Below are 53,644 nucleotides of genomic sequence, written 5' to 3' on the forward strand. Positions count from 1 at the left end.
AAAGCGTTAGCGTTTCAGCTGGGGCACCATCGCGGCCCGCACGACCGATTTCCTGATAATAGGCCTCAATCGATTTGGGCAGATCAGCGTGGGCGACCCAGCGAATATCGGGTTTGTCGATGCCCATGCCGAAAGCGACAGTCGCGCAAACGATCAGCCCGTCCTCTTGCTGGAAACGGCGTTCGACGATGCGGCGGTCTTCGGCCTCCATCCCGCCGTGATAATGGCAGGCACTGTGGTCTGCTTCGCGCAGGGCGTTGGACAGTGTTTCGGTTTTGGCGCGGGTGCCGCAATATACGATCCCTGACTGCCCCTTGCGCGCCGCTGCAAAGTTCAGGATTTGGTTGCGGGGCCCGTCTTTGACGGCAAAGGCCAGATGGATATTGGGCCGGTCAAAGCCGCGCAGAAATGTGGATGGTTGCGCCCCGTCAAACAGCTTTTGCACGATCTCATCGCGCGTCTCTGCATCTGCGGTGGCGGTAAAGGCGGCAAGTGGCACGTTCAGAGTGCGCCGTAGATCGCCCAGACGCAGATAATCAGGGCGGAAATCATGACCCCACTGGCTGACACAATGCGCCTCATCCACAGCGATCAGGCTCACACCTGCGCGCCGCAGCATATTTATCGTGCCACCCGACGCCAGCCGTTCAGGTGCCATGTAGAGGAGTTTGAGCGTACCAGCCTCCAACGCCTCCCACACGGCATCGGTTTCTTCCTGTGTATTTCCCGAGGTCAGCGCCCCTGCCTCAACGCCTGCTTCGCGCAGGCCGCGAACCTGGTCGCGCATGAGGGCAATCAGTGGGGAAATGACAACAGTGACACCGTCACGGACAAGTGCAGGAAGTTGGAAGCAAAGCGACTTGCCGCCGCCTGTGGGCATGATGGCCAATGTGTTTTGACCCGCCACAACCGCGTCAACGATTTCGCCCTGACCGGGGCGGAATTCATCAAAGCCGAATACATCGCTAAGAAGTGCGGTCGTGGACACCAAAATGACCCTGTTGGTTTTTGCTTATGGGCTGCTCTTGAGCCTCACAATCCCATGCCAAGAATCGGTTAACAAGAGGTGAGGGCACGGCAAAACGAAAAAGAGCCGCAGCTGGGTACAGCTGCGGCCCGAGTGGACAGGGGGGAGCGTGTCCGGGGATTAGCGGTCGACGTCGTAGTCGCGCTCAGCGACGGTTTCGCCGCCAACTTTCAACAGGGCGATCACGTCGGACGATGGGCGGATGCCTACATTGACACGCACGTCAGCGTTTGCACCTGCGTTGACCATTTCAGTGCCCAGCAATTTGCCGATTTCACCTGTAGAGAAGTCGTAGATTTCAACAGTGCCGGCGCCTTCAGCAGTCACCAGACCCAGGTCCAGTGTAGAAGAGCTATCCAGACGCTCGTTGAATTCGAAGTAGCTGTCGGCGGAAGCGACGGAAGCAGTTGCGGCGATTGTTGCAGCGACGAGTGCGATTGATTTGATAGACATGATATATTTCCTTTTGGTGTTGTTTACATGGCGTGACGCCGTGAGCAGGGAGGGAGTAGGTAGGGTGGCGGCAACCATCTACTGGCCGCCGCCAAGATGCATTTAGCGGTCGATGTCGTAGTCGCGCTCAGCGACGGTTTCGCCGCCAACTTTCAACAGGGCGATCACGTCGGACGATGGGCGGATGCCTACATTGACACGCACGTCAGCGTTTGCACCTGCGTTGACCATTTCAGTGCCGAGCAGTTTGCCGATTTCACCTGTAGAGAAGTCGTAGATTTCAACTGTACCGGCGCCTTCTGCAGTCACCAGGCCCAGGTCCAGTGTAGAAGAGCTATCCAGACGCTCGTTGAATTCGAAGTAGCTGTCAGCGGAAGCAACGGAAGCAGTTGCGGCGATTGTTGCAGCGATAAGTGCGATTGATTTGATAGACATGTTTTCGTTCCTTTTAAGTTTGTTATCTGCGGCGGGAGAACCGCGTTTGATTTGGTGTGCAGCGGTCTGTGCTGCGTTTCGATGAGTTGAAGATTGTGCTTTTGGGGCCGTTCGAAAAGGGAGGCGGCGATCACGAAAATGGTGATCAATGTGATCGCACTTGGTTCTTGACATGAGGATTTGAATGCCATTGGGGTACATCTGCGCGCTCATGCACAGAAACCCATCCGGGTCTGTGCGGCGGCGGACCGAATGCCCTGTCAAACTGGATCAGTACTTTTTCAACCGTTCACAGATTTCAGTCTGGCGCAAATCCGTGAGCGTGCATTATTTCTGTATTCTCGCGCCACCGTGACGGATGTGACATGCGATGGATGTGGCAGAGCGTTATTCTGACCCGCTAAAGGCCGTCGCCGGGCGGTTTCTGAGTCGTTGCAATGCCGGTTCCCACCTCGTAACTCTATACGCTCAGGAGGATTTGCATGGGCGAAGTCATATTGGTGCGGCACGGGCAGGCGAATTCCGGTGCGACAGATGAAGAAAGCTATGACCGTCTGTCCGATCTTGGTCATCAACAGGCCGCATGGCTGGGTGACTACCTCAGAGATCGCGAAGCCCCCTTTGACAAGGTGATCTCGGGCAGCCTGCGCCGCCACCGCGAGACCGCCGCCGGCATCGGATATGCCACGCCAGAGATTGATGAGCGCCTCAACGAGATGGACTACTTCAATCTGGGTCAGGCGCTAGAGGATGTGCACGGCGTGCCGTTCCCCGGACCTGAGGAATTTGCCGGGCATGTCCCTCTGGTGATGCGCGCCTGGCATAACGCCGAGATCAAGGGCGTTGAGACCTTCGCCTCATTCGAGGATCGCGTCACATCCGTCCTGCAAGAAGCCGCAAAGCCCGGCACCCGCGTATTATGCGTGACCTCGGGCGGAGTGATCGGGATGATCATCCGGCATTTGCTGAACCTTGATCCAACCCGTATGGCGCATGTGCTGTTGCCGATCATGAATAGTTCAGTCCATCGGGTGCATGTCATTCCCCAAGGACCAATCCTTGCCAGCTTCAACGCCATTCCGCATCTGGATCACGATGATCGTGCCCATGCCATGACCCATTACTGAAAGGTCCGCCTCATGCTGACGCTCCACTATGCCCCCAGAACGATATCAGTCGCCGTGGCCATTGCGCTGGAAGAACTGGACACCCCCTATGAGGCGGTCCGCGTGGATTTTGCCAGTGCCGAGCAAACCAAAGAAGCTTACCGCAAGGTCAATCCCAAGGGACGCGTGCCCGCGCTGGTCACGCCTGAGGGTATATTGACCGAAACCCCGGCCATTCTGGAATACGCGGCGTCTTCCCTTGTCCCCGATGATGCTTTTGCCGCCGCGAAGATGCGCGAATTGATCTCTTATCTGAATGCGACGATGCACCCCCATCATGCGCACGGTATCCGGGGTGAGCGTTGGGCGGATGACGAAAGCTCTTTTGCCGACATGAAACGTAAAGTCCCAGAGCGGATGGGCGATTGCGCGGCACATCTGGAAGAAACGCTGCCAAGCCTACCGTATGAGATCGGGACAATGCAGGTTCTGTCTGACGCCTATCTTTATGTAGTGCTCAGCTGGCTGCCGGGGGATGGGGTGGACATCACAAACTACCCACGGCTTGCCGCCTTTCAGGACAAGATGAATGAACGCGCCTCGGTGCAGGCCGTTATTGCTAAGGACATGTTGTGATGCCGCATCTTTGGGTGCGGTCAGAACAGCGGGCGAATGAGGAACGGGTCGGGCTGACACCACAAGGTGCGGCCAAATTGCGGGCCGCCGGATTTGACGTCACGGTTGAGCAAAGCACACAGCGTAGCCTGCCCATCGCAGACTACGCGGCGCAGGGTTGTACCATCGCAACAGAGTTCTCATGGATCGATGCACCAGATGATGAGATCATCTTTGGTCTGAAGGAACTGCCCGACGACGGCACGCCGCTGCGCCACCGCCACATCATGTTCGGACACGCCTACAAGGGACAACCGGCAGGGCAGGACCTGCTGCAACGGTTCAAGGCCGGTGGCGGCACATTGCTTGATCTGGAGTATCTGACGGATGCCGATGGGCGTCGCGTGGCCGCCTTTGGGTATTGGGCAGGCTATGCTGGGGCGGCCGTGTCTTTGATGTGCTGGTTGGCCCAGCAGAACGGAAACGTGGCCGGGCCAGTCACGACCTACAAAAGTGCAAACCATTTGCTGATGGCTCTGCAGCAGGATCTGATGGCGCTGGGCACCGAGCGGCCTACGGCATTGATTATCGGGGCGCTGGGGCGTGTTGGCAGCGGCGCCGCCGATCTGTGTGCGGCGATGGGCGTGGCGACAACCCGTTGGGACATGGCCGAAACCGCCTCTGGCGGCCCATTCCCAGAGGTGCTGGCGCATGACATCTTCCTTAACTGCATTCTGGCGCGCCCCGGCACGCCGGTCTTTGTGCCAGCCAGCGCCAAGGTGGCCGTGCGCAAACTGTCGGTCATAGGCGACATTGCCTGCGACCCTGACAGCGACTTTTCACCCATCAAGGTCTATGACCGCACCACAACCTGGGATGCCCCGGCCTTGCGGGTCCATGACCAACCGCCGCTGGACGTCACGGCGATTGATAATCTGCCGTCGATGTTGCCCGCAGAAAGCAGTGAAGATTTCGCCGAACAGCTTTTGCCCCACCTCCTTGCGTTGGAGACAGACGCAGATGGCGTCTGGGGCCGCGCGCGAGACTGGTTCACAAGGGCAACGACCTGATGGGGTATATGGTCGAAGGTGTGTATCACGAGGGGGACGACGTCACCCAAACCCTGCCCAGCGGCGCGTGGGAACGTAGCCGAAGTACGGTACGCAACTGGATCGGCGATGCGACTTTCCCGGCAGAGGCCGGGCGCTATCACCTGTTTGTAGCATGGAACTGTCCTTGGGCACATCGCACCTTGCTGACCCGTGCCATCAAAGGGCTGGACGCAATCACAGTATCCTACGCCAAGCCCAACCGAGACGCACAGGGCTGGATCTTTGATGCAGAGGGTGAATTTGCGGACCCGCTGCTGGGTGTGCGTGCCGTGCATGAGGTCTATAGCGCGGATCAGATGCGCTATACCGGGCGGCTAACTGTGCCGGTGCTTTGGGACAAGGTGCAGGGGCGTATGGTCAGCAACGAAAGTGCTGACATCGTGCGGATGTTGAACGCCAGTTTTGACGGGGCTGACCTGTACCCTGACGGATTGGCAGACGAGATCAATCAATGGAACGACTTGATCTATGACACGGTCAACAATGGGGTCTACAGGGCCGGGTTTGCCTCGACGCAGGCAGCATATGAAAAGGCGGCGCATCAGGTTTTTGAGACGTTGGACCGGATCGATGCACATCTGGCGGATCATCCGTGGCTTTGTGGCAACCAATTCACCGAGGCTGATCTGCGGCTCTTTCCGACGCTGGCGCGATTTGACGTGGCCTATCATTACGCCTTTCGGTGCAATCTGAAGAAGCTATCGGATTATGTGAATCTTTGGCCTTATGCCAAACGCATCTACGCTATGCCCGGTGTTTCTGAAACGGTGCGGTTCGACATCTACAAACAGGGCTATTTCAGTGCGAGCGAAAAGCGTAATCCACTGGGCATTGTCCCAATTGGGCCAATGGTTGATTGGGGCACCGGGGCTTGACCTTAGGCCGGACGATACAAATCGTCTTCCGCCGCCATTGCACTAGTGCCTAGCGCTTCCATTCCGGCCTCTAGATGATCCGACAAATGCGGCGATCCCTTAAGGTACTCTGTCGTCGGTGTTGTCGCCTCGCGCACGGCCGTTTGCAGCGCTTCGGCAAGGTCTTCTGGCTCGAAACTGCCGCGACCGATCCAAAAGACGGCGACAAGGCCTGCCTTTTCATCATCGGTCAACTGATCAACAAAGCCGTTGAATTCATTCTCGGCCCTGTCCAGCTCGCGGGCCAGAATGATCACCTCTGCGATCTTGTCGGCGGAAATAGGTAGCATCGTACATCCTCCTGTTGCCTGAACATGGCGCAGGATAGCACAGCCAGCCTTGATCTGGCGCAAGGCAGAGACGGTTTGTCGCGATCACTTTTTGTCGCGCGCCGCTTTCTCTTCTTTGGTCAGTTTGTTGTTCCACTGATTATTGCTCAGCCCTAGTTCTGCCGGAGGCGGCTTGGTTTTGCCAACGCTGACTTTGCCACCCTTGTTCAGGAATTCCTGAATAAGGGCATCATCGGTTGTAGGTTTGGGGACATGCTTCATACCGCCAACGGTAGCCGAGGGCGGCCAATGCAGCAACAACTGCCTGCTGCCCCAAGTTCGGACACAGTGTTAGCATTCTTTCAATTTGGGGATTGGCGAGAAGGTTCATGTTGCATTAAGAACATCTTAACGGTGGGTGTTTGTTGGGCGCCGTGGAAGCTGATTCTAATGCCAATGATTGGCTTAGGGTCTAAATGTTTGGTTACAAAGTTACGGGTTAACTATGAAAAAACACATTCTACTTATGCTCATGGGGCTTGCCGCATGTTCAAGCACCGACGATTCCATCGAAACTGTCACGGTCAGCAGCGAAACTGTTGCGGTAGGCGATGTGCCTGTTGATGTGCGGTTTGATGCTGGAACGGATAGCGTCATTTACTCCATTGGCGGTTCGACCATTGCCACGCTATCGCGCGATGCCACGCTAGATCGCGGTTCATTTGACGGATTCCAGGACGATCCTAGTGACGACTACGCGTTTCGATCAGTCTCCGCCTCGGGAGACTCGGCCATTACGGTTGGCGCGGCAGATGGTTCGCCCACTATTCTGAGCGCTACTTACGAACGCATCAACGACACCGCCATCCCGGTTTCGGGCGCAACTACCTTCACCGGCGATTATCTGGGCCTCATTACTGAAACAGGCCAAACCGAATTGCTTTCGGTTGTGACTGGCGACATGAGCCTTACAGCGAACTTTGGTACATCAATGGTGTCCGGCTCAATTTCCAATCGCGTGGTTGGCATAATCGCGACCGGCGCGCCAAATGGTGACGCGGCGACGGACCTAGCGCTTGAAGCGACCGGTCTTGACGCATTGGGTGGCTTTTCGGGAGATGCCTCTGGCAGTGCGATCACGGCCGGCTCTGGGTCGCTCTACACAATCACATCAGGGCGCTACACCGGACTTATCAGCGGTGCGACCGCAGACGAAACTGTCGGTGGTGTCGTGATTGACTATACGCGATCCATGGGATCGACCGGACCAACTGGTTTGGTGGAAACCGGCGGATTTATCGCTACGGAGTAACAATAAGCCATTTGGCTGTTGCAGAGGGCAGGACTTCGGTTCTGCCCTTTCACGTTTGTGACTTATTTTGCGCCAAATAACCGATAGTACATCCAGTCCGGCATGAGCTGCGACAGCCGGAAAACCCAAGAAAACACCATCGGAAAGCTCTTCTTGAAGGTGTCGGTGTTCATATGGTCGAACACCTCTTTCGCCGCATCTTCGGCTGACATGATAAACGGCATGTTAAAGTCGTTCTTTTCGGTCAATCGCGTCTTGATAAAGCCGGGGTTGATCAACTGCACGTCAATCGGGGATGTCCGCAAATCCGCCTGCATGGATTCAGCCAAGGACATCATCCCAGCTTTGGAAGAACAGTAGCCAATTGCGCCCGGTAATCCGCGGAAACCCGAAAGCGAACCGACCAGCACAATGTGACCCGCGTTCTTGGCGATCATATCCTTGATGACCGATCCGACCACACGCGACGCGCCGAGGAAATTCACCTCGCCCATCATGTCGGCTTTTTCGTTGTCCCATTCCTGGGCCTTCATGGGCCAATAGACGCCAGCCAGATAGACAACGCCGTCAATACCGCCGATTTCCCGCGCCACCGCTTCCACTGCAGTGCGGTCGGCGACATCAACAGCCACGTAATTCGCTTTGCCGGGAAGCTCTTCCACCAGCGCTTTCAACCGATCTTCTGACCTAGCTGAGACGATGACCTCTGCCCCTGCGCGGCTTAGGCAAAAGGCCACCTCGCGGCCCAACCCTTCGCTTGCGCCCACAAGCCAGTAACGTTTTCCCTGCCAGTTTTTCACATCACTCTCCGGCGTAGGTTTTTTCTTTGGGGCGCATAGTGGCCACCAGTTCAGCAACCTTGATCCCGAATTTGCGGAACTGGCTGCGGTTCATGATGTTGCCATTGGCCATCAGATACATCCAATCGGTGACGTCCAACGCGTGACCGCCCGCTTCCTTCGTGAGTTTTATACGGTAGTTCAGCAGCACAGCCGATCCGCTTTGCTGACCTGTGCCTGCACCCACGACATCTGGGGCCTCTGCTTTGATCCGCCCGTCATTGCCAAGGGTCAGGGTCCAGACGCGGTCTTGAACTTGCCCGCTGTCATAGTGAAACTTTTCCACCATGGTGCAGACATTACCATTCCATGTGGCATCAAAATCAGCGACGAAACGCGACGACACCTTGCCCGTTGGGCCGTAAATCACACCTTCACATTCCACAGGTCCATTGAACCGATCGCGGATATCAAAGATCGGCCCATCGGCATAGTCGTCGGACCTTTGCGCCCGGAACGACACATAGCGTGTCTTGGCAACCACGGCTGCACCCATCAGCGCAACACCAATCATCAGGTATGTCAGAACTGACATCATCTAATCCTCAAGTTTCGTCACCAGCAGAAGGCCGATGGCAGCAAGTTTCAAAAGCGACGGCACAAGTGCGTAAAGCATCGTCAGCATCGTAATAGCTTCTCTTGGCAAATCGGTTGCCCCGGCCTGAAAGCCTGATCGTTCAAGTAGCGGCAGCAAGAGCACCGCGGCGAAGGCAAGCGTGAACTTGTTCACCAAATTCCAAAGCCCGAACCCCTGCCCCCCGTTGGGCGAGATTACGGCCATGCGTTTGGCGAACATCGCGGGCAAAAGCGTGAGGTCTGCCCCGATGGTCGCTCCACTTAATACGCAGATAACTGCAAAGGGGATCACATCGCCGGGCGATAAAGTGAGTGTATAGCCAAATGATGCGACGGCGAGGATCATCGCCGCGATCAAAACGGGCTTTGCTCCAAACCGTTTTGCGAGCGCCGACCAGATTGGCGAAGACACCGCTGCGGCCAGAAAAAACAGGACCAAAAGCGCCCCTTCCCAGCCCACAGCACCCAGTTTGCTTTCCACGTAGAACAGAAACAAGGTCGAGGACACCGCGAGAGGGGAGGCATTTACCAAGGCCAGAATAAGCAGTTTGCGCGCTGTATTGTCGTGGATGATTTCGCGGATTTGCGATGGTTCCTGCGCCACACGGCCTTTCCACTCTGGCCACATAAAGAACGCAGCAAAGAACGTGAGAACGGCAAAGCCGTAGGCGAAGGCTGCAAACGGATCGGTGACCACGCCGATCAACACAGTAGGCACAACGGCGGCAATACAGACCCCCAGCAACGCCCCGCTTTCGCGCCAAGCCGCCAGACGCACATGCCCTTGCGGATCGGTCCCGGCTTTGCTGACGCCTTGGGCATAGAAATTGATGGTCAGAAAGCTGAACGCTGTGAACAGTCCTGTAACGGTGATCCCGAACCACCACAGCGGGTCGATAGGGGGAGCAACTGCAAAAAGGCCGATCATCGACAGCGCCATGACAAAAGCGGCCAAAGTGATGGCCATTTTCTTGCCGTCCTGCAGCCGTTCACTGATCCAGCCAAGAACCGGGTCCTGAATCATGTCGAACAGGCGCATGGCAAACAGCAATGCACCCAATGCCGCCAGACTGACCCCAAAGGTGTCAGCGTAGTATTTTGGTGCGTAGATATAGATCGGCAATCCGGCCCCAGACAAAACAGCGGCAAATCCGGTATAGGCCGGCAGCCGCTCTGACAGGGCTTTCATCGGCTGACCTCCTCCGCCGGTGGTTTGGGTTGCGACCGGAAGGTCGCGCCTTTCCACCATAGTTTGATCGCTTGCCAATGGATCAGCGTGAGAACCCGCCGAGACCCAAAGGGCCTGCGCAGCGCTGCTTTGATGATAGAGGCGTTGGTGATCGGTCTGCGCGGCCCGGTCAGTGTGGCAATGAGCCCGCCGTTGCCGCGTGAATAGTCGATCCAGATGCCGATACTGTCGGGCTGGATATCAAAGCGGAACGTGTATCCACCCTCGATCGGCTGGAAAGGGGACACATGCAGCAGCTTCTGGGCCGAGATCGTTTCATCCTTGGTGATCGCCCGCCCGTCGTCGTGCCGACATAGATAGGAATGGCGGTCGCCAAAGGTATTTGTGACCTCTGCGATGACGGTGGTTAGCGCATCATTGGCGGTGTAGCACAGCCAGAAAGAAACAGGGTTGAAGACATGCCCCAAGACGCGTGGCTGGGCCAATAGCTCGATCCGGGCGGTATCCATTACATCATTAGTCGCCAGCACATTTCGCACCCAAACGGCCCCGTGGCCCTGCTTTGGCGCACCGCCATGATCGCTGTCTTGTAGGGACATCAGATTGCCGCGATTGCGCGAAAACAGGTTGGGTGTCTTTGGCGAAGCCTCTGCATCCATCAGCACGTAGTCGATCGAATAGCGAAAGGCGTTTTTGGTTGCCCCTCGCCGTCCGTGATAGGTTTCGGCTGCGATATGATGCGCAACGGATATCACTCTGCCGCCAACTCCATATGGTCCAGTGCGTTTAGCGAATGCACGACGTCCAGCGCGCTGGACAGGCCGTCCTCGTGAAAGCCGTTCTTCATCCATGCGCCACAGAACCATGTGCGGTTTGATCCGTTGATCGCTGCGGCTGCTTGTTGGGCGGCAATCGCCTCAAGATCATAGACCGGGTGGCGCAGGGTGACCTCGTCCCAGATCAAGTCTTCCCTGATCGGGCGGTTGGAGTTCAGCGTGACCATCATATCTTCGCCCGTCAACCAAGGTTGGAGCGAATTCATCCAATACGTCAGGTTGATTTCCGTGTCTGTGTGCTGCGCATCCTCGGAGTAAATCCAGGATGACCAGACCTGACGGCGTTTTGGCATGATGGAGGTATCGGAATGCAGCACCACCTTATTGGGTTGATAGCGTACCGCACTCAGGATTGAGGTTTCGGCGGCAGTTGCATCTGACAGCATTGCGAGGGTGTCATCTGAATGGGTGGCAAAGACTACCTCGTCAAAGTGTTCCCATTCGCCACCATGGGCTTTGATGTCCGCGCCGATATGGGTCCGGCGCACCGCATTGATTGGCGTGCCAAGACGCATTTCGATCCCGCGCTGGGCCATGTCAGCCTCAAGCCGGGACACGTAAGCCTGTGACCCACCTTTGACCGTGTACCACTGGTGCTGGCCGGTCGCACCAAGCAGGGCGTGATTGTCGAAGAAGCGCATCATTGCATAGGCGGGAAAATCGAGGATCTTTTCCTTTGGTGTTGACCAGATCGCACCCGAGAAAGGCAGCAGATAGTGGTCACGAAAATAATCGCTCAGGTTCAGTTTCTGCAGCAACTCACCTATGGTCAGGGTTTCGTCTTGAGCGGCCGCCAACCCATTGGCATTGAATTGCAGAATATCGCGAACCATGCGCAGGAATTTGGGGCTGGCGATGTTGCTGCGCTGGGCAAAAAGCGCGTTCAGGCTGGCCAACCCATATTCCATCTTGCCACCATGAAATGACGCACCAAAGCTCATATTGCTTTTCACGACCGGCACGTCGAGATGATCAAAAAGGCGGGTGAGGTTAGGATAGTTGGCGTAGTTGAAGACGATAAAACCTGTGTCGACGGCCTGATCGTGGTTCTTGCCAGCCATACGGGTGCGGGCATGGCCACCTAGCCGCGGTTCCGCCTCAAACAAAACAACACGATGGTCCTTGGCCAGCGCATGTGCTGCCCCCATCCCCGAAATGCCTGCCCCAACTACCGCAATTTTTCTGGGCACAGTCGTCCCGGTCTCAAATGGCATTCCTGTCGCGCTCCGTCTTTTTCTTGGCGTTCTTTTTTCTTACGCGCCGCGAACTTAGCTGGATCATAAGAAAATTAACATCCGATGTGATCCGTTTGATTTTCTGCCGCGTAGTAATGACATGATGACGGAAACCAATGCCCTCGCCAAAGCCAAAGTACCTGCTGCAATTGTGGCCAAGGCTGCTACGGTGGCACAGCAAAATGTAAAGGTGGGGAAACGCAAAGTGACAGCCGATGCGGCAAACAAGCGTATGGCCTGGGTTGTTCAGGTCAACGCGATACGTGACAGTCAGGACCGCTCTGCGTTCTCTGAGTTGTTTGCGTATTTCGCGCCGCGGGTGAAGTCGTTTTTGATGAAGTCGGGGGCCAGCCCGGATCTGGCAGAAGAATGCACACAGGAGGTCATGGCGACCCTTTGGAACAAGGCCCATATGTTCGATCCGGCCAAGGCGAGTGTATCCACATGGATCTTCACAATCGCCCGAAACCGCAAGATCGACATTCTGCGCAAACAACGCAGGCCGGAACCAGAAGACTTGCCATGGGGGCCAGAAGCAGAGCCCGATCAGGCCGAAGCGATTGGTCTACAACAAGAAACGGAACAACTGGGCAAGGCTATGGCGGCCCTGCCTGATGAACAAAGGAAACTGATCGAACGCGCCTACTTTGGCGAGTTGAGCCATAGCGAAATTGCCGCAGAAACTGGCCTGCCGCTTGGTACGATCAAATCGAGGATCAGACTGGCGCTGGACCGCCTGCGTCACGCAATGAAATGATGAATGATATGAAACAGATCAAACACCACCTGACCGAGCCGCTTTTGATGGGCTATGCCGCTGGCACCTTGCCAGAGGCGTTTAACCTTGTTGTCGCCACGCACATCACCATGTGTGACACTTGCCGCGCGGCCTTGGCCGAGTACGAAGCCGTCGGGGGCGAGGTCATGCTGGATGCAGAGCCGGTTGATATTGCCGAAGATGCGCTGGCCGCGACCCTGGCAAAAATCGATGGTGGTTTAGTGAAAGAAACGCCGCACCCTGCGCGCAAGGCCGACAGCGTCTTCCCTGGTCCGCTTCAGGACTATGTCTCGGGCGAAATCGACTCGCTCAAATGGCGCAAGGTTGGCGGAGGTGTCAGCCAGTTGGTATTGAAAACCTCCAAAGACGCCAGCGTGCGCCTGCTGCGTATCCCCGCCGGAACTGCTGTTCCTGATCACGGCCACCGCGGCACGGAACTGACGCTGGTCTTGCAGGGCGCTTTCACTGACGAAGAAGACCGCTTTGGCACGGGCGACGTCGAAGTGGCGAATGAAGATTTGCACCATAAGCCCGTGGCTGAAAAGGGGATGGATTGTATCTGTCTTGCCGCCACGGATGCGCCGTTGCGTTTCAACGGCCTTGTACCCCGGATCGCACAGCGGTTCATCGGAATCTAAACCACGTCGTTCCCAAGCCCACTCAATATGCCTCGGCGAAAGCCGGGGCATTTTCTATGCCGAATGATAGGTCTCAGTGTTCCCATCCACAGCGATCACCTGTCCAGAGATGAACTTTGCACCGTCCGAGGACAGATAGACGCAGAGATCGGCGATCTCTTGGGGTTCAGCAAAGCGGCGCAAGGAAGAGCCTGAAGCATAGTCTGTGTAGACGTCATCTGCCGTCACACCCCGCGCGCCTGCTTCGGCCGAGAGGACACGATCAATTCGCGCGCCTTTCACAGCACCGGGGCAAATGGCGTTACAGCGAATGCCATGTGGGCCAAGCTCTGTTGCGATGGTTTTGGTAAAACCGATCACCGCCCATTTTGCGGCGGCATAGGGCGCACGAAAGGGCACACCGAACAGACCGGACGTGGAAGAGATGTTGGTAATTACGCCCGCCCGCTGCCGTTTCATCACCGGCGCTATCGCGCGGCATGCAATCATCTGCGCATCAAGGTTCACCGCCAGACAGCCTTTCCATTGCGCAAGATCAAGGTCTTCGATTTGACCAGCCTGCCCGGCAATACCTGCGTTATTAATTAGCACGTCACACCCGCCCATGGCATCCATGCTGGCGTGCAGCCATGCATCCAAGGCGGTCTCATCGGTGACGTCAACGCAAGCGCCTTTGATCGTGTCATCAAGTGCAGCAATGGCTGCCGCATCCTGATCGCAGACACACACGGTCGCGCCCTGAGCAGCATAACCTGCTGCAATCACGCGCCCGATCCCCCCCGCACCGGCTGTGATCAAGACGCGTTTTGACATAGGACTACTCTTTCGGTGGTATCAGCGGTGTGGCGCCATCAACATCTGGCGATAATTCTTCAAAGTCAAAGTTATCCAGACGGTCGGCCCGTTTGCCTGCACGGGTTGCGGCAGTCAACACGCCAGATACGTCATCGCCCGCCTGACGCAGGTGTGTTTCCAGCTTACCGGCCCTTTCGCCAATGATCTCCACATCGCGGTGCAGCATGCGTAGCGCTTTGCGAATCTCGCCCGCCTGTTCGCGCATGCGCGCGTCCTTCAAAATGGCGCGCATGGTGTTCAGCGTCGCCATGCAGGTCGTGGGCGAGACGATCCAAACGCGCGCGCTGAACCCTTCGCGCACGATATGCGGCAGCTTGCTGTGCAGCTCTGCGTAAACCGCTTCTGAGGGCAAGAACATCAATGCCCCATCTGCGGTCTCGCCCTCAATCAGGTAACTTTCCGAGATTTTCTTAATGTGCGCCTTGATGGCTTGACCAAAAGCGGTCAGCGCGCGGTCGCGATCAATCTTGGTTTCAGCGGCCATCAACGCTTCGTAAGCTTCCAACGGGAACTTGGCGTCGATGACGATCGGGCCGGGCGGGTTGGGCAAATGTATCAGGCAGTCAGGCCGGCTATTGTTCGAAAGAGTTGCTTGCCAAGTGTAGCTTTCGGCTGGCAGTGCTTTTGACACGATGTCCTGCAGTTGGATTTCTCCGAAAGCACCGCGTGTTTGCTTGTTCGACAGAATATCCTGCAAGGACAGCACGTCGCCCGAGAGTTTTTCGATATTCGTCTGCGCCTTGTCGATGGTCGCCAGCCGTTCCTGCAATTCCGTCAGGCTTTTGGTGGTCTTCTCAGACGATCCGGCCAGTGTGTCTTTCATCCGCTCTTGCATGTCCGACAAGGATCGCGCGGATTTCACCGCATTGTCCGCTAAACGCTCGGCCATCTGCGCCTGCACCTCTGCCAGCCGCGTTTCCATCGTTTGTACGACTTTTACCTGCGCATTGGCCTGTGCATCGCTGACGGTCTGGATATTGCCCGCCAGTTGGTGTTGACCGTGACCCAAGGCATGCACATCCTGCGTCAGGCGACCGACCTGTGAGGCGACAAATTGCACCGCTTCCGTCGATTTTCCTGCCCGCCGTACCGTAACGATCAGCAGGATCACGACCAAAAGCGCGATTAGCCCGGCTATCATGATCCCCAATGTCAGGGGATCCGACAGATCAAATGTCATCTCGCCGATCTGGATCATGTGCGCCCGAACAACCGTTCGATGTCAGAGAGTTTGAGTTCCACATAAGTGGGTCGCCCGTGGTTGCATTGGCCGGACAATGGCGTCGCCTCCATCTCGCGCAGCAGCGCGTTCATTTCTGCGGCCTGCATCCGACGGCCAGACCGGATCGACCCGTGACAGGCCACACGGCTGAGGATCGCTTCGATCTTGGATTGCACGCTGGCGCTTTCGCCCTGATCCGTGAGTTCATCCAGAATGTCACGGATCATTGCAACCGCATTCACTTCACCCAAAATCGCAGGGGTTTCGCGCACGGCAATGGCACTGCCGCCAAAGGGTTCAATCGTCAGGCCAAAGCGGGCAAGGTCATCGGAGTGTTCGATCAGTTGTGCGGCATCATTTTCGCTCAACTCCACAATCTCGGGGATCAGCAGGGCCTGCGCAGCTACGCCATTCTCGGCCATCTGCGCCTTGAGCTTTTCGTAAACCAACCGTTCATGTGCTGCATGCTGATCAACGATCACGATGCCTTTTTCGGTTTGCGCGATGATGTAGTTCTCATGGACCTGCGCGCGAGCTGCGCCGAGGGGCAGGTCGGCAGGCTCGTCCTCAATGACCGGTTCGATCCGGGCGGACGGGGCCTCGGAAAACCCCGGCGCCTGCGCTTGAAATGTCATAGAGCGTGCGCTGAAACTGGGCCGGTCCATCTGATAGATGCGCGGCTCAACTGGTTCTGGTGTGATGGCGCCCAACGTGGCATTCGCCACAGTGGTTGAGGCGCGATGCCCCGCTTCTGCCAAAGCATGTCGCAGGCCCGACACGATCAACCCACGCACGGTACCGGGGTCGCGGAACCGGACTTCGGACTTGGCGGGGTGGACGTTGACATCCACAAGCGTTGGGTCGCAATCCACAAAGAGCGCCGCGACAGGGTGTCGGTCACGCGATAACACATCCAAATAGGCCGCGCGCAATGCGCCCAGCAGCATTTTGTCCCGTATGGGGCGACCGTTCACGAAAAGATATTGCGCCACCGCCGCCCCGCGCGAATAGGTGGGCAGTGCGGCATAGCCGGTCAGGTGGAACCCTTCGCGCATGGTGTCGATTTGCAGCGCGTTTTCGGCGAAATCCTTGCCAAGCACCGTGCGTAACCGTCCATGCAGCGCATCAAACAGATCGCCGGTTTCAGCGTCGGCGCGGAACATCGTGCGGCTGTCGCCCTTTGAGGCATCGCGCAGAATGAAGGTTGTGAAGGGCTCGGCCATGGCAAGTCGTTTGATCACGTCGGACACGGCCTGCGCTTCGGCCCGGTCGGTGCGCAGGAATTTCAAGCGGGCAGGCGTGGCATAGAACATATCGCGCAGGGTGATCACGGTCCCTTGGGACAGGGCGGCGGGTTTCACCGCCTGCATTTGTCCGCCCGCCACGCTGACGGTTGCGCCTGTACCTTCCGCCGTCCGCGATGTGATCGACAAACGCCCCACCGCACCCAGCGAAGGTAGCGCCTCACCCCGGAACCCGAATGATGTGATGTTGAGCAGGTCAGATCCGTCAATTTTGGACGTCGCATGCCGCGACAATGCCAAAGGCAGATCATCCGGCCCCATACCGCAGCCATCATCTGTGACCCGGATCAGTGTCTTGCCACCGTCAGCAATCACCACCTCAATCCGGGAGGCACCCGCATCAATGCTATTCTCAACCAGTTCCTTGACCGCGGAGGCAGGCCGTTCCAGCACCTCACCTGCCGCAATCCGGTTGATTGCGGCGTCATCCAGCTGCCGAATGACAGGCTGCTGCTTTATCTGGGGGTCTGCAATGGCCATGCCACAAGCTGTAGCTGTTCTCGCGCGATTCTGCGAGGGGCTATTGTGTGCTTTCCAGCCCCTCAGGCTTGCCCACCACCACAAAATGCAAATCATCTGGTTGCAGCAGTTCTGCCGCAACCCGGTTCACATCGTCCAGCGTTACCGCGTCGATATAGTCGTTGCGATTGACCACATATTGGGGGGGCAGTTCGATCATCTGCATGCCTACCATGATCTTGGCGATCTCGGCGTTGCCATCAAAACGCAGAGGGTATTCGCCAGTCAGATAGGTTTTGGCGGTGTCCAACTCTTCTTGCGTCAGGCCTTCATCGGCCATGCGCGCCCATTCGGCGCGCGTGACTTCGATCGCTTCGGCGATTGTCGCATTGGACGAAGCGACAGAACCGAACACCATTTCAGCATGAAACTTGGGCACCAAAAAGCTACGGATTCCATACGTCAGACCACGTTTCTCGCGGACCTCGGTCATCAATCGCGATTCAAATCCACCCGCGCCCAGCACTTGGTTCATCACAAAGGCGGCAAAGAAATCCGGGTCGTCCCGTTTCAGCCCAGCATGCCCAAAGAGCGCTACAGATTGCGGTGTTTCATAGTCGATGACGGTTATCCCACCCTCTAGCCCAAAGGCCACATCATCGGGCAGCGGCGGCCCCTCGGCTGGCAGGGCGCCCAGCAGATCATCCAGCATACCGCCGACGGCTTCTGCCGTTATATCCCCAACAACCGACACAAAGACCCGATCCCGCGTCAGCGCATTGCGGTACGCGTCGAACATATCTTCGCGGGTTAATACGGAGACGCTTTCAACGGTGCCATCAATGGATGACCCATAGGGATGATCGCCAAAGGCGGCCGCGTCAAAGGCAGCACTAGCAATATCGTTGGGGTTCTTGGCATCGCTTGCAACGCCTGACAGGACCTGCGCACGCACGCGGTCCAAAGCGTCCTGATCAAAGCGCGGCTCAACCAAGGCTTGCCGCAGCAGCGCCAGTGCTTCAGCTTTGTTTTCCGTCAGGAACTGTGCGGAGATCGACAAGGTGTCGTCAAACGCGCGGAAGCCATAGCTGGCCGCCAAGCCTTCGCGCGCGGTTTGAAACTCCTGCGCGCTCATTTCGCCGGAACCTTCTTCAAGCAGGCCGGTCATCAGGTTGGTGGCCCCCCGTTTGCCCGGCAAATCAAGGGACGCACTGCCGCGAAAGCGGATTTCCAGCGCGATAAATGGGATCGAAGGTTCTTCGACGACCCAAGCGTTGATCCCACCGGGCGAGGTGACCTCTTTGATGTCAATTTCCGCCCGCGCAGTGCTGGCGATGATAGTTAGGCATAGGCTCAGTGCTAGACGCAGCATTACATCGCCTCCTCTTGGCTGGGCACGACCCAACCGGTCACGGATTGGTTGCGGTCAAAGACCTTCGCGGCGACCGCTTTGATATCTTCAGGCGTGACCGCCTGCAGGACATCCGGCCAGGCCTGAACGTCTTCGACGGTCAGGCTTTGCGTCAAGGCTGCACCATAGCGGCGGGCGATGCCGGAGACGTCGTCCAGCGCATAAACTTGTGAGGCGCGCAATTGTGTGCGGATGCTTTCCATACGGGCGGGATCAATCGCGGCTTCCATGAAGTCAGCGATCACTTGATCCATGGCCGCTTCGGCGTCGGATAGTGTGATGCCATCGGCGGGCACGACGGCAAAGGAAAAGGTTGTCTTGTCCAGGCTGCTGCCGCCGTAAGAGGCATTGGTATAAATGGCGGTCTGGGTATCAAATTGCAGGGCTTGCCCCAGATCAGACGTGAAGGACGATCCACCAAGCAATTCAGCCAGATAGACAAGCGCGGCGGCCTCTTCCTGGGCGCCGGGGTCGCGTTCCGGTGCAAGGTAGTTGCGGACCAGAAAAGGTTGGCTGACGCGTGGATCAACATAGGTGATCCGGCGTTCGGCCCGTTGAGGGGGTTCTTGCGGGCGGATGCGTTCGGGCAACTGATCCTCGGCGGGGATTACCCCGTAGTATTGTTCGGCCAGTGCCAGCACTTCGGCAGGCTCGACATCGCCAGCGACCACCAAAACGGCATTGTTGGGCGCATAATAGAGGTCATAGAAGGCCTGCGTGTCTTCCAGTTCCAACTGCTCCATCTCGTGTTTCCAGCCGATGATGGGCACGCCATAGCGGTGGTTCTGATACAGGGCCGCAGTGAATTGTTCGCGGGCCAGCGCATTGGGGCTGTTTTCGGTCCGCTGGTTACGCTCTTCGAGGACGACATTGCGTTCTGTGACGATGTCTTCGGGCGTCATCTGCAGATTGTTCATCCGGTTGCTTTCCATCTGCATCATCAGCTCTAGCCGGTCGGCGGCGATGCGTTGGAAATAGGCGGTGTAATCATAGCTGGTGAAGGCGTTGTCGCTACCGCCGTTGGCGGCGACGGTGGCGGAAAATTCACCCGATTCCAAAACGTCAGTCGCTTTGAACAGCAGATGTTCAAGGAAGTGGGCGACGCCAGATGCGCCCACGGGTTCGTCCGCTGATCCGACTTTGTACCACAGCATATGCACAACAACGGGCGCGCGGTGGTCTTCGATCACCACAACCTCCATCCCGTTGTCGAGCGTAAAGGTCGTGACCTCTTCTGCGGTGGCAGCTGTCGCCGCAAAGATCATTGCCAAGCTGGCAAGCAGTCGTTTCATGGGCAGAGATTCCTCACAAGATTGCACTGAACCTACGCCGTGCTGCGCAGTCTTCAAGTCATCATACGCGGATGTGAGGTAGAGGTTATCGTGCCGCCCGGTTTGTGCCGCCTGGTGTCGGCTGAGGCAACGCACGGCTGGGCGGCGTTTGTAGTGGTCCTGCGGGTGTCACCAAGAACGTGCTTTGCTCGGGTCCGACATCGCGGAAGCCCATGCCATTGTCAGGGGCACCGCTACAGGCAGCAACCCCAAAGGCCAAAACAAACAAAGTAAGCACGCGCATCATTCATACCTCTAGGCAATTGCTGCGTAGTTAGCGCAAGCGGCGGGCAAGGTCACGCCGCTTTCTTCTTGTCGTCGGCAAGAAAGGCCAACCCGATGGCCCCAGCAAAGATCGCGATGTCTGCGACGTTGAACGCATAGGGGTTGTTGATCCCGCAGCAGGACATGTTCAGGAAATCCGCCACGGCCCCGTAAAAGAAACGATCGATGACGTTGCCCATTGCCCCGCCAATCAGCAAACCGCCCGATATATAAACCCATTTGGTGCCGCCCGCCCGGTTCAGCCACCAGATCACGACCGCTGAAATCACAAAGGCCATGCCGACCAGCGCCCAGCGCATGTCGAAGTCAGCAAAAAGCCCAAAGTTGACGCCCCGGTTCCATGCCATGCGCAGCACAAGGAGCGGCGGAAACACTTCGACTTCGGGGGGATAGGGGAGCCGGGCCGCTGGATCAGTGACCTGCGCCCATGTCAGGCCGAACACCTGGAACAGGACAAAAAACTTGATCGCTTGATCGACCAAGAAGACGCAAATCCCTGTCCAGAACATCAGCCGCATTGGTTTCTCCTAGTGCCGGAAGTGGCGCATGCCGGTAAAGACCATCGCGATGCCTGCCTCATCCGCAGCTGCAATGACTTCGTCATCACGCATCGACCCGCCGGGTTGGATCACACATGTCGCACCCGCAGCAGCGGCCTCCATCAGACCGTCAGCGAAGGGGAAGAACGCGTCTGAAGCTACAGCAGAGCCTTTGGTCAGCGGCTCAGGCAGGCCCATCGCATCGGCCATGCGCTCTGCTTTTTTGGCGGCAATCAATGCACTGTCAAGGCGCGACATCTGGCCCGCACCCACACCGACAGTGGCCTTGTCTTTGACATAGACGATGGCGTTGGATTTGACGTGTTTGGCGACTTTCCACGCGAACAGGAGATCCGCCATCTGCGCATCGGTCGGCGCAAGTTTGGTCACAATCTTCAGATCATCCATCCCCACAAAACCTGTGTCCTTGTCTTGTACCAGCATACCACCGGCGACCTGACGATAGGTGGTGATCGGTGCTTTGACATCGGGCAAGCCATCGGTTGTCAGCAGGCGCAGGTTCTTTTTGGCGGCAAAGACGGCCCTAGCGGCGTCTGAGGCACCGGGCGCAATCACCACTTCGGTGAAAATCTCGACGATTGCCTTGGCGGTGACCTCATCCAGCGGTTGGTTCAGCGCGACAATCCCGCCAAAGGCGCTGGTGCGGTCGCAATCAAACGCATTCTGATAGGCCTCAAGCAATGTCGCCCCACGCGCGACCCCGCAAGGGTTGGCATGCTTGATGATCGCAACCGCAGCGCCGACCGTGGGGTCAAATTCGGCGACCAGCTCAAACGCGGCGTCGGTGTCGTTGATGTTGTTGTAAGACAGCTCCTTACCCTGATGCTGCTGTGCCGTCGCCACACCGGGCCGGTCTGTGCCATCTGTGTAAAAGGCCGCAGACTGATGGCTATTTTCACCATAGCGCATCGTCTGCTTGTAAGTGCCCGTGAAAGAGCGGCGGCGCGGCGTTTCCTGACCAATCGCACCGGCCATCCATGTGCTAACTGCGGTGTCATAGGCCGCAGTGCGTGCATAGGCCGTCTGCGCAAGGCGTTGGCGCAATGAGATCGAGGTCTGCCCGTCGTTTGCGTCCAGCTCAGTAAGCAACGCGTCATAATCCTCAACATCAGTTACAACTGTAACAAATGCATGGTTCTTGGCAGCAGAGCGGATCATCGCAGGGCCGCCGATGTCGATGTTCTCGATGCAGGTGTCAAAATCGGCGCCTTTGGCGACGGTCTCTTCAAACGGATAGAGGTTCACAACCAGCAGATCGATTGGCCCGATGTTATGTTCGACCATCGCGTCGCGATGCCCTTCCAAATCACGGCGCGCCAGCAGGCCGCCATGCACTACCGGGTGCAGCGTCTTCACGCGGCCATCCATCATCTCGGGAAACCCGGTCACGTCCGCGACGTCCCGAACCTCAAGCCCCGCATCGCGCAGCGTCTTGGCCGATCCACCCGTTGACAGCAGTTCGACCCCACGCGCGGCCAGCGCTTTGCCAAGGTCAATCAACCCGGTCTTGTCAGATACAGAAAGCAGTGCGCGGCGCAGGGGGGCAAGGTCAGTCATGGCGGTCCTTATCAGGTTAACGATGGGTCCAGCGGATCAGCCTGCCCCAAATCACGCACCACGGTGGGTGTGTCTTGGGTCTTGGCCAGTGACCAGCGGACGCGCGTCGCATAGGACATTGCGCGCCCGGATAAAACCACCTGTTGCGTTGTACGCGGCTTTAATCGCCCATTTTCCAGATAAACCGACGGTGAAAGCGCCAGATCAGCTGTGCCATCATGTTGCAACAGCCAGATTTCGCCTGATTTGAGCGTCAGCGAGACCGCGCTGCCATCACCCACCACGGTGGCCGCGACATCGGGATGCAGATGGAACCGCAGACTATAGGGAAGCGCCGCCCCATTGGTTTCGGCGCGTGCCTGATCAAAAACCGACTTGTCGTCGGTGGTCAGTGCAATCAGGTGATCCTCGCCGGTCAGCGTGCGCCCATCAACCGATAGCGTCAGAACGCGGGCATGGGTCAACCCGTGGCTGGGTTGATAGCCATTGTGGGCCATCTCCAGTTTGCGCGGCCCATCGCCATCGCCGATGTCACATTGCACGCGGCCCGGCAGCACGGTCAGCAAATCGTCTCGGGTCATGGAACGGTCCGGCGGTGCCAAATGCGATGACGACACCCCATCAAGCATCATTGTCGAATGGCTGGGCGTCGCACGGCTGGCACGCCGCCAGTCATCACCAAACCGCGCGCCCGATCCGCAGCTGACCACCAACGGTCTGCGCCCAGAGGTCAGTTCAAACGCCAATGTACTGGCATGAGCATGCAGCGATGCAAGACCACTTGGCGGTGCCGCTGCATCCACGACCAAAGAGGTTCGCGCGCCGGTGACGCGAGCGTAACCCATATGCAGGCCTGGTGTGGGCAGCGTTTTGACACCTGTAGCGGCCAATGCCTCGTCAAGTCGCCCATCAACGCCGCGTCCGCCACCGTGAAACCGGGCAAGGTCGCCATCAGCATGGCGTACCGCCCGCAAAGTCGGCGCGATCTGTTCGATGGCATCCAGAATGGGGCCGGGCATACCTTGGCCTGAGGCATCAAGCACCTGCCGCGTCAGGTTCAGTAGCATCAGTGTCTCAAGCAATTCCTCTGGATTGCGCGTAGCTATGCCGCCGTCAGCGCTGATCCGCGTCTGGCAAGCAGTGGCCAAAGCTGCAACCGCAGGTGCCACATGGTCTTGCATCCCGTGCAGCGTGAAGCCCGCATAGATCATACCGGCTATAGCTTCGAGTTGATGCAGGCTGGGTGGTGCGGCGCGCCAGCGCTGCGACAGGAACAATGTCTGCCGCGCAAGGCTTTGAAGGAACCGGGCCTCATGTGCGGCGTCCTGACCGCGCAGGATGAACTGCGCATGGTTGATCCATCGGATCAGCCGCCGCCCCGTGACGCCGGGGGTCCAGCCTGCGTCATTGCCATCGCCAAAACGGTCGATCCAGTCAAAGATCCAAGTCTGGGCGCGCAGCCGCGCGTCCTCTGTTCCTACCGCCACAAGATCATCCAGCCAGGCGCAGCCCTGAATTTCATTGGTGATCAGCAAACTGCCCGATGTCACGTCCCAGATCGACCGATCTGGCCCTTCAACCATATGGCCCGAAAACAGAAAGTTACCCGCAATGAGCTGTTGGCCGCGCGCAACCTGACCAATGGTGCGCGGCTCTGGCTGGGTGACAAACCTTGTTGTGATATCGGCACGCCCCGCGCGCCGGGCATGGACCCTGTGGATAAAGCGACGACGACGCGCGCGCCAAGTATTGGATTGGGCCAAATGCTCTGATCTCGATCTGCGCCGGTAGGGCTGTTCTTGGCAGGATCATAGAAAACAGTTGACGCTAAGTCACGCAGGCTTTGTTAGTACCGCGACATAAAACCCGTCCATCCCGCCTTGCGAGGCCCAATAGTCGGGGCGCAGGCGCAAGCCGCCTTCGGGTGTGATCCAGTCAGGGTCGATGCCGGGCAGATCAAGGGCGGCTGGATTGGTGGTCAGGCCGGGATGCCGTGCAAGCGCCTCTTCGGTCTGCACCTCGCCTTCATCGGGCAACAGTGAACAGGTGCAAAAGACCAATCGTCCACCGGGTTTTAACAGGCCAAGCGCGTGGTCAATCATCGTTTCTTGTTGGTCGATCAAAGCCTCAAATTCAGCCCCGTCCTTGGCATAGACCAGATCGGGGTGCCGCCGGATCGTACCTGTCGCAGAACAGGGCGCATCCAGAAGCACCGCGTCAAATCCGCCCTCATCAAAGGCAAATGCATCACTGATAACGATGCGCGCCTCCAGTCCGACCCGCGCAAGGTTCTCTGATACTCGCGCCATGCGCTTTTCAGAAACATCTACCGCCGTCACCTTGGCCCCACCTGCGGCCAGTTGCATGGTTTTGCCTCCGGGGGCGGCACAGATGTCCAGTACCTTCAGCCCGGTAAGATCACCCAGTGCTTTGACGGGAACTGCGGCAGCAGCATCCTGCACCCACCAGTCGCCCGCATCGTAGCCCGGCAGTGAGGAGACCTGACCGGCATTCACGACCCGTACAGTGCCAGCCGGAAGGACAGTACCGTTCAAAGCGGCGGCAATCGCTGCGGCGTCGCCCTTCACTGAAAGGTCGAGCGGGGCACCTGCAAAATGTGCTGTCTCCATCCCGGTCACGGCCTCGCGCCCCCAAGCAGCCACAAGCGGTTGGCGCAGCCAGCCGGGGGTCAGCGGGACAGCGCGTTTGGCCCAACCTTCGGGGCCTTCAGCGGCAATCTTGCGCAGGACTGCGTTGGTCAGTCCTTTCATGGCCTGCGTGCGTTTGTTGCGCGCGACAATCTCGACATAGCTGTTCACAACACCATGCGCGGCCTCACCGCTGCACAGCTCGATCACGCCAAGGCGCAGCGCATTCATCACATGCTCTGGCGGTGTCTTTTTCAGGTAGGGCTTGAGCATCCGATCCGCCCGGTCCAACCCGCGCAATGCTTCTGTCGCAAGGCGCTGGGCGCGTGCGCGGTCATCGGGCGCCAGCCGGTCCAGCGCACCTGCACCGATCAATTCCGCCATCAGGCGGCCGTCTCCGGTGATCTGCATCAGCAGGTAGTGGGCGGTGCGGCGGGCGGGCAGACCTGTTTGGCTCATGGCAATCTCACTTGAAGATGGGTGCGCGGGGCGTATATCAAAGCGGAGCCATCGACAAGGAAAGCCTCCATGACCGATCAGCCCAAAGACCTGCCCCCCGCAGCGCAACGTGCCTTGGCCGAAGCCGAAGAGCGGCGCAAGCAGGCGGACGTTGATGCCCTACCAACAGAATTGGGTGGGCGTGATGGACCGGAACCCGTTCGCTACGGTGATTGGGAGAAAAAAGGGCTCGCCATTGATTTCTAGCGGGATTGCCTGCAAGTTCGCGGCAAGGCGTTGTCGCCCATGACATGCGCGGTGTAGGTATTGCAGGCTGCACGAAAGGAATCATCTTTGTTTGTTCATAGATTTGTTGCTGTTATTGCATGTTGCGCGCTTGCCGGATGTGGCTTGCCCCGTGGGGCTGGCTTTCAATCCGAGGTGCTCGCAGCCTCGAACGCCGGCACGGCGGCCGAAGGTGAAGAGCTCGTCTATGACTTTGCTGTCTATGAGGTGACCCGCGATACTTTGCCTGTCATCGGGGCATGGCCAGTAACCGGATCACGCAGCTTGTCCTGGCCCGCAGCAAGGGACCAGCCTGCATCACTGATGATTGCCGCTGGTGACACGGTTCAACTGACAATCTGGGATGCCGAGGAAAACTCGCTATTGGCCGGTGCCGGACAGCGGGTGACGGCCCTGCAACCTGCGCAGGTCAGCGCGAATGGCCGTATCTTTGTCCCATACATCGGTGAATTGCGCATTTCGGGCATGGCACCCAGCACCGCGCGCGCGCGGATCGAAGAAGAGCTGGTGCGCACAATCCCTTCTGCCCAAGTGCAACTGGTTGTTGAACCGGGGCGCAGTAACACGGCCAATCTGTCGTCCGGTGTCGGGCTGCCGGGGCTTTATCCGCTGCCGGACCGGAATTTCAAAATTCTTGACCTCTTTTCGCAGGCTGGCGGGCCGGGGGCTGACATCCGGTCGCCACAGGTGCGTTTGGTCCGCAACGGTCGCACCTTTGGTGTTCCGTTTGAGCGGCTGTTGCGCGAACCGGGTTTGAACATCGCTGTACAGGGCGGTGACCGTATTTATGTCGAGGATGATGACCGCAAGTTTATCACATTGGGTGCGACGGGTTCGCAATCGCTGTTTGATTTCCCAGAAACGGACTTGTCCGCGCTTGAGGCCATCGCCCTGATTGGCGGCGTCAATGCGGGCAGTGCCAATCCCGAGGGTCTTTTGATCCTGCGTGAATATGCGACAAGCGCGGTCAAGGACGGCGTCGCAGGCCCCCCGAAAGAACGCGTCGTCTTTACCATCGATCTGACATCGGCGGATGGCCTGTTTTCGGCAGGGCGCTTTATGCTTGAAGGGGATGACCTGATTTATGGCACGGAAAGCGTGCTTGGCCCGGCACTGACCCTTGTGGGGCTTAGCAATACGCTGACGTCATTGACGACCAATTGATCTTAGAACAGGCTGATGTCTTCGGCTAAGGTTGTGACGTCCGTGATGCCGTCGATGTGCAGGATATTGCCATCACCCAGATCTATGGTGATCCGACCATCTGCAAAGCTGCCGTAGTAAAGCAGGACATCTGCGGCAGACGTCAGCCCGGTCCAGAGTGCCGTATCAAGCGTCAGGTGATCGATCCCCTGTTCAAAATCACCAATGACGTCGGTGCCGCCGTTGAATTCAAATGTATCGGCCCCGGTCCGGCCCCACAGCACATCATCGCCTGCGCCACCATTCAGGTAGTCATGCCCGTTACCTCCGGTCAGTGTGTCATTGCCGCTACCTCCAAACAGAGTATCAGCACCGTCGCCACCATCCAGAATGTCATGGCCAGCGTTCCCAAAAAGCGTATCACTCCCGGCCAGCCCGCGGGCGGTATCATCGCCATTTCCGGCAAGGATCAGATCGAACCCATCGGCGCCCGCCAGCGTGTCTGCCTGATCGGTGCCGTTGATGACCATGCTGTCAGGGGCTGGCTGCAAAGGCGCTCTGCCTAAGCTGTCGCGCAGGGCATCCAGATTGGCGTCTGCAATCAGTTGCAAGGTAGTAAGCATCGAATTTGGACCACCTTGATCGATCGGAGGTTCGCTGGGGCCTGCCCCCGTGTCTGGCGGGGGTGTGGCGGGGCCGGGGTATCCCGGCGTGATGCTTGTGGGCAGACGGGATGCGCCGATCAGATCGGCGGTGGACAGATCGCGATAGTCGATGGGATTGCCATCAGCGCTTTGCACGATCAGTTGCTCATCGCCGTAGGTAATCAGCATCCCATCCGGGCGCAGGCTGATGTAAAGCTGCGAGATGTCACGCAGCATAGGCCAGAGCGACAGATCGATACTGTCCTCGCCGGGGGTGAAATCTGTGATCGTGTCGGTCACACCATCGGCGGACAGAATGAAAAGGTCAGCACCGGAGCCGCCGGTCAGCGTGTCACTCCCTGCGCCATCGCGCAGGATGTCGTCCCCGTTTGATGCGTTGATGATGTCGTTGCCGTTGTGCCCTTGCAGAACATCGGCCCCTGCCGAACCGCTCAGCAGGCCACCCCCCAGCGCCGCGGTGCGCACGACCCCCGGCAGGTCAGTATCAAAGCGGAGTTGGGTGATGCCGGGTTCACTGCTGCTGGCCACATAGATGTCCAGCCCGTCGCCACGGTCGCGGGCGACGATGTCGCTGATGTTATCAAGGCTGACATCCACAGTGTCTTCGATCTGATCACGATGGACCAGCAGACCGCCCTCCAGTAGGACAAAGACAGAAATGCCATCGTCCGCACCGCCAGCAATCACATAGGTTTTGCCATCCGCCTGAATGATGTCGAGCGCGGTTGCGCCGCCATAACGGGTATCGCGCGCGTCAAGGATGTGGTCGCGCACGATCATGCTGCCATCATCCGTGATTTCAATGACGGTCAGGCTGTTGGAACCCGCAGCCGCCAAAACAGCGTAGGTCGCCGCACCAACCTGTGCGGTTTCCAGTGCCGTGGGCGCACTGATCCATAGGCTGTCGTCCGCGCCAATGGTCGTGGCAGTGCCCACAGCACCGGCATCATGTACCGCGCGGCTGGTCAGGGTGTTTTGACCTGCACTGATGCTGAGGATGAAACTGGCTGCGCCAACAGTCGCAACAGCGGTCGCTGCAATCTGGCTGGTGCCTGCATCATAGCTGATCGTGCTGCCTTGCAAGGTGCCGTTCGTGTCAAAACGCAGCGAAGCAAGACCGGTCGCACCTGCCATTGCACCAAAGGCCACCTGACTGCCATCTGCCAGGGTCAGGGTGCTTGCATGCTGGAACCCTTCGAATTGCGCGGCCAAGCTTGTCAGCGCAGTGACTGTACCCAGATCACCACCAGCGTTGACGTCGAGCAACTGCAACGCGCCACCTGATCCACCGCCAGTCAAAAGCTGTGTGTCACCATTGAATGATAGCGTGGCGATGCCACTGACGCTGCCCGCCAGATCAGGGCCTGCAAAGCCTTGGCCATCACCAAGGGTCAGGTCTCCTCCGTCGATGGTCCATTGCTGCACCAGCCCGTCAAAACGTGTGCTGCTGAAAAGATGATCAACCCCTGCGACATTGTTGATCGTCAGATCAGTGATCCGCGAATGCTGGTCGCTATCTGCCGCCGCAGCGTGGTTCACAAGAGTCAAAGAAGGCATGTCTGGCCCCCGACCAACACATCTGAATACAGTCAGAGTCTGGCGCACAGGGATACGGGATCAGTTAAGAAAACCCAGTGTCAGTTGGATTTCTGTCGCGGTTTTTGTTCAACAAAGGGACAGATTTTAATTGAGTATGATCGGCATTTTGTACGTTACGACTCGGCATGCCTCTGGCATAAAGCGGAGGTATTTTGACGAGGATTGTTATGGCACCCAAATTTGGCACCAGCGGCCTGCGCGGCCTTGTAACTGAACTTACGTCGGACTGTGTGTCAGCACATGTGCAGGCCTTCATTGCGTCTTGCCGGGTTGGAACCGGCCTTTTCATTGGTCACGATCTACGAGAATCATCGCCCGCGTTGGCGCAATATGTGGCAGATGCGGCGCGCCGATCAGGTATAGCGGCAACCTTATGTGGCCCGGTGCCAACACCGGCACTGGCCTTGGCCGCAATGTCAGCGGGGGCGGGGGCTGTCATGATCACTGGCAGTCACATTCCGGCAGACCGCAATGGGCTGAAGTTCTATTCCCCCGGCGGCGAAATCACCAAGCAGGAAGAACAGGCGATCCTAGGCGCGTTGGATCAGATCCGGCGCGATAAGGACGGGCCTGCGCCAACAGTGAATGAAACGGCGCCTGACGCTTATCAGGCGCGCTATCAATCTGCCTTCATGGATGCGCTAGACGGCCTGACGGTGGGCATCTATGATCACTCTGCCGTTGGCCGTGATTTGCTGGCATCGCTTCTGCAATCGCTGGGCGCCAGCGTGATGTCCTTGGGGCGTTCGGATGTCTTTGTGCCCGTCGATACCGAAGCGGTGTCGGACGCGATGCGCGCGCAGTTGCGTGCTTGGGCCAAGGAGCACCCGCTTGATGCGATCATTTCGACAGATGCCGATGGCGACCGCCCGTTGCTGACCGATGAAGCAGGCGAGGTCGTGCCCGGCGACATCCTTGGTCAGATCACGGCGCAGCGGTTGCGGGCATCGCATGTTGTCACCCCAATCTCATCCAATAGCGGGGTCGCGCTGTCGGGTGATTTTGCTAAGGTCATCTGCACAAAAATTGGATCGCCTTACGTCATCGCCGAAATGGAGGCGATTGGCGGCGACGTTGTTGGCTACGAGGCCAATGGCGGTTTTTTGTTGGGGTTTGAAGCCAAAGGGCCGTCAGGTTCCTTGCCACCGTTATTGACGCGCGATGCGGTCTTGCCCTTGCTGATCGCCCTATCGGCGTCTCCGGGGGCGGGTGTCGCGGCTTTGGTCGCCACCCAACCCCCACGGTTCACGGCCGCAGATCGGCTACAGGAGGTTGCAACCGACAAGACGGCGGCGCTTTTGACGCGTATGATTGCCGAACCAGCGGTTTGTAATGCAATCCTGAGTGATCTGGATCTGAACCTTGCTGCGATTGATCAGACAGATGGCCTGCGTATGACGATGACCGACGGGACAATCCTGCATTTCAGGCCTTCGGGAAATGCACCCGAGATGCGGATTTATGTTGAAGCGATGACCGCAGAAATGGCTCGCAAACACCTGAATTCCGCGATGCAGCGGGTTGCCAAAGAACTTTTATTGCAATGAATTTCGTCAATGTGACAAAACGCACATAGTTTGCGCTCAAGAGATGGTTAATGTGCCCCTGGGGACGTTCTGAGTGGTAATGGTTAACGATTTTTCTTCATTGCGCCTTGTGTTTGTTGGCACAAGGCGCTTTTGATTCAAGCACCCTTGTACCCATCAGGATTTTTCGACTGCCACGCCCAAGTGCTGGCTGTCATGTCATCCAGATCATGTGAAGCAGCCCAATTTAACTCCGCAGCTGCCCTGCTGGCATCTGCCTGCATTGCTGCAATATCACCTGCGCGCCGAGGGGCTTGCTTGGTTGGGATCGGCTTGCCGCAGGCGCGTTCAAATGCGGCGACCATATCGCGGACGCTATAGCTTTGGCCGGTGCCGATATTGAAGGGCCGTGCGCCGGTCGCACCTTCGGCATAGGTCACCGCGGCGACATGCGCGCGCGCCAGATCAACGACATGGATGTAGTCACGCTGCCCGGTGCCATCAGGGGTATCATAGTCATCGCCAAAGATTTGCAGGAAATCGCGCTTGCCCACGGCAACCTGCGCGATGAAAGGCATCAGGTTGTTGGGAATGTCCTTGGGGTCTTCGCCGATTTGGGCAGATGCATGTGCGCCCACCGGATTGAAGTAACGCAACAGCACGGCGGTTCTGTCAGGGAACGCCGCCGCCCAATCGGTCAGGATACGTTCTGCCATCAATTTGGACTGACCATAGACTGACGTAGGATTTGTCGGGTGGGCCTCATCATAAGGCAGGTAGACGGGTTCGCCGTAAACCGTCGCCGAAGAAGAGAAGATCAGACGTTTGCACCCCGCACGTTCCATCGCGTGCAGCAGGGCGAGCGTGCCGCCGACGTTGACATCATAGTAATACAGCGGCTTTTCAGTGCTTTCGCCCACCGCTTTGAGGCCAGCAAAGTGAATGACGGCTTCGGGCTGAAACGCCTGCATGACCTGATCAAGCATGGCTGGGTCGCGCACGTCACCTGCAAAGTCCATAATTGCGCCATTGGACAAAGCCCGTACACGGGTCAGCACCTCCGGGACGGCATTGCTGTAGTTGTCGAGTACGCAAACCTCGTGCCCTTGGGCCATCAGTTCCAGCAATGTGTGGCTACCGATGTAGCCCGCCCCGCCTGTAACCAAAACCCGCATGGCGATGTCTCCCCTTGGTGTCGGACAGGTCTAGCCACTTTGGGAGGCGGGATCAACGCGCCCCTATGAGGCGCGCAATCTGTGTCCGGCGGCGCGCTGCGTTTCATACCAGCCGTAGGTCTCGGTGATCCCGTCGCGCAGGTCGGTCTGCGCCGACCAACCAAGTGCGGTCATCGCAGAGGTATCCAACTGCTTGCGTGGAGTGCCATCAGGTTTGGACAGGTCGGTCAGCACCTGCCCTTGAAAACCGGTGATCTGGGCGATCATCGCGGCCAGATCCAGAATGCTGATGTCCTTGCCTGTACCCACATTCAGATGACTGCACATGGGCGAAGTTGCGGCCTCATACTGCGTCGTGGGCAATGCAGAAAGGAACATGATCGCATCCGCCAGATCGTCAACATGCAGGAACTCGCGTCGCGGGGTGCCACTGCCCCAAAGAGTGACGCTTTCGTTGCCTTCCTGCACCGCACGATGAAACCGGTCGAGCAGGCTGGGCAGCACATGGGCGAATTGCGGATGGAAATTGTCGCCAGGCCCATAAAGGTTCGTAGGCATCAAAGACCGACAGTCGCGGCCATACTGACGGTTATAGCTTTCGCACAGCTTGATCGCTGCGATCTTGGCGATTGCATAGGGTTCATTGGTGGGTTCCAGCGGTCCCGTCAGCAAGGCATTTTCCGGTATTGGCTGGGGGGTATCGCGCGGATAGATACAGGATGACCCAAGCTGGATGATCCGTTGGACATCCGCATCATGAGCGGCGTGAATGATATTGCCCGCAATCATCAAATTGTCATGGATAAATGCGGCAGGCATCTGATGGTTGGCCAGTATGCCGCCCACCTTGGCGGCCGCCAGAATGATCAGGTCCGGGCGCCGCTTCTTGATAAAGGCTTTCACCGCGGTTTGATCACGCAGATCAAGCTGGGTGCGGTTCGCGATGATAATGTCATTGCCGCCATCACTGATCAGGCGACGCAGAATTGCGCTGCCGACCATGCCAGTGTGACCTGCGAGGAATATCCGCATCGCTATGCCTCCAATGCCACAGGCAGGCCCAGCCCGTGTTCTTTCAACAGCGCATGTCGATGTGCTGACTTGAGGTCTTCGTTCACCATTTCGGCGCACATCTCTTGCGGGGTGATCGTGGGCGTCCAACCCAACTGGGTCTTCGCCTTGCGCGGATCACCCAGCAGTGTTTCAACCTCTGCCGGGCGGAAATAGCGCGGATCAACCCGCATCACGACATCCCCACATTGCACGTTTGGCGCGCGGTTATGGTTCACACCGACGACGGTTGCGATTTCGTCGACGCCTGTGCCGCTGAATTCCAGGTGCATGCCCAGTTCCTCGGCCGTCCACGACACAAAGTCGCGCACCGAATGCTGTGTTCCAGTGGCAATCACGTAATCCTCGGGGTGGTCCTGTTGCAGCATCAACCACTGCATTTGCACATAGTCCTTGGCATGGCCCCAATCGCGCAGCGCATCAATATTGCCCAGATAAAGACAGTCGGACAGGCCCAATGCCACTTGCGCCAACCCTCGCGTGATCTTGCGGGTCACAAAGGTTTCACCACGCCGGGGGCTTTCATGGTTAAACAGGATGCCATTGCAGGCAAACATTCCATACGCCTCGCGGTAGTTCACACAGGTCCAATAGGCAAAGAGCTTGGCCACTGCGTAGGGGCTGCGTGGGTGGAAGGGTGTCGCTTCGGTCTGGGGTGTCTGGCGCACCTGACCATAAAGTTCAGAGGTGGAGGCCTGATAGAACCGGGTTTTCTCCTCAAGCCCCAGAAACCGGATTGCCTCAAGCAGGCGCAACGTGCCGATTGCGTCCACATCAGCGGTATATTCGGGCGCTTCAAAGCTGACGGCCACATGGGACTGCGCGCCAAGGTTATAAACCTCGTCGGGCTGCACTTGCGACAGGATTCGCGTGAGGTTTGAGCTGTCGGTCAAGTCACCATAATGCAGGATCAGCCGGGGGTCCTCGGTTTGGGGATCCTGATATATGTGGTCAATCCGATCGGTGTTCAGCGATGAGGCGCGGCGCTTGATGCCATGCACTTCATAACCCTTTTCCAGCAATAGTTCGGCCAGATAAGATCCATCTTGGCCTGTCACCCCGGTAATCAGCGCAGTTTTTGTCATCAGCGTCGGCCCTTGCAGCGCAGCGATTCATAAAGCTGCCGTTAACCATTAGTGCGCCAGAGGTCTTAATGACGCGTTAACTGATGTGCGGAGGTGTAAGGCCTGATTCACAACTAAGCGGGATTATTGCGGATCAAATTCAACCCAAGCGGAAGGCGCGATCCCATGCCCGACACGACCCCAAACCTTGATTTGCCATTCATCATGCCCGCTCAGGCGCAAAAGCATGTTACCCATAATGAAGCGATTGAGCTGCTTGATATGGTTGTGCAGCTCACGCTTGAACAGATCGAAGCGACCGTGCCGCCAGGTGCGCCGAGTGAGGGGCAGGCCTGGGCGCTGGGCAGCGGTGCGACGGGGGCTTGGGCCGGGCAGGATGGGATGATCGCGACGTGGCGCGGCGGCGGGTGGCTTTTCGTTGCACCGCAGGACGGCTGGGTCGCATGGGTGAACGCTAGCGGCACCTTGCAGGCAAAGGACGGCGGTGCCTGGGTCTTGCTGGCTGCAGCGGGCGGGCATGGCGCGATTGGCAATCTATTGCAGCTAACACCAACAGCAACGGCGCCAGCCGCACCAGCTGCGGGTGACGTATACTTTGATTCCGCAGCCGCGAAGTTGCGTTGTTTTGACGGCACGATCTGGCAGGATCTGTTCTAGACCCAAAACCGACAACGAATGTTTAGAGAAAGCGCGCTGCAGCAATGCGGCGCGTTTTTTGGCATTTTGGAGTGTTCCCTGTGGATAAATCCCGTCAATTGCGCCTTATTCCCTGTTCGGACGGGCACATCGCCGAATATGGGGCGATAAGGCATGGATTCTTGTCGCAGGGTGGTTGCGACACCAACATGGCTCTGCTACATCGCCCAAGATTTTGCCGCTCTCGCGTTCGTGAGGGCCAAGGAAGTTGCCCTCCCGCTGCCCGGTCACTCCCGGGGTCTGTGGGACTGGGCCCAAGATATCGGAAGGCTCCACGTGTCCGAAACTGCTGGTATTTCGACAGGCATTGCCGCGCGCTATGCAACTGCCGTGTTTGACCTCGCCCGCGAAGGCAAGGCGATCAAGGCACTCGAATCAGATGTTGCTACTTTGGAAGCAGCGATGGCCGAAAGCGCTGATCTGCGCACTTTGCTGACCTCACCGCTTTATAGCCGTGAAGAACAGTCTGGCGCGATCTCTGCTGTCGCCAAGAAAATGAAACTCTCTGACACCACAAGCAATGTATTGGCGCTGCTGGCAAGCAAGCGCCGTTTGTTTGTGTTGCCACAGCTTTTGGCCGTTCTGCAGGACATGCTGTCCGAAGAGCGTGGCGAAGTGACCGCAGAGGTCACAACCGCCAAGAAGCTGACAAAGGCGCAAGCCGACAAGCTGGCAAAAACACTCAAAGCCCAAGTGGGCAAATCTGTCACCATCAAAGAAACCGTCGATGAGAGCATCATCGGCGGTCTTATTGTTAAAGTGGGCTCTAAGATGATCGACACCTCGATCGCCTCCAAGCTCAACGCACTCCAGAACACAATGAAAGAGGTCGGATAATGGCGATCCAAGCGTCTGAAATCTCTGCGATCCTAAAGGACCAGATCAAAAACTTCGGTCAAGAAGCCGAAGTGGCCGAAGTTGGCCGCGTATTGAGCGTAGGCGACGGTATTGCCCGTGTGTACGGCCTTGATAACGTACAAGCCGGTGAGATGGTTGAATTCCCCGGTGGTATCCGCGGGATGGCTTTGAACCTCGAAGCCGACAACGTGGGTGTTGTTATCTTCGGTTCTGACCGTGACATTAAAGAAGGCGACACCGTCAAGCGCACTAAGTCCATCGTGGACGTGCCTGTCGGTGACGAACTGCTGGGCCGTGTTGTTGACGGTCTGGGCAACCCGCTGGACGGCAAAGGTCCGATCAAAACGAAGAACCGCGCCGTAGCCGACTCAAAGGCACCGGGCATCATCCCACGTAAATCAGTTCACGAGCCGATGGCGACTGGTCTGAAATCCGTTGATGCGATGATCCCAATTGGCCGTGGCCAGCGCGAATTGATCATTGGTGACCGTCAGACAGGTAAAACTGCTGTCGCACTCGACACAATCCTGAACCAGAAATCCTACAACGACGCAGCGACCGAAGAAGGTCAAAAGCTGTACTGCGTGTATGTTGCTGTTGGTCAGAAGCGTTCGACTGTTGCCCAGTTGGTGAAAAAGCTCGAAGAATCCGGCGCGATTGAATATTCTATCGTTGTGGCTGCAACCGCATCCGACCCCGCACCAATGCAGTTCCTTGCACCATATGCGGCAACCGCGATGGCCGAACACTTCCGCGACAATGGCCGCCACGCGCTGATCATCTATGATGATCTGTCCAAGCAGGCCGTGTCTTATCGCCAGATGTCCCTGCTGCTGCGTCGTCCACCAGGGCGTGAAGCCTACCCAGGTGACGTTTTCTATCTTCACTCTCGCCTGCTGGAACGTTCTTCGAAACTGAACGAAGACAACGGTTCCGGGTCTTTGACGGCGCTGCCGATCATTGAAACCCAAGGTGGTGACGTTTCGGCGTTTATTCCGACAAACGTGATTTCGATCACCGACGGTCAGATTTTCCTTGAAACCGAACTTTTCTACCAAGGTATCCGCCCTGCGGTGAACACTGGTCTGTCGGTTTCTCGTGTTGGTTCTGCGGCGCAGACGAACTCGATGAAGTCGGTTGCTGGTCCGGTGAAACTGGAATTGGCGCAGTATCGCGAAATGGCGGCCTTTGCGCAGTTTGGTTCCGATCTGGATGCCGCAACTCAGCAATTGCTGAACCGTGGTGCCCGCCTGACAGAGCTGATGAAGCAACCGCAGTATTCGCCACTGACGAATGCTGAGATCGTTTGCGTCATCTATGCCGGTACTAACGGTTATCTTGATAAGGTCGACGTGAAACAGGTTGGCCGTTTTGAGGCAGGCTTGCTCCAGCACTTGCGCACAAACGCATCCGACGTGCTCGACATGATCACCAAGGAAGACCCGAAGATCAAAGGCGAAGCCGAAGAGAAAATCAAAGCGGCAATCGACGCTTTCGCAAAAGACTTCGCTTAATCTTTGAGACAAAGGAGACTTTGCTTTGCCTAGTCTTAAGGACCTGAAAAATCGGATCGAGTCGGTCAAATCGACCCGCAAGATCACAAAGGCCATGCAGATGGTCGCGGCCGCAAAATTGCGCCGCGCCCAAGACGCAGCCGAGGCTTCGCGGCCCTACACAGAACGGTTTAACGCCGTGATGGGTGGGCTGGCGGCGTCGGTTGGCGGGTCAGACAGCGCACCCAAGCTGTTGTCCGGTACGGGCAACGATCAGGTGCAACTGCTGATCATCATGACAGCGGAACGCGGGCTGTGCGGTGGCTTTAACGGCAACATCGCCAAGCTGGCGCGGACCCACGCACAAAAGCTGCTGGCCGAAGGCAAGACGGTGAAAATCATCACGGTCGGCAAAAAAGGCCGCGATGCGATCAAGCGTGACCTGGGTGATCACTTTGTCGGGCACGTTGACCTGACAGAGGTGAAACGCGTGGGTTATGCTGACGCGCAAGGCATCGCAAAAGATATTCTTGGCCGTTTCGATGGTGAAGAGTTCGACGTTGCGACAATCTTCTTTGCGCGCTTCGAAAACGTCGTGACCCAGCACCCAACCGCACAACAGATCATTCCTGCCAAGTTCGAGCAGGAAGACGATGTTGAAGCCACGCTCTATGATTACGAGCCAAGCGAGGAAGAAATCCTCGCTGACCTGCTGCCACGTGGTGTGGCCACTGCCATTTTTAGCGCTTTGCTGGAAAACGCAGCGTCCGAGCAGGGCGCACGTATGTCTGCGATGGATAACGCGACACGCAACGCTGGTGAAATGATCGACAAGCTGACAATTCAGTACAACCGTTCGCGTCAGGCTGTGATCACCAACGAGCTGATTGAAATTATTTCGGGCGCGGAAGCGCTCTAGACCCCGGAGAATACCATTATGGCAAACGCAAAAGGCAAGATCACGCAGATCATCGGCGCCGTCGTCGACGTGCAGTTCGATGATCACCTGCCCGAGATTCTGAACGCCCTGAAAACCGACAACAACGGCAAAGAGCTGACGCTCGAAGTGGCCCAGCACCTTGGTGAGAACACTGTTCGCGCCATCGCGATGGACTCGACCGAAGGTCTGGTGCGCGGTCAGAACGTAACTGACGCAGGCACAACAATCACCGTGCCCGTGGGTGACGCTACATTGGGCCGCATCATGAACGTTGTGGGTGACCCCGTTGACGAAAAAGGCCCGATTGGCGAAAAAGATCGCCGGTCCATCCACGCTGATGCGCCTGCTTTTGAAGCCCAGTCCACTGCCTCTGAAGTGCTGGTAACAGGTATCAAGGTCATCGACCTTCTGGCGCCTTACGCGAAGGGTGGTAAAATTGGCCTCTTCGGTGGTGCGGGTGTTGGTAAGACGGTTCTTATTCAGGAACTGATCAACAACATCGCCAAAGTGCACTCTGGCTACTCCGTTTTTGCGGGCGTGGGTGAGCGTACGCGTGAAGGCAACGACCTTTACTACGAATTCATCGAATCCGGCGTTATCGATGCCGAAGACCTGACCAAATCCAAGGTTGCACTGGTTTACGGCCAGATGAACGAGCCTCCGGGAGCGCGTATGCGTGTGGCCTTGTCTGGTTTGACAATGGCGGAATCGTTCCGCGACCAGTCTGGTACTGACGTTCTGTTCTTCGTTGATAACATCTTCCGCTTTACCCAAGCGGGTTCCGAGGTTTCAGCGCTGTTGGGTCGTATTCCATCCGCTGTGGGTTACCAGCCAACGCTGGCGACCGACATGGGTGCGATGCAGGAACGTATTACATCAACCAAGAACGGCTCGATCACGTCCGTTCAGGCGATCTATGTGCCTGCGGATGACTTGACCGACCCGGCGCCAGCGACATCGTTTGCGCACTTGGATGCGACAACCGTTCTGAACCGTGCGATTTCGGAAAAGGGTATTTACCCTGCGGTTGACCCGCTCGATTCCACATCGCGTTTGCTTGACCCAGCGATCGTTGGTGAAGAGCACTATGCAGTTGCCGCTGACGTGCAGCAGATGTTGCAGCGTTATAAATCTTTGCAGGATATCATCGCGATTCTGGGCATGGACGAACTGTCAGAAGAAGACAAACTGACCGTTGCCCGTGCGCGTAAGATCGAGCGCTTCCTGTCACAGCCGTTTGATGTGGCACAGGTCTTTACTGGTTCACCCGGCGTTCAGGTGCCACTGGAAGACACAATCGCGTCGTTCAAGGCAGTTGTTGCAGGCGAATATGATCACTTCCCAGAAGGCGCCTTCTACATGGTTGGCGGCATCGAAGAAGTGAAAGCCAAAGCCGAAAAAATGGCCGCAGACGCGGCGTAAGGAGCCAACATGGCAAACCTACAATTCGATCTGGTCTCGCCCGAACGCCGCTTGGCGTCGGTCGAGGCGTCCGAGGTTCAGATCCCCGGCGCAGATGGCGACATGACGGCCATGGCGGATCACGCGCCCACGATCACAACGCTGCGCCCCGGTATTCTGACCGTGACGCACAGCGGCGGGTCTGACGCGTATGTCGTCTCGGGCGGCTTTGCCGAAATTACTGCGACCGGCGTATCCGTTCTGGCCGAACAAGCCTTGCCAAGGGACGAAGTCACGCAAGAGGTCTACGACCAAATGGTCGAAGACGCGAAGGTGGCGTATGGCCAAGCGCAAGAGACGTTTAAGAACGAACCCGGTCCCGTTGATGACGCAGCCAAACTGCTGTCTGACATGGTAGCGATTGGCGGGCACATTGGTCTGACCGCCCGGAACTAAGCGTTCAACGACAATCTTTGGAAAAGGCCTCGCTTTTGCGGGGCCTTTTGCTTTTGCCTACTGCATCAGGGCGTCAATGGTGGCGCTGGCCAAAACGGCGGCTTGCCCATCAACCGTCGCGTTGATGCTGCCACCCGAACTGCTGCCTGCAATGGCGTGCAAACCCTCTGCCCCCGCTCCGAAAAATACACCGGTCATTTGGGCATCAACGGTCACATCCTTGATCCCGTCGTTCAAGGCACCATTAGCCGCGAAGTTTACGGTGTTGGCGGCACCCGATCCCCCAATTGTACCCGCCGCGATGGCAAGGCTGCCTGTATAAAGAACCACCTCCATCGGAATGGCGACGCCATCGCGGACGGTGATCGTTTCGTAAAAATTACCTGCTGATCCGGTGATCGTGCCGCCCATGAAATCAGCAGACAAGGTTGTTTCGCCCAACAGGTTCACACCGGCGCTTGGGGATGCAGCAAAAAGTGTCATATAGCCCGCATAGTTTATGGTGCCCGACACGGCGGGCAGGTCGCCAAAGGGGGTGGCGCCATCGATCATTGCCATACTTGCAACGGACTGGCTGTCAGGTCGGAAGACATTGAGGAAATATTCGCGCCCCGCTGCATCGACAATGTTGAGCGGATCAGGAGGTGGTGGCGGCGGAGGTGGAGGAGGGGGCGGTGGATCAACAGTACCACCGCCACCACCGTCCGACCCATCGGTACTGTTTGAACCACTGCCGCCGCCACAGGCCGCGACACTTAGGACAAGGGCCAAACACACCCAAAATTGGACAAAGCGGCCCATCATGACGAATTTCACCTAGCATTCTCCACAAGTTAAAGTTTAGTTAGCAGTAAGTTATTAACCAAAAGTTATTGTTTGCCTGTGGAGCAAGGCCATGATTGCCATGGCTTAGAAAGTTTGGAGTGGGTAAAGATTCGATATGCGTCGGTTTAACAGTGGTTTGGTTGGGATTGATCACGGTGATGTGGTCATGTTTTCGGATTTCGAAGACGACGGCCAGATGTGGCGTGGCGAAGGCCCACGCCAGTCCCGCGCCCCGGTCACATTCAAACAATGCTATGCCGTGCCCCCGCATGTGCAGGTGTCCATTTCGATGTGGGATATCTCGAACAGCAGCAACATCCGCGCCGACGTGCAGGCAGAAAACATTACCACCGAAGGGTTTGAAATCGTCTTTCGGACATGGGCAGACACGCAGGTCGCTCGCCTGCGTGTTGCCTGGACATCATTTGGTGAGTTGCCCAATGATGATGGGTGGGAGCTTTACTGAGGCCGGGATTTACTCCGCCGCGTAAAGCCCTTCGTAGATTGGTCCCAATGTTTTGTGATCAAACAATGACGACACCGACGTACCATTCCATGTGTTCAGGATCGCCTGGGCGAACATCGGTGCTGTCGGCACGATGCGGATGTTCTTGCAGGCTTTGACCGCTGCGGTCGCCTCAATCGTGTCGGTGATCACGAGGCTCTTCATCACGGATTTTGAGACGCGCTCAACCGCTGGGCCAGACAGAACGCCATGTGTGATGTAGGAATGCACTTCCTTCGCACCGTTCTCCATCAACACCTCAGCGGCTTTGCAAAGCGTGCCTGCGGTATCAACGATATCGTCCACGATCACACAAACCTTGTCCTTCACGTCACCAATCACGGTCATCTCGGCCACTTCGCCGGGCTTGCCACGGCGTTTGTCCACGATGGACAAAGGCGCGCCAATCCGCTGGGCTAGATCACGTGCACGGGCCACGCCGCCGACATCAGGGGACACAACCATCACCTCTTCGAGCTTACCGCGGAAATGATGCATCGCATCCAGCGCGTAGATGGGTGAAGCATAGAGGTTATCCACCGGAATATCGAAAAAACCCTGAATCTGCGTAGCGTGCAAATCCAAGGTCAAAACGCGTTCAATGCCGGCTTCTACGATCATATTCGATACCAGCTTGGCCGTGATCGGGGTGCGGGCCTTGGATCGGCGATCCTGTCGAGCATAGCCGAAATATGGGATCACGGCAGTGATGCGCGCTGCCGAGGACCGGCGCAGGGCGTCGGCGATAATCAACAGCTCCATCAGGTTGTCATTGGCCGGGTTCGACGTGGGTTGGACGATAAACATATCCTCGCCGCGCACGTTCTCGAAGACCTCGACAAAAATCTCACCGTCGTTGAACCGTTCGACCCGCGCGTCACACAAGCCAACCTCCATTCCCCGGTGCATGGACATGCGCCGCCCGATGGCTTTGGCCAACGGTTGGTTGGCGTTGCCTGAGATCAACTTGGGCTCGAACATTGTGGGCATTTGGGGGTCCTTTGGCAGAAGGGCGAGTTACTGGCATGTAACAGATTCGTGGCGTTGACACCGGGTAGCACAAGCGTAGCCTCGCGCAAAGAATTCCCAAGCCCGAGGACCGAAAAATGCCCCATATCGACTACTACTTCGCAACACTTTCGCCCTTCACCTATCTCAGCGGCACACGCCCCGCCGAGATTGCCCAAAAGCACGGGGCCACGATCAACTACAAACCGCTTGATATTATGGCGTTGTTTGGCCGGACGGGTGGCACGCCCCCCAAGGACAGGCACCCCAACCGGCAGGAATACCGCCTACAGGATATGGAGCGTCGCGCGAAATTGCTGGGCAAGCCGCTCAATACCAAACCGATGTTCTGGCCAACCAATGGCGCGCCGTCTGCCTATGCGATTATTGCCGCCCAGAATACGGGCGCAGATGTGGCTGAACTGGTCCTGGCTTTTGGTGCCGCTTGCTGGGCGGAAGAGCGTGATATCAGCCAGGACGATGTTGTGCGTGATTGTTTGGAAAAGTCCGGATTTGATCCGGCTTTGGCTGACAAGGACATGCTGACCAGCGCCGAGACATTTGGCAAAAACCTCGAAGATGCGGTAAACGCCGGCGCCTTTGGTGCACCCTTCTTTATAACGGACACCAATCAGCGGTTCTGGGGCGAAGACCGCATTGATGATCTGGATGCCTATCTGTCTGGTAATATCTAATGTTCACCGTCTCGGGCCATCAGGTCCATAGCGTGACAGTGGGCGAGGGCGCGCGCGCTGTCATGATCCACTGCGCATTGGCCCGGCACGACGCGTTGTTGCCGCTGGCCAAGGAAGTGGGCGGGCAGGTGACGCTATTCGATATGCCCGGCCATGGGCAAAGCGATGCATGGGATGGCCAGCACGAATACCAAACCCTCGTCACCAAAGCTGCGGCGGCGTGCAGTGACGCGCCGACCCATCTGATCGGGCATTCCTTTGGGGCCACGGCGGCACTGCGCCTTGCGGTTGAACGCCCGGATTTGGTGAACCGCCTCACACTGATTGAACCGGTCTATTTCGCCGCCGCCAAAGGTTTGCCGGAACATGCAGCACACGCAAAGGCGTTCCGCCCTTTCGTCGCTGCAATGCTGATGGGCGAAGAGGCGCGGGCAGCAGATCTGTTCAATGCGCTGTGGGGCAATACCGCATGGGCCGATATTCCTGCGAAGAACAAAACTTACCTGATTGATCGTATTCATCTGATCGTGGCAGGCGGTGCCGCGATTGAAGAGGATGCAGATAACATCACATCGGCTGAGACGTTGGCATCGCTGAAGATGCCTGTAACCCTGATCAGAGGCAGTGAAACCCAACCCGTTATTGCGGCCATCCACAAGCGGCTGGCAGAGCGCATCCCGCAAGCGACCGATCACGTGGTGGCGGGTGCGGGCCACATGCTACCGATCAGCCCGGCGCATGTGTCAGCGGTCGCGGCGATTATCCGTGCAGCAGATCAAGGAACTGACTGACTTGTTCGCTGGTGATTGACCAATCGCAAACAAGCCGACCAATCAGCAGTTCGTCCGCATCGCCGTTGTCAGGATCACCATTCATCACATAATACACCGCTCCGGCATCAAGCATGCGCTTGTGCTCACGGCGGGGCATCTCGAAAAAGATGATGTTCGCCTGTGGTTCGAACATGATCCGGGCCGCGCTGAAACTGCGCAGCCCTGCGGCCAATTGGGCGCAACGGGCATTTGCGGCGTCGGCCAGTTCCAGCCACAGCCCATCTGCCAGATACGCCTGCATTTGCGCGGATAGATAGCGGTGCTTGGACAACAGGTGCCCGCCGCGTTTGCGCCGCAACTCAAACTCCCAGGCGAGGTCCGGGTCGAAGATCACACAGGCCTCAACCCCTAGCGCACCGTTCTTAGTGCCGCCAAAGCTGACAGTATCAACGCCCAGTTTCCATGACATCTCTGCGGGCGAACAATCAAGTGCGGCCAGTGCATTGGCAAAACGCGCCCCATCAAGATGGGTTTTCATCCCGAATTCCTGCGCTGTCGCGGTCAGCGCGCGCAGCTCGTCCAATGGGTAGATTGTGCCCTTTTCGGTCACCTGCGTGATCGACAAGGGCCCGCGTTGCGGGCCATGGACACCACGGTTTTCCTCGGCAAGGATCTTGGAGCGCAGCCCATCGGGGGTCATCTTGCCATCGGGCGAAGGTACCAGTGTCAGTTTGGCCCCGGTGTAAAATTCGGGGGCGTTGCATTCGTCTTCGTGGATATGCGCGCAGTCACTGCAAAAAATCGTCTGCCAAGGTTGCGCCATCGTGCCCAGCAAGACAGAGTTCGCCGCCGTGCCGTTGATGATAAGAAAGACCGCAGCCTCTGGTGCTTCAAACACTGTGCGGACCTGCGCGCGGACCTCTTCCATGATCGGGTCGGCACCATATCCCATGGCGTAACCTTCATTGGCGGCGATCAGTGCCTCCATCACCTTGGGGTGGGCGGGGCCAGCGTTGTCTGAGGCAAAATACATCTAGTGGGGCTCCTCGATGATATAGTCATCCCAATCGTCTTCATCGACGTCGAATTCGGGCACGGTCATCCCCTTCACAGAGACACCAGCGGCATGGACCGATGTCGGATCGCCCGAAATCAGTGGATGCCAGTCGTAAAGGGCGCGGCCCTCATAGATCAGGCGGTATCCGCAGGTGCGGGGCAGCCAGTAAAGGTTCTTGGCGATAGTGTCAGGGTTCAGAACGATGCATTCCGGAACGTAAGCGTGCCGGTTGCTGTAATTCGCGCAAAGGCAGGATTCATTGTCCAGCAAGCGGCAGGCTACGCGGGTAAGGGCGACAGTGCCTTCATCATCTTCGAGCTTGTTCAGGCAGCATTTGCCGCAACCATCGCAGAGCGCTTCCCATTCTTTTTGGTTCAGCTCTGACATGGGCTTGGTTTCCCAGAACCGATCTGCCAACCCGTTGCGCGGGATCTCAGCGCACATCGCTGAGGATCTTTCGGGCTTTGCTGCAGTCATCATCCATTTGCACGATCAGCGCATCAAGCCCGTCGAACTTTAGTTCTGGGCGCAGGAAATCAACCAGTGCGACAGAGAGCGTCGCGCCATAAAGGTCGCCTTTGAAATCAAAGATGAAGGTTTCGCAATTTGGGATATTCTCGCCAAACATTGGACGCACCCCGATCGAAGCGGCCCCATCGTAGGTGCCCTTGTGTGGGCCATCCAATACATCAACCTTGACCGCATAAACGCCAAAGCGCGGCGGATGCAGGCCGGTGATCGACATATTCGCCGTTGGATATCCCAACTCGCGGCCCCGCTGGTCGCCGCGGATCACTTCGCCTTCGATCCGGTGCCAATGGCCCAGCATGGCAGCAGCGTCACGTGGGTTGCCGTCCGACAAAGCCTTGCGGATGGCGGTTGAGGATACATTGCCATTGTCCAGCGCCACAATGGGGGCGACGGTCACACCAAACCCCATTTCCTTGCCGAACGCGATCAGGTGGTCGACGGTACCCGCCCGGCCTTGGCCAAAGCAGAAATCGGCACCGACCACGATATGCGCAAGACCCAATTGATCGGCAATAATCGTCTGTGCAAAATCGCGCGGTGTCAGGTTGGCAAGGCTTGCGTTGAACGGTACTTCATAGAGTTTTTCGACGCCCAGCTTGGCCAGCCGATTGGCGCGGGCTTCGGCATTCATGAGCCGGAAAGGGGCGCTGTCCTTGCTGAAATAGCTGCGTGGATGCGGTTCAAACGTCATGATGCCCAGCGGCGCGTTTGTGGCTTCTGCGGCTTCGCGGGTCAGGTCAATGACGGCCTGATGGCCGATATGCACGCCGTCAAAATTGCCGATGGCCGCGGCAGCGCCGCGGTCGGCAGGATCAATAAAAACGGTGTCTCGAATAATGCGCATGGCTTTGCGTAGCCCGTGCACGAGAGGCGCGCAAGCGTCAGTCGAATCTACGTGACGGGGCCAGCACTGTGGCTTCGCCTGCCAGCACTTTCTTGTCGTTCACAATACAGCGCGTGTCCATTTTTACACGGCGTTTGGCGTGGTCAATTTCTGTCACCTCGACCTCGGCCAGTACCATGTCACCGGGGCGCACAGGGGCGAGGAATTTCAGGCTTTGACCCAGATAAACCGTGCCGTGGCCGGGCAGTTGTTCCCCGATCACAGCGCTGACCAGACCAGCAGTCAGCATGCCATGGGCGATGCGCCCGCCAAAAATGGTGTCCTGGGCATAGTCTTCATCCAAGTGTACCGGGTTCCGGTCGGTGGAGACATCGGCGAACATCTCAATGTCGCGGTCGGTGATCACCTTGCGGAGCGAACGGGTCATGCCGATTTCGATATCTTCGATGCAGATCGTGCCGCGCGGTGTGTTGTCCAACATGTCAGGCTCCATTGGGTAACAAAAATTCGACCATCAATATGATATTGAAATTTTATTACTTCGCGGGTGCAGAAAAATCAAGTGATTCCTGTGTTTTTGATCCACTAATGAAAGACCTGATCACCAATCGCATTCACCGGTCAACGGGAGGCAGCGAATGGCGATGCATTGCGACCCAAAAACCGTTCTACCGTAGCTGCCCGATTGTATAGGTCGCACTCATCTGTTGTTCGTCGAGATAAGCGGCGAGAGCGTCAGGGTCCGGCTGCCGGTCTGTCTTGGTCTCCGCAGCGGCCAACCCGCCCGAAATAAAGAGCACATCCAGATCTTCCTGCACGCCGCCCAGCACGTCCGTGCCGATCCCATCACCAATGGCAATAATATGCGGATCAGATGGCGCATTGGTCAATGCAGCGAGCCTGCGGCGAGCGAGGTCGTAAATGGGCGGGTGCGGTTTGCCGAAGTAGAGGCTTTCGCCGCCCATTTCTGTATAGAGTGCAGCAAGCGCACCAGCGCACCATTCGCGCACTTCACCCCGGTCAACGACGATATCGGGATTGGCGCAAAGCAGCTTGAGCCCCTTTTGTTTGGCAAAAAGGAACTCTGGCCTGTTCACGTCCACGTCGGCCATAGGATCAAACGGACCGCAGCAAACGATACCCTCGGCCTCATCCAGTGGCACTTTTTGGATGCTCACGGGATTATCGATGATTTTCAGTGGCTTGAAGAAATCATCATCGCGGGGGCTTTCGCCCATGAACCAGATTTTCTTGCCGACAATACCCCGGTACATTGCTGCCCGCGCGCTGTCGCCAGAGGTGGCAATCGCGTCCCATGCGTCGTCCGGCACACCAAGACCGTGGATTTGACGGGCAACTGAGTCCCACGGGCGGGGGGAGTTGGTGACAAGCACCACAATGCCACCCCTTGCGCGGTAGGCTTGCATTGCTGCGACGGCGTCGGGCATAGCTTTCACGCCGTTATGAATACACCCCCAAAGGTCCACGAAGGCGGCGTCATACTGCCCCGAGATTTCTGCGAATTGGTCGATAATCTGGGTCATGTGTAAACCTTTTGGGGCGCTTGATTTGCGTACAGTGCCTGAACACAAACCGTGTGACGGGGTATTGCGGTTTTAGACCTTCAGCGCTGGAATGATCTGCTTTTTGCGGCTCATAACGCCGGGGAGCACGACGCTGTCGCCGTCCACCGTTGCGCCAAATGATTTCTCGGCCACGGTTTTGGTCAGGTCATTGGGGATCAGCATTGTGGCTTCTTCGTTGATGATGTCGACCACAAACAAAAGTACCTCATCCACGCCGTCTTCTTTTGCGACATCAGGCATAGCTTTCATCAAGGTTTCTTTGCGATCCAGAACGATCTTGGGTGATGTGGTCTCTAGAACGGAGACGCGGAACTTCTTGCCGTCAACTCCGTATTCCTTGCTGTCCATGCGCAGCAGTTCCGCGTCGGAAAATGCTGATACATCGGATTTCGCGTCAAACATCTCGGTCGCGTAGGCTTCGATATCGACTTTCAATTCCTTGGCCAGTTTTTCGGCCAATGTCTTGTCGATCTCGGTCGTTGTGGGCGAGCGGAAGGCAAGAGTATCGGACAGGATACAGGACAACATCAGACCTTTGATCCCCTTGGGCATCTTCTTGGCCGTGGCGCCCATCATCTGATGCATGATCGTCGCCGTGCACGCCAAAGGCCGGATCGTGATGTTAATGGGGTTCTTTGTTTCAAGCCCGCCGGCCAATTTGTGGTGGTCGATGATTGCCAGCACATCGGCGTTATTGATGTTGGCAGGCAATTCGGCAGGGTTATTGGTGTCTACGATGACGCAGGATTGGTCGTCGTCTACATCGGCAATCACCGCAGGCAGGTCAAAGCCCCAGTGTTTCGCTACGAAGGCGGCTTCGGTGTTGGGCGCGCCCAACAATGCGGCCTTGGCCTCGATCCCGGATTGGTTCAGGAACCACTCCCAGATCAGCGGTGACCCGGTGCTGTCAGTGTCGGGGGATTTGTGGCCAAATACGAGGGTTGTCATATGCGTCGCTTTCCATCTGTGCAGGATTTGACGCGTATATAGAAGGCTGTGCCGGGGCTGTCACCCCGTCGGTTTTTGCTGACGTTGTGGGGGGGGGCGCTGCCCCCGTCCCTGCGGTCCTCCCCCGAGATATTTTTGAACAAAAGAAGACGTGAAGGCTGGGTTTGGTTGCCGTTGTTTGACCAATGCCGCTGGGGGCGGTAGCATTGCATCATTCTGTAGGAGGACGCTGACAATGGACAAGCTGGTTTAACCGCTCACCCTGACCTGACGTATTTTCTCTTAAGGAGCACTCTGACAATGGACCGTTCGCACTAACGCCTTTTGGCGAAGAGTTGGGCCGTTTGGCCCCTAATTTTATTGCAAACGAGAGGTGCATTCATGCCCCGCAAAACCCCAAAACCCCGCAAGGCGGGTCTTCCACCCGTGTCCGCCCCCAAGAACCGCCGCGCTGTGCGGCCGGGCCCAGCGGGCGCGCTGCAACGCCACCCGACTGGTCCTGCCCGCGATAGGCGGTTTGATCGCCGCCCGCCGAAGTTTCCCGGACGACTAGGCGGACGGTGAAACGAGAGTCTCGCCATCTGTTTGGGTGGCGGGGCTTGCATGGCCGCGCGATTTCGCATTGGCTGTCCGCGCAGGAGAACGCGCATGCCGAAAGAGGCCGACCTATACCCCCCCATCAAAACCTATCTGCAGCGTCAGGGCTATGACGTGAAAGGTGAAGTGGGTGCCGCGGATGTGGTTGGCCGCAGGGGGGATGAGGTTGTCATTGTTGAGCTAAAAACAGGGTTTTCGCTGGCCTTGTTTCATCAGGGCATTGAACGGCTTTCCGTGACGGACAACGTCTATCTGGCTGTTCCTGCGGGCGGCAAGAACAAGGTGCTGAAGGCCAATGTCACACTCGCCCGCCGTGCGGGCTTGGGTGTTTTGACCGTGCGTTTGCGCGATGGGCTGGTTGAGGTTCTGGCGGATCCCGGTCCTTATGCGGCGCGTCAGTCCAAGAAGAAAAAGGCCCGGATGTTGCGCGCCTTTGACCGGTTGCAGGGCGATCCGAATGCTGGCGGTGCGACGCGCCATGGGATCATCACCGGCTATAGGCAGGATGCGGTGCGGTGTGCGCGGTTTCTGGCTGTTCATGGCCCTTCAAAAGGGGCGCAGGTCAAAGAATGGACCGAGGTTCCGCAAGCCACGCGGATCATGGCGGATGATCATTATGGCTGGTTCACGCGGGTGGAACGTGGCGTTTATGCCCTGACCGATGCCGGACGCAAAGGCCTTTCGGATTTTGGCGACGTCTGAGCGTTACTGTGTCACGCGGGTCAGCGTCCAGCCATCGTTCTGCATCAGTTGCAGTACGCCCTGATCACCGATCAGATGGGCCGCACCGACTGCAACGACAATGTCGTCATGTGTTTCAGTTGCCGCCAGAATAACGGGAATCCAATTGCGGTTGCGTGTTTCCAGTAGAGCCTCTTGCATCTCGGCAAACATGGTGACCCCTTCGGCAGGGTCTAATCCGGGAATGTCCGCGATCGCGACGCGTGAAAGCTCCCACAGGCGCCCGACGTCTTCGGCAAAGTAACGGTCGAGCATGGCGACGAACATCTGCTGTTGGATCGCAGGTGACAGCATGTTGACCCGGAGCATATCGACCTGTTCGTCGATGGAATCATTCTTGAAGATATCAAAGAGGGTTGTGAACGGCTCGACCGCTTGCATGGGGACACCTGCGGCTTCGGCATCCTGGATTATCATCTGATCAAGCCCACGCACGCCTGAAACCATGTCCTCCATCGCACAGGGCGGCACGGCAAGCATGAGCGACAGATACCAAGGCTGCATTTTGGCGGCCATGAAGGGCGGGATACTGCGCTGGCTGGCGGCATCCGCGATCAAATCCCATGTGCCGCTATCGAGCATTTCGGGCAGAGTGGGGCCGTCAACAATGAACAGTCTGCCCGGGTCTGTGACGATCATATCCTGCAGCTTGTCTTCTTCCTCGGGGGTGGCTTCGAGCATGACCAGATCGGCATTTGTGATGGTGTCAGTCAGCGTCGCACGTAAGGCTTCGAGGCGCGGGTCATAGATGTGCATTGTGCCGATCACAGTGACAGTGTCTGCGCTTTTGGTTGCTTTCCAGACCAAACCTTCGGCAAACGGCATATCGGCAACAGCGACATCAAGCTGCATTCGCTGGGCATCGCTGATCTGGTCAAGATAGCTGACGCCTGTGCAGGCAGCAGTCGCCATTGTCCCGGTCAGCGCGAAGAGTGCTGTCACAGCGGTACGAAGAAACATGTGGCTATCCTTTGGTCTGGCGTATTCAATAGGTAAGCGCTTCGCGCCCGGGGTCTAGACCCTAGGCGCGGTTTTCGAGGATCATGCGCTGACCGGCCCGGATCAGAAACCGGCCAATCGTGTTACGCAAGGTGCGTTGCGGCGGGGGTACCACACGCAGCTGCGGCCGCAGAAACGGCGCAGCGCCCCTTGGCAATTGTACGGAACCCGCATCAGCGGATGGCGTAACCAGCAAAGGCACCGGCGGCCAACCTGTTGTGGCTGGTGTCAGGTCCAGCCGTGTAGGTGATGCACGCCGAACGATGGGTTTTTCGTCGCAATAGTGATGAATATCGGGGCCGATCTTGTGATCGACGGTAAAAAACGGGGGATGCATGGGAGTATCCGATCATGAACATTTGGAGAGATTTGCGTCGGGCCACTGGCCGCAGACGCACTGCAACGCGATGGGTTAGCACCACGTGAGGGTAAAATCCTTTCTAAGCATTGCAGTCTCCTTGATTCGGTGTCGAATGAGGGTTGTTTAGCCCATGAATAACCGTTGACCCAAGGGCATTTTTTGGAAATTGGATATTTTGTCGATATGTCAGCGCATCACCGCCAGAATGGGCGGGACAATTCTGCGTCTGACGTCCGGGTGTTTACCCGAAAAGCACAAAAACCAAACCGAAGCTGCCAGCAAACAGCATCATTGTGACTTCCGCGCCTAAACTACTAAAAATACGCATATTCTTTACCATTACCCTACCACTTATCGGCAAGATACCGCTCAGGCGGATCAAAGTCTAGGCAAAAAAAGGGCGGAACGCGCTCTGGCTCAGCTGGGCTCGGTGCTGAGTTCTTCGGGGTCGAGGATCTCAATTCTTTGGCGTGCTGATTTGATCGCACCGCGTTTTGCCAGCTTACTCATCGAGCGGCTGACCATTTCGCGATTGGCCCCGATTGAGGCTGCAATCTCGGCGTGGGTGGGGGCGTCTTCGATCACCGATCCTTGACCCAATTTGTCGTGTTCGGCTGCCAGACGCAGCAGGTAGGTGCCAACCCGTTCTTCTACTGAAAGCGTCGTCATTTCCATATTGCGCCGCGTCAGCACTCTGATCCGTTCAACCAGACTTGCCGCGACCCGCTGTCGGATCACCGGGACGGCGTTGAAAAGGTCAAGAAAACTTTGCCGTTTCATGGTTAACAATCGCGCATCCGACTTTGCCACAACGGCCAGCGATCGGGGTGTGCCGTCGAAGGCTGCAAGTTCGCCGAAATAGGCGCCAATGGGGAAGCGCGAAAAAACAATCTCGCGCCCCTGATCTGTCCAGAACACCGCCAGCAATGATCCCGAAAGCAAGAAGTAGAGATCATAGGAATCGTCTTCCTGATCAAAGATCGTCTGCCACGGTTCGAGTTTCTGTTCGCTCACGTCCAGTGTGATGCCGGACAAATCCGAAGCAGCAACACCCGCAAAAAGCGGCAGCTCATATGAAAGAAGTTTTTCAGGTGTCATTGTGCGGCCAGAATACTGCGTGCCTTGATGATTTCTGGGGGTTTCGCCAGCGGGTCGAACTGATCAGTTGCGGCCTTCAGGGCTGCATGATCAGCCAATCCTTTGTCAATCTGGTCCAGCCGGGTCCGTAGCAACCAGAGCCTTGCATTTTGCCGCGTTGCAACGTCAGCCGCTTGGTCCAGATAGCTAGCACAGTCTTTTGCGCGCCCCACCAGACGGCAGATGTTGGCATGAATGCGCAGCACTTCGGCGTACCAACACAGCAGACCATTTTCTTCATTCTCGCGGGTGGCCTGAAGCGAGGTTTGATAGGCTTCGTCCAGTTTGTCGTGCTTTGCCAGAGCCAGCGCATAGTGGGCGCGGAAGTATGGTAGGCCAATATTGGCGCCGATCATTTCATGCGTGCCAATGACTTGTGCAAACCCGGCTAAACCTTCGGCGCTGTCGGTTTGGCTGGGGTCCATGACGTTCAACCATGCAGCCCCCGTCACCTGCCAGAATGCAGCGGCTTGACTTGTCGCTGTTTCCAGACCGGTCAGGACGCGTGCAATCGCGGTTTCGACTTCGCCGGCATAGTATAGCGGAACCGCCCCCCAGATTTGCGCCCAAGGCTGCATCACGGGGATATTCAGTAGGTTCTGATGGGCGTCCGTCTCGGCAATCAGATCAGGGATCAGGTGGGTGTCGCCTGCAATGGACCGTCCAGCGGTTTCGAACATCTGTGCCGCTGCAAACGTGTCTGCCCCGTAAGTGGCGATCATTGCCCCATGTTGGGCCACGTCGTAAATCTCGCGTAGGGCTGCGAATTCACCGAATTGCTTGTCAAAATCGCCGGCATAGAAATGCAAAGATGCATCGACGTTAAACGCAGCAAGACGCAATTCATTGTTGGTTTCGGCGGCGGGAACTTCCTTGGCGGCATCGCGCAGTAGGGCGCTGAACTCATCCGCGCCTGCCTTGTCGCCGGACACGATTGCGTGGGTAAAGCTGCCATAAAATGCCGGGCCGTTGGCAACGGAATAGTCGTTTTGCCGTGCGGCCAGTTTGCGCACCTCATCAAAGGCATCCCGCACGGGTTGGGCTGTAAAGCCAAGCGTTTGCATGCGGATCGACCCAAGCGCGGTATGGCAAGCGATTTCAAGCGCGCGCACATCGACGTCTTTAGGGGCTTCCGCGCAGAGAGTGATCGCTGCAAGGATGTGCGCCTCGGCGTCTTCCATGGCACCCTGGAACAGGGCCCATTGACTGACGGCAAGAT

The 53,644-nt window shown here is 57.4% G+C and carries 56 protein-coding genes (1 of these 56 only partly in view); 20 read left to right on the forward strand and 36 right to left on the reverse strand.

Translation table 11 applies throughout. The annotated features are described in order from the left end of the window. From recQ to DHN10_RS20000, 3 genes are all read right to left on the reverse strand, one after another. A protein-coding gene (recQ, locus tag DHN10_RS06670; RefSeq protein WP_108814553.1) for a DNA helicase RecQ crosses the window boundary here: on the reverse strand, nt 1-988 show its 5' portion. The gene continues 1,049 nt to the left of window position 1, outside the view; only the first 988 of its 2,037 coding nucleotides appear in the window; its start codon is at nt 986-988; the stop codon falls past the left edge of the window. 159 nt (nt 989-1,147) lie between these two features. Beyond that, on the reverse strand, nt 1,148-1,480 hold the full coding sequence (locus DHN10_RS06675; RefSeq protein WP_108814428.1) for a hypothetical protein: 333 nt from the start codon (nt 1,478-1,480) through the stop codon (nt 1,148-1,150). 102 nt (nt 1,481-1,582) lie between these two features. Then, nucleotides 1,583-2,128: a hypothetical protein gene (locus DHN10_RS20000; protein ID WP_234417059.1), complete on the reverse strand. Its 546-nt coding sequence runs from the start codon at nt 2,126-2,128 to the stop codon at nt 1,583-1,585. Nucleotides 2,129-2,397: 269 nt separating this feature from the next. On the opposite strand from DHN10_RS20000, the gene DHN10_RS06685 reads away from it, so the two are divergent. The 4 genes from DHN10_RS06685 to DHN10_RS06700 are packed head-to-tail and all read left to right on the forward strand — an operon-like array spanning nt 2,398 to nt 5,623. Then, nucleotides 2,398-3,042 carry a histidine phosphatase family protein gene (locus DHN10_RS06685; RefSeq protein ID WP_108814430.1) on the forward strand — a complete coding sequence of 215 codons (645 nt, stop codon included), beginning with the start codon at nt 2,398-2,400 and terminating at the stop codon, nt 3,040-3,042. A gap of 12 nt (nt 3,043-3,054) precedes the next feature. After that, a complete protein-coding gene (locus tag DHN10_RS06690; protein ID WP_108814431.1) occupies nt 3,055-3,657 on the forward strand; it encodes a glutathione S-transferase family protein in 603 nt (200 codons plus the stop codon). Beyond that, on the forward strand, nt 3,657-4,706 hold the full coding sequence (locus DHN10_RS06695; protein WP_199910640.1) for a saccharopine dehydrogenase: 1,050 nt from the start codon (nt 3,657-3,659) through the stop codon (nt 4,704-4,706). Before DHN10_RS06690 ends, DHN10_RS06695 begins: the two co-directional genes overlap by 1 nt. Then, nucleotides 4,706-5,623 (forward strand): glutathione S-transferase family protein, encoded by a 918-nt coding sequence (locus DHN10_RS06700; protein WP_108814433.1) that lies wholly within the window; start codon nt 4,706-4,708, stop codon nt 5,621-5,623. The genes DHN10_RS06695 and DHN10_RS06700 overlap by 1 nt, the downstream gene beginning before the upstream one ends. A gap of 2 nt (nt 5,624-5,625) precedes the next feature. Here DHN10_RS06700 and DHN10_RS06705 read toward each other — a convergent pair whose 3' ends face one another. Next, entirely contained in the window at nt 5,626-5,952 is a 327-nt protein-coding gene (locus tag DHN10_RS06705) for a DUF3775 domain-containing protein (protein WP_108814434.1), read from the reverse strand. Nucleotides 5,953-6,036: 84 nt separating this feature from the next. After that, on the reverse strand, nt 6,037-6,213 hold the full coding sequence (locus DHN10_RS19865; RefSeq protein ID WP_199910641.1) for a hypothetical protein: 177 nt from the start codon (nt 6,211-6,213) through the stop codon (nt 6,037-6,039). Nucleotides 6,214-6,436: 223 nt separating this feature from the next. Between DHN10_RS19865 and DHN10_RS06710 the strand changes: the two genes are divergently transcribed. Next, nucleotides 6,437-7,243 (forward strand): hypothetical protein, encoded by an 807-nt coding sequence (locus DHN10_RS06710; protein ID WP_159086942.1) that lies wholly within the window; start codon nt 6,437-6,439, stop codon nt 7,241-7,243. Between the two features lie 62 nt (nt 7,244-7,305). Here DHN10_RS06710 and DHN10_RS06715 read toward each other — a convergent pair whose 3' ends face one another. The 5 genes from DHN10_RS06715 to DHN10_RS06735 are packed head-to-tail and all read right to left on the reverse strand — an operon-like array spanning nt 7,306 to nt 11,897. Beyond that, nucleotides 7,306-8,043: an SDR family NAD(P)-dependent oxidoreductase gene (locus DHN10_RS06715; RefSeq protein ID WP_108814436.1), complete on the reverse strand. Its 738-nt coding sequence runs from the start codon at nt 8,041-8,043 to the stop codon at nt 7,306-7,308. A 1-nt stretch (nt 8,044) separates the two neighbouring features. Continuing rightward, the gene (locus DHN10_RS06720) at nt 8,045-8,617 is read right to left on the reverse strand and encodes a DUF3833 family protein (protein WP_108814554.1); all 573 of its coding nucleotides are present in this window, start codon (nt 8,615-8,617) and stop codon (nt 8,045-8,047) included. A 3-nt stretch (nt 8,618-8,620) separates the two neighbouring features. Then, a complete protein-coding gene (locus DHN10_RS06725; protein WP_108814437.1) occupies nt 8,621-9,847 on the reverse strand; it encodes an MFS transporter in 1,227 nt (408 codons plus the stop codon). After that, on the reverse strand, nt 9,844-10,599 hold the full coding sequence (locus DHN10_RS06730) for a DUF1365 domain-containing protein (RefSeq protein WP_234417070.1): 756 nt from the start codon (nt 10,597-10,599) through the stop codon (nt 9,844-9,846). The genes DHN10_RS06725 and DHN10_RS06730 overlap by 4 nt, the downstream gene beginning before the upstream one ends. Then, nucleotides 10,599-11,897, reverse strand: a complete 1,299-nt coding sequence (locus DHN10_RS06735) for an NAD(P)/FAD-dependent oxidoreductase (RefSeq protein ID WP_108814439.1) — start codon at nt 11,895-11,897, stop codon at nt 10,599-10,601. The genes DHN10_RS06730 and DHN10_RS06735 overlap by 1 nt, the downstream gene beginning before the upstream one ends. 253 nt (nt 11,898-12,150) lie before the next feature. Between DHN10_RS06735 and DHN10_RS06740 the strand changes: the two genes are divergently transcribed. Together DHN10_RS06740 and DHN10_RS06745 are read left to right on the forward strand one after the other, a co-directional pair. Continuing rightward, nucleotides 12,151-12,675 carry a sigma-70 family RNA polymerase sigma factor gene (locus DHN10_RS06740; protein WP_234417071.1) on the forward strand — a complete coding sequence of 175 codons (525 nt, stop codon included), beginning with the start codon at nt 12,151-12,153 and terminating at the stop codon, nt 12,673-12,675. Nucleotides 12,676-12,683: 8 nt separating this feature from the next. After that, nucleotides 12,684-13,334, forward strand: a complete 651-nt coding sequence (locus tag DHN10_RS06745) for a ChrR family anti-sigma-E factor (RefSeq protein WP_234417060.1) — start codon at nt 12,684-12,686, stop codon at nt 13,332-13,334. A gap of 54 nt (nt 13,335-13,388) precedes the next feature. Here the strand turns inward: DHN10_RS06745 and DHN10_RS06750 are convergent, their stop codons facing one another. From DHN10_RS06750 to DHN10_RS06795, 10 genes are all read right to left on the reverse strand, one after another. Next, nucleotides 13,389-14,147, reverse strand: a complete 759-nt coding sequence (locus DHN10_RS06750) for an SDR family oxidoreductase (protein WP_108814442.1) — start codon at nt 14,145-14,147, stop codon at nt 13,389-13,391. A gap of 4 nt (nt 14,148-14,151) precedes the next feature. Then, nucleotides 14,152-15,387, reverse strand: a complete 1,236-nt coding sequence (locus DHN10_RS06755) for a DNA recombination protein RmuC (RefSeq protein WP_108814443.1) — start codon at nt 15,385-15,387, stop codon at nt 14,152-14,154. Next, a complete protein-coding gene (mutL, locus tag DHN10_RS06760) occupies nt 15,384-17,195 on the reverse strand; it encodes a DNA mismatch repair endonuclease MutL (RefSeq protein WP_108814444.1) in 1,812 nt (603 codons plus the stop codon). The genes DHN10_RS06755 and mutL overlap by 4 nt, the downstream gene beginning before the upstream one ends. A gap of 40 nt (nt 17,196-17,235) precedes the next feature. Then, a complete protein-coding gene (locus DHN10_RS06765) occupies nt 17,236-18,546 on the reverse strand; it encodes a M16 family metallopeptidase (RefSeq protein WP_108814445.1) in 1,311 nt (436 codons plus the stop codon). Then, complete coding sequence (locus DHN10_RS06770) at nt 18,546-19,877, reverse strand: M16 family metallopeptidase (RefSeq protein WP_108814446.1); 1,332 nt, start codon at nt 19,875-19,877, stop codon at nt 18,546-18,548. The genes DHN10_RS06765 and DHN10_RS06770 overlap by 1 nt, the downstream gene beginning before the upstream one ends. Before the next feature lie 85 nt (nt 19,878-19,962). Beyond that, on the reverse strand, nt 19,963-20,163 hold the full coding sequence (locus tag DHN10_RS06775; RefSeq protein ID WP_108814447.1) for a DUF3035 domain-containing protein: 201 nt from the start codon (nt 20,161-20,163) through the stop codon (nt 19,963-19,965). 49 nt (nt 20,164-20,212) lie between these two features. Then, the gene (locus DHN10_RS06780) at nt 20,213-20,719 is read right to left on the reverse strand and encodes a signal peptidase II (RefSeq protein ID WP_108814448.1); all 507 of its coding nucleotides are present in this window, start codon (nt 20,717-20,719) and stop codon (nt 20,213-20,215) included. A gap of 9 nt (nt 20,720-20,728) precedes the next feature. Next, complete coding sequence (gene purH, locus DHN10_RS06785; RefSeq protein WP_108814449.1) at nt 20,729-22,318, reverse strand: bifunctional phosphoribosylaminoimidazolecarboxamide formyltransferase/IMP cyclohydrolase; 1,590 nt, start codon at nt 22,316-22,318, stop codon at nt 20,729-20,731. Nucleotides 22,319-22,329: 11 nt separating this feature from the next. Next, nucleotides 22,330-24,081, reverse strand: coding sequence for a heparinase II/III family protein (locus DHN10_RS06790; RefSeq protein WP_108814450.1), 1,752 nt, complete (start codon nt 24,079-24,081; stop codon nt 22,330-22,332). Nucleotides 24,082-24,150: 69 nt separating this feature from the next. Then, the gene (locus tag DHN10_RS06795; protein WP_108814451.1) at nt 24,151-25,425 is read right to left on the reverse strand and encodes an RsmB/NOP family class I SAM-dependent RNA methyltransferase; all 1,275 of its coding nucleotides are present in this window, start codon (nt 25,423-25,425) and stop codon (nt 24,151-24,153) included. A 69-nt stretch (nt 25,426-25,494) separates the two neighbouring features. Between DHN10_RS06795 and DHN10_RS06800 the strand changes: the two genes are divergently transcribed. Further along, nucleotides 25,495-25,671, forward strand: a complete 177-nt coding sequence (locus tag DHN10_RS06800; protein ID WP_108814452.1) for a DUF1674 domain-containing protein — start codon at nt 25,495-25,497, stop codon at nt 25,669-25,671. 87 nt (nt 25,672-25,758) lie between these two features. Then, complete coding sequence (locus DHN10_RS06805) at nt 25,759-26,874, forward strand: polysaccharide biosynthesis/export family protein (protein WP_108814453.1); 1,116 nt, start codon at nt 25,759-25,761, stop codon at nt 26,872-26,874. Between the two features lie 2 nt (nt 26,875-26,876). Here DHN10_RS06805 and DHN10_RS06810 read toward each other — a convergent pair whose 3' ends face one another. Continuing rightward, nucleotides 26,877-29,075: a calcium-binding protein gene (locus DHN10_RS06810; protein ID WP_108814454.1), complete on the reverse strand. Its 2,199-nt coding sequence runs from the start codon at nt 29,073-29,075 to the stop codon at nt 26,877-26,879. 209 nt (nt 29,076-29,284) lie between these two features. Between DHN10_RS06810 and DHN10_RS06815 the strand changes: the two genes are divergently transcribed. Continuing rightward, entirely contained in the window at nt 29,285-30,664 is a 1,380-nt protein-coding gene (locus tag DHN10_RS06815; RefSeq protein WP_108814455.1) for a phosphomannomutase, read from the forward strand. A gap of 137 nt (nt 30,665-30,801) precedes the next feature. Here the strand turns inward: DHN10_RS06815 and galE are convergent, their stop codons facing one another. The 3 genes from galE to gmd form a co-directional block, all read right to left on the reverse strand. Continuing rightward, complete coding sequence (gene galE, locus DHN10_RS06820) at nt 30,802-31,818, reverse strand: UDP-glucose 4-epimerase GalE (protein ID WP_108814456.1); 1,017 nt, start codon at nt 31,816-31,818, stop codon at nt 30,802-30,804. 63 nt (nt 31,819-31,881) lie between these two features. After that, a complete protein-coding gene (locus DHN10_RS06825) occupies nt 31,882-32,850 on the reverse strand; it encodes a GDP-L-fucose synthase family protein (RefSeq protein ID WP_108814457.1) in 969 nt (322 codons plus the stop codon). Between the two features lie 2 nt (nt 32,851-32,852). Next, a complete protein-coding gene (gene gmd / locus DHN10_RS06830; RefSeq protein WP_108814458.1) occupies nt 32,853-33,974 on the reverse strand; it encodes a GDP-mannose 4,6-dehydratase in 1,122 nt (373 codons plus the stop codon). 165 nt (nt 33,975-34,139) lie between these two features. Here gmd and DHN10_RS06835 point away from each other — a divergent pair, with 165 nt between their 5' ends. The 6 genes from DHN10_RS06835 (at nt 34,140) to DHN10_RS06860 (ending at nt 39,818) form a co-directional block, all read left to right on the forward strand. Next, the gene (locus DHN10_RS06835) at nt 34,140-34,631 is read left to right on the forward strand and encodes a DUF2793 domain-containing protein (RefSeq protein WP_108814459.1); all 492 of its coding nucleotides are present in this window, start codon (nt 34,140-34,142) and stop codon (nt 34,629-34,631) included. A gap of 315 nt (nt 34,632-34,946) precedes the next feature. Next, nucleotides 34,947-35,507: a F0F1 ATP synthase subunit delta gene (locus DHN10_RS06840; RefSeq protein ID WP_108814460.1), complete on the forward strand. Its 561-nt coding sequence runs from the start codon at nt 34,947-34,949 to the stop codon at nt 35,505-35,507. Continuing rightward, the gene (gene atpA / locus DHN10_RS06845) at nt 35,507-37,042 is read left to right on the forward strand and encodes a F0F1 ATP synthase subunit alpha (protein ID WP_108814461.1); all 1,536 of its coding nucleotides are present in this window, start codon (nt 35,507-35,509) and stop codon (nt 37,040-37,042) included. Before DHN10_RS06840 ends, atpA begins: the two co-directional genes overlap by 1 nt. Before the next feature lie 25 nt (nt 37,043-37,067). Then, nucleotides 37,068-37,940, forward strand: a complete 873-nt coding sequence (locus DHN10_RS06850; RefSeq protein WP_108814462.1) for a F0F1 ATP synthase subunit gamma — start codon at nt 37,068-37,070, stop codon at nt 37,938-37,940. 18 nt (nt 37,941-37,958) lie between these two features. Then, nucleotides 37,959-39,383 (forward strand): F0F1 ATP synthase subunit beta, encoded by a 1,425-nt coding sequence (atpD, locus tag DHN10_RS06855; RefSeq protein WP_108814463.1) that lies wholly within the window; start codon nt 37,959-37,961, stop codon nt 39,381-39,383. Between the two features lie 9 nt (nt 39,384-39,392). After that, on the forward strand, nt 39,393-39,818 hold the full coding sequence (locus tag DHN10_RS06860) for a F0F1 ATP synthase subunit epsilon (protein WP_108814464.1): 426 nt from the start codon (nt 39,393-39,395) through the stop codon (nt 39,816-39,818). 57 nt (nt 39,819-39,875) lie between these two features. On the opposite strand, the gene DHN10_RS06865 is transcribed toward DHN10_RS06860, so the two are convergent. Next, complete coding sequence (locus DHN10_RS06865) at nt 39,876-40,634, reverse strand: hypothetical protein (RefSeq protein WP_159086943.1); 759 nt, start codon at nt 40,632-40,634, stop codon at nt 39,876-39,878. Between the two features lie 124 nt (nt 40,635-40,758). Here DHN10_RS06865 and DHN10_RS06875 point away from each other — a divergent pair, with 124 nt between their 5' ends. After that, complete coding sequence (locus DHN10_RS06875; protein WP_108814466.1) at nt 40,759-41,109, forward strand: H-type lectin domain-containing protein; 351 nt, start codon at nt 40,759-40,761, stop codon at nt 41,107-41,109. 9 nt (nt 41,110-41,118) lie between these two features. Here DHN10_RS06875 and DHN10_RS06880 read toward each other — a convergent pair whose 3' ends face one another. Beyond that, the gene (locus tag DHN10_RS06880) at nt 41,119-42,138 is read right to left on the reverse strand and encodes a ribose-phosphate pyrophosphokinase (RefSeq protein ID WP_108814467.1); all 1,020 of its coding nucleotides are present in this window, start codon (nt 42,136-42,138) and stop codon (nt 41,119-41,121) included. A gap of 116 nt (nt 42,139-42,254) precedes the next feature. On the opposite strand from DHN10_RS06880, the gene DHN10_RS06885 reads away from it, so the two are divergent. Both DHN10_RS06885 and DHN10_RS06890 read left to right on the forward strand, forming a co-directional pair. Continuing rightward, a complete protein-coding gene (locus DHN10_RS06885; RefSeq protein ID WP_108814468.1) occupies nt 42,255-42,851 on the forward strand; it encodes a 2-hydroxychromene-2-carboxylate isomerase in 597 nt (198 codons plus the stop codon). Continuing rightward, nucleotides 42,851-43,642, forward strand: a complete 792-nt coding sequence (locus DHN10_RS06890; RefSeq protein ID WP_108814469.1) for an alpha/beta fold hydrolase — start codon at nt 42,851-42,853, stop codon at nt 43,640-43,642. Before DHN10_RS06885 ends, DHN10_RS06890 begins: the two co-directional genes overlap by 1 nt. Here the strand turns inward: DHN10_RS06890 and DHN10_RS06895 are convergent. From DHN10_RS06895 to DHN10_RS06920, 6 genes are all read right to left on the reverse strand, one after another. Continuing rightward, entirely contained in the window at nt 43,611-44,657 is a 1,047-nt protein-coding gene (locus DHN10_RS06895) for a threonine aldolase family protein (RefSeq protein ID WP_108814470.1), read from the reverse strand. The genes DHN10_RS06890 and DHN10_RS06895 overlap by 32 nt on opposite strands. Then, on the reverse strand, nt 44,658-45,125 hold the full coding sequence (locus DHN10_RS06900; RefSeq protein WP_108814471.1) for a YcgN family cysteine cluster protein: 468 nt from the start codon (nt 45,123-45,125) through the stop codon (nt 44,658-44,660). It abuts the gene before it with no gap. Next, nucleotides 45,115-46,056, reverse strand: a complete 942-nt coding sequence (locus DHN10_RS06905) for a bifunctional riboflavin kinase/FAD synthetase (RefSeq protein ID WP_108814472.1) — start codon at nt 46,054-46,056, stop codon at nt 45,115-45,117. The genes DHN10_RS06900 and DHN10_RS06905 overlap by 11 nt, the downstream gene beginning before the upstream one ends. Nucleotides 46,057-46,093: 37 nt before the next feature. Further along, nucleotides 46,094-46,537: a MaoC family dehydratase gene (locus DHN10_RS06910; protein WP_108814473.1), complete on the reverse strand. Its 444-nt coding sequence runs from the start codon at nt 46,535-46,537 to the stop codon at nt 46,094-46,096. Nucleotides 46,538-46,724: 187 nt separating this feature from the next. After that, a complete protein-coding gene (locus DHN10_RS06915) occupies nt 46,725-47,600 on the reverse strand; it encodes a TIGR01459 family HAD-type hydrolase (RefSeq protein ID WP_108814474.1) in 876 nt (291 codons plus the stop codon). 72 nt (nt 47,601-47,672) lie between these two features. Further along, a complete protein-coding gene (locus tag DHN10_RS06920) occupies nt 47,673-48,590 on the reverse strand; it encodes a manganese-dependent inorganic pyrophosphatase (protein WP_108814475.1) in 918 nt (305 codons plus the stop codon). Nucleotides 48,591-49,238: 648 nt separating this feature from the next. Between DHN10_RS06920 and DHN10_RS06925 the strand changes: the two genes are divergently transcribed. Further along, nucleotides 49,239-49,889, forward strand: a complete 651-nt coding sequence (locus DHN10_RS06925) for a DUF2161 domain-containing phosphodiesterase (protein ID WP_108814476.1) — start codon at nt 49,239-49,241, stop codon at nt 49,887-49,889. Nucleotides 49,890-49,892: 3 nt separating this feature from the next. On the opposite strand, the gene DHN10_RS06930 is transcribed toward DHN10_RS06925, so the two are convergent. From DHN10_RS06930 to DHN10_RS06945, 4 genes are all read right to left on the reverse strand, one after another. After that, nucleotides 49,893-50,888 carry a TraB/GumN family protein gene (locus DHN10_RS06930; protein WP_108814477.1) on the reverse strand — a complete coding sequence of 332 codons (996 nt, stop codon included), beginning with the start codon at nt 50,886-50,888 and terminating at the stop codon, nt 49,893-49,895. 61 nt (nt 50,889-50,949) lie between these two features. Then, nucleotides 50,950-51,264: a hypothetical protein gene (locus tag DHN10_RS06935; RefSeq protein WP_108814478.1), complete on the reverse strand. Its 315-nt coding sequence runs from the start codon at nt 51,262-51,264 to the stop codon at nt 50,950-50,952. Nucleotides 51,265-51,705: 441 nt separating this feature from the next. After that, on the reverse strand, nt 51,706-52,386 hold the full coding sequence (locus DHN10_RS06940) for a Crp/Fnr family transcriptional regulator (RefSeq protein ID WP_108814479.1): 681 nt from the start codon (nt 52,384-52,386) through the stop codon (nt 51,706-51,708). After that, nucleotides 52,383-53,644: hypothetical protein (locus DHN10_RS06945; RefSeq protein WP_234417061.1), on the reverse strand; the 1,262-nt coding region annotated here is incomplete at its 5' end. The genes DHN10_RS06940 and DHN10_RS06945, both read right to left, overlap by 4 nt.

The sequence above is a fragment of the Loktanella sp. Alg231-35 genome (assembly GCF_900143545.1).
Lineage (GTDB): Bacteria > Pseudomonadota > Alphaproteobacteria > Rhodobacterales > Rhodobacteraceae > Yoonia.

What these genes read in the sequence shown, in the direction of transcription:
- purH (WP_108814449.1), bottom strand. Translation starts at nt 22,318, where the DNA reads ATGACTGACCTTGCCCCCCTGCGCCGCGCACTGCTTTCTGTATCTGAC.
- galE (WP_108814456.1), bottom strand. Translation starts at nt 31,818, where the DNA reads ATGCGGGTTTTGGTTACAGGCGGGGCGGGCTACATCGGTAGCCACACA.
- DHN10_RS06890 (WP_108814469.1), top strand. Translation starts at nt 42,851, where the DNA reads ATGTTCACCGTCTCGGGCCATCAGGTCCATAGCGTGACAGTGGGCGAG.
- DHN10_RS06800 (WP_108814452.1), top strand. Translation starts at nt 25,495, where the DNA reads ATGACCGATCAGCCCAAAGACCTGCCCCCCGCAGCGCAACGTGCCTTG.
- DHN10_RS06770 (WP_108814446.1), bottom strand. Translation starts at nt 19,877, where the DNA reads ATGAAACGACTGCTTGCCAGCTTGGCAATGATCTTTGCGGCGACAGCT.
- DHN10_RS06875 (WP_108814466.1), top strand. Translation starts at nt 40,759, where the DNA reads ATGCGTCGGTTTAACAGTGGTTTGGTTGGGATTGATCACGGTGATGTG.
- DHN10_RS06675 (WP_108814428.1), bottom strand. Translation starts at nt 1,480, where the DNA reads ATGTCTATCAAATCAATCGCACTCGTCGCTGCAACAATCGCCGCAACT.
- DHN10_RS06920 (WP_108814475.1), bottom strand. Translation starts at nt 48,590, where the DNA reads ATGACAACCCTCGTATTTGGCCACAAATCCCCCGACACTGACAGCACC.
- DHN10_RS06780 (WP_108814448.1), bottom strand. Translation starts at nt 20,719, where the DNA reads ATGCGGCTGATGTTCTGGACAGGGATTTGCGTCTTCTTGGTCGATCAA.
- DHN10_RS20000 (WP_234417059.1), bottom strand. Translation starts at nt 2,128, where the DNA reads ATGAGCGCGCAGATGTACCCCAATGGCATTCAAATCCTCATGTCAAGA.
- DHN10_RS06900 (WP_108814471.1), bottom strand. Translation starts at nt 45,125, where the DNA reads ATGTGCGCTGAGATCCCGCGCAACGGGTTGGCAGATCGGTTCTGGGAA.
- DHN10_RS06795 (WP_108814451.1), bottom strand. Translation starts at nt 25,425, where the DNA reads ATGAGCCAAACAGGTCTGCCCGCCCGCCGCACCGCCCACTACCTGCTG.
- DHN10_RS06740 (WP_234417071.1), top strand. Translation starts at nt 12,151, where the DNA reads ATGGCCTGGGTTGTTCAGGTCAACGCGATACGTGACAGTCAGGACCGC.
- DHN10_RS06925 (WP_108814476.1), top strand. Translation starts at nt 49,239, where the DNA reads ATGCCGAAAGAGGCCGACCTATACCCCCCCATCAAAACCTATCTGCAG.
- DHN10_RS06835 (WP_108814459.1), top strand. Translation starts at nt 34,140, where the DNA reads ATGCCCGACACGACCCCAAACCTTGATTTGCCATTCATCATGCCCGCT.
- DHN10_RS06700 (WP_108814433.1), top strand. Translation starts at nt 4,706, where the DNA reads ATGGGGTATATGGTCGAAGGTGTGTATCACGAGGGGGACGACGTCACC.
- DHN10_RS06895 (WP_108814470.1), bottom strand. Translation starts at nt 44,657, where the DNA reads ATGTATTTTGCCTCAGACAACGCTGGCCCCGCCCACCCCAAGGTGATG.
- DHN10_RS19865 (WP_199910641.1), bottom strand. Translation starts at nt 6,213, where the DNA reads ATGAAGCATGTCCCCAAACCTACAACCGATGATGCCCTTATTCAGGAA.
- DHN10_RS06720 (WP_108814554.1), bottom strand. Translation starts at nt 8,617, where the DNA reads ATGTCAGTTCTGACATACCTGATGATTGGTGTTGCGCTGATGGGTGCA.
- DHN10_RS06765 (WP_108814445.1), bottom strand. Translation starts at nt 18,546, where the DNA reads ATGCTGCGTCTAGCACTGAGCCTATGCCTAACTATCATCGCCAGCACT.
- DHN10_RS06930 (WP_108814477.1), bottom strand. Translation starts at nt 50,888, where the DNA reads ATGTTTCTTCGTACCGCTGTGACAGCACTCTTCGCGCTGACCGGGACA.
- DHN10_RS06710 (WP_159086942.1), top strand. Translation starts at nt 6,437, where the DNA reads ATGAAAAAACACATTCTACTTATGCTCATGGGGCTTGCCGCATGTTCA.
- DHN10_RS06940 (WP_108814479.1), bottom strand. Translation starts at nt 52,386, where the DNA reads ATGACACCTGAAAAACTTCTTTCATATGAGCTGCCGCTTTTTGCGGGT.
- atpD (WP_108814463.1), top strand. Translation starts at nt 37,959, where the DNA reads ATGGCAAACGCAAAAGGCAAGATCACGCAGATCATCGGCGCCGTCGTC.
- DHN10_RS06860 (WP_108814464.1), top strand. Translation starts at nt 39,393, where the DNA reads ATGGCAAACCTACAATTCGATCTGGTCTCGCCCGAACGCCGCTTGGCG.
- mutL (WP_108814444.1), bottom strand. Translation starts at nt 17,195, where the DNA reads ATGGCCATTGCAGACCCCCAGATAAAGCAGCAGCCTGTCATTCGGCAG.
- DHN10_RS06695 (WP_199910640.1), top strand. Translation starts at nt 3,657, where the DNA reads ATGCCGCATCTTTGGGTGCGGTCAGAACAGCGGGCGAATGAGGAACGG.
- DHN10_RS06815 (WP_108814455.1), top strand. Translation starts at nt 29,285, where the DNA reads ATGGCACCCAAATTTGGCACCAGCGGCCTGCGCGGCCTTGTAACTGAA.
- DHN10_RS06725 (WP_108814437.1), bottom strand. Translation starts at nt 9,847, where the DNA reads ATGAAAGCCCTGTCAGAGCGGCTGCCGGCCTATACCGGATTTGCCGCT.
- DHN10_RS06775 (WP_108814447.1), bottom strand. Translation starts at nt 20,163, where the DNA reads ATGATGCGCGTGCTTACTTTGTTTGTTTTGGCCTTTGGGGTTGCTGCC.
- DHN10_RS06880 (WP_108814467.1), bottom strand. Translation starts at nt 42,138, where the DNA reads ATGCCCACAATGTTCGAGCCCAAGTTGATCTCAGGCAACGCCAACCAA.
- DHN10_RS06745 (WP_234417060.1), top strand. Translation starts at nt 12,684, where the DNA reads ATGAAACAGATCAAACACCACCTGACCGAGCCGCTTTTGATGGGCTAT.
- DHN10_RS06935 (WP_108814478.1), bottom strand. Translation starts at nt 51,264, where the DNA reads ATGCATCCCCCGTTTTTTACCGTCGATCACAAGATCGGCCCCGATATT.
- DHN10_RS06885 (WP_108814468.1), top strand. Translation starts at nt 42,255, where the DNA reads ATGCCCCATATCGACTACTACTTCGCAACACTTTCGCCCTTCACCTAT.
- DHN10_RS06905 (WP_108814472.1), bottom strand. Translation starts at nt 46,056, where the DNA reads ATGCGCATTATTCGAGACACCGTTTTTATTGATCCTGCCGACCGCGGC.
- DHN10_RS06750 (WP_108814442.1), bottom strand. Translation starts at nt 14,147, where the DNA reads ATGTCAAAACGCGTCTTGATCACAGCCGGTGCGGGGGGGATCGGGCGC.
- DHN10_RS06825 (WP_108814457.1), bottom strand. Translation starts at nt 32,850, where the DNA reads ATGCGGATATTCCTCGCAGGTCACACTGGCATGGTCGGCAGCGCAATT.
- gmd (WP_108814458.1), bottom strand. Translation starts at nt 33,974, where the DNA reads ATGACAAAAACTGCGCTGATTACCGGGGTGACAGGCCAAGATGGATCT.
- DHN10_RS06685 (WP_108814430.1), top strand. Translation starts at nt 2,398, where the DNA reads ATGGGCGAAGTCATATTGGTGCGGCACGGGCAGGCGAATTCCGGTGCG.
- DHN10_RS06915 (WP_108814474.1), bottom strand. Translation starts at nt 47,600, where the DNA reads ATGACCCAGATTATCGACCAATTCGCAGAAATCTCGGGGCAGTATGAC.
- DHN10_RS06690 (WP_108814431.1), top strand. Translation starts at nt 3,055, where the DNA reads ATGCTGACGCTCCACTATGCCCCCAGAACGATATCAGTCGCCGTGGCC.
- DHN10_RS06910 (WP_108814473.1), bottom strand. Translation starts at nt 46,537, where the DNA reads ATGTTGGACAACACACCGCGCGGCACGATCTGCATCGAAGATATCGAA.
- DHN10_RS06705 (WP_108814434.1), bottom strand. Translation starts at nt 5,952, where the DNA reads ATGCTACCTATTTCCGCCGACAAGATCGCAGAGGTGATCATTCTGGCC.
- DHN10_RS06810 (WP_108814454.1), bottom strand. Translation starts at nt 29,075, where the DNA reads ATGCCTTCTTTGACTCTTGTGAACCACGCTGCGGCGGCAGATAGCGAC.
- atpA (WP_108814461.1), top strand. Translation starts at nt 35,507, where the DNA reads ATGGCGATCCAAGCGTCTGAAATCTCTGCGATCCTAAAGGACCAGATC.
- DHN10_RS06755 (WP_108814443.1), bottom strand. Translation starts at nt 15,387, where the DNA reads ATGATCCAGATCGGCGAGATGACATTTGATCTGTCGGATCCCCTGACA.
- DHN10_RS06735 (WP_108814439.1), bottom strand. Translation starts at nt 11,897, where the DNA reads ATGCCATTTGAGACCGGGACGACTGTGCCCAGAAAAATTGCGGTAGTT.